The organism is Aliiglaciecola aliphaticivorans (genome assembly GCF_054782055.1).
The window spans coordinates 1-47,748 of record NZ_BAAGTF010000028.1; the positions used below are offsets into that span (position 1 = coordinate 1).

General features: G+C 40.0%; 45 protein-coding genes and 1 pseudogene. 25 read left to right on the forward strand and 21 right to left on the reverse strand.

Annotated elements, in window-relative coordinates:
* A pseudogene (locus ACYVIL_RS14720) lies at positions 1-86 on the forward strand (IS5/IS1182 family transposase); the annotation flags it as partial.
* A gap of 262 nt (positions 87-348) precedes the next feature.
* Positions 349-1,272: a LysR family transcriptional regulator gene (locus ACYVIL_RS14725; RefSeq protein ID WP_303477059.1), complete on the forward strand. Its 924-nt coding sequence runs from the start codon at positions 349-351 to the stop codon at positions 1,270-1,272.
* 67 nt (positions 1,273-1,339) lie between these two features.
* On the opposite strand, the gene ACYVIL_RS14730 is transcribed toward ACYVIL_RS14725, so the two are convergent.
* Positions 1,340-2,965: a M28 family metallopeptidase gene (locus ACYVIL_RS14730; protein WP_460313176.1), complete on the reverse strand. Its 1,626-nt coding sequence runs from the start codon at positions 2,963-2,965 to the stop codon at positions 1,340-1,342.
* Positions 2,966-3,094: 129 nt separating this feature from the next.
* Between ACYVIL_RS14730 and ACYVIL_RS14735 the strand changes: the two genes are divergently transcribed.
* A complete protein-coding gene (locus ACYVIL_RS14735) occupies positions 3,095-4,036 on the forward strand; it encodes a DUF3025 domain-containing protein (protein WP_460313130.1) in 942 nt (313 codons plus the stop codon).
* Between the two features lie 13 nt (positions 4,037-4,049).
* On the opposite strand, the gene ACYVIL_RS14740 is transcribed toward ACYVIL_RS14735, so the two are convergent.
* Entirely contained in the window at positions 4,050-4,754 is a 705-nt protein-coding gene (locus ACYVIL_RS14740) for a YIP1 family protein (protein ID WP_460313132.1), read from the reverse strand.
* Between the two features lie 212 nt (positions 4,755-4,966).
* On the opposite strand from ACYVIL_RS14740, the gene ACYVIL_RS14745 reads away from it, so the two are divergent.
* Together ACYVIL_RS14745 and ACYVIL_RS14750 are read left to right on the forward strand one after the other, a co-directional pair.
* Entirely contained in the window at positions 4,967-5,752 is a 786-nt protein-coding gene (locus tag ACYVIL_RS14745; protein WP_303477048.1) for an ABC transporter ATP-binding protein, read from the forward strand.
* Positions 5,752-6,945: an ABC transporter permease gene (locus ACYVIL_RS14750; RefSeq protein WP_303477045.1), complete on the forward strand. Its 1,194-nt coding sequence runs from the start codon at positions 5,752-5,754 to the stop codon at positions 6,943-6,945. The genes ACYVIL_RS14745 and ACYVIL_RS14750 overlap by 1 nt, the downstream gene beginning before the upstream one ends.
* 63 nt (positions 6,946-7,008) lie before the next feature.
* Here ACYVIL_RS14750 and ACYVIL_RS14755 read toward each other — a convergent pair whose 3' ends face one another.
* The 7 genes from ACYVIL_RS14755 to putP form a co-directional block, all read right to left on the reverse strand.
* Complete coding sequence (locus ACYVIL_RS14755) at positions 7,009-7,971, reverse strand: transposase (RefSeq protein ID WP_460313135.1); 963 nt, start codon at positions 7,969-7,971, stop codon at positions 7,009-7,011.
* Between the two features lie 286 nt (positions 7,972-8,257).
* On the reverse strand, positions 8,258-9,985 hold the full coding sequence (locus ACYVIL_RS14760; RefSeq protein ID WP_460313137.1) for an SLC13 family permease: 1,728 nt from the start codon (positions 9,983-9,985) through the stop codon (positions 8,258-8,260).
* 18 nt (positions 9,986-10,003) lie between these two features.
* Positions 10,004-11,413, reverse strand: a complete 1,410-nt coding sequence (gene cysN / locus ACYVIL_RS14765) for a sulfate adenylyltransferase subunit CysN (protein WP_303477037.1) — start codon at positions 11,411-11,413, stop codon at positions 10,004-10,006.
* Between the two features lie 3 nt (positions 11,414-11,416).
* On the reverse strand, positions 11,417-12,202 hold the full coding sequence (gene cysQ / locus ACYVIL_RS14770) for a 3'(2'),5'-bisphosphate nucleotidase CysQ (RefSeq protein WP_460313139.1): 786 nt from the start codon (positions 12,200-12,202) through the stop codon (positions 11,417-11,419).
* Positions 12,202-12,798: an adenylyl-sulfate kinase gene (gene cysC, locus ACYVIL_RS14775; RefSeq protein WP_303477033.1), complete on the reverse strand. Its 597-nt coding sequence runs from the start codon at positions 12,796-12,798 to the stop codon at positions 12,202-12,204. The genes cysQ and cysC overlap by 1 nt, the downstream gene beginning before the upstream one ends.
* A complete protein-coding gene (cysD, locus tag ACYVIL_RS14780; protein WP_303477031.1) occupies positions 12,798-13,712 on the reverse strand; it encodes a sulfate adenylyltransferase subunit CysD in 915 nt (304 codons plus the stop codon). Before cysD ends, cysC begins: the two co-directional genes overlap by 1 nt.
* A gap of 184 nt (positions 13,713-13,896) precedes the next feature.
* Complete coding sequence (gene putP / locus ACYVIL_RS14785) at positions 13,897-15,408, reverse strand: sodium/proline symporter PutP (protein ID WP_303477029.1); 1,512 nt, start codon at positions 15,406-15,408, stop codon at positions 13,897-13,899.
* A 160-nt stretch (positions 15,409-15,568) separates the two neighbouring features.
* Between putP and ACYVIL_RS14790 the strand changes: the two genes are divergently transcribed.
* Positions 15,569-16,018 carry a GNAT family N-acetyltransferase gene (locus tag ACYVIL_RS14790; protein ID WP_460313142.1) on the forward strand — a complete coding sequence of 150 codons (450 nt, stop codon included), beginning with the start codon at positions 15,569-15,571 and terminating at the stop codon, positions 16,016-16,018.
* A gap of 80 nt (positions 16,019-16,098) precedes the next feature.
* On the opposite strand, the gene ychF is transcribed toward ACYVIL_RS14790, so the two are convergent.
* The 3 genes from ychF to ACYVIL_RS14805 are packed head-to-tail and all read right to left on the reverse strand — an operon-like array spanning position 16,099 to position 18,470.
* On the reverse strand, positions 16,099-17,190 hold the full coding sequence (gene ychF, locus ACYVIL_RS14795; RefSeq protein WP_303477025.1) for a redox-regulated ATPase YchF: 1,092 nt from the start codon (positions 17,188-17,190) through the stop codon (positions 16,099-16,101).
* A 48-nt stretch (positions 17,191-17,238) separates the two neighbouring features.
* Positions 17,239-17,823: an aminoacyl-tRNA hydrolase gene (gene pth, locus ACYVIL_RS14800; protein WP_303477023.1), complete on the reverse strand. Its 585-nt coding sequence runs from the start codon at positions 17,821-17,823 to the stop codon at positions 17,239-17,241.
* A gap of 5 nt (positions 17,824-17,828) precedes the next feature.
* Positions 17,829-18,470: a 50S ribosomal protein L25/general stress protein Ctc gene (locus ACYVIL_RS14805; RefSeq protein ID WP_303477020.1), complete on the reverse strand. Its 642-nt coding sequence runs from the start codon at positions 18,468-18,470 to the stop codon at positions 17,829-17,831.
* Positions 18,471-18,755: 285 nt separating this feature from the next.
* Between ACYVIL_RS14805 and ACYVIL_RS14810 the strand changes: the two genes are divergently transcribed.
* Complete coding sequence (locus tag ACYVIL_RS14810; protein ID WP_303477017.1) at positions 18,756-20,078, forward strand: amidohydrolase family protein; 1,323 nt, start codon at positions 18,756-18,758, stop codon at positions 20,076-20,078.
* A gap of 79 nt (positions 20,079-20,157) precedes the next feature.
* Here ACYVIL_RS14810 and ACYVIL_RS14815 read toward each other — a convergent pair whose 3' ends face one another.
* From ACYVIL_RS14815 to lolB, 4 genes are all read right to left on the reverse strand, one after another.
* Positions 20,158-20,565: a hypothetical protein gene (locus tag ACYVIL_RS14815; protein WP_303477014.1), complete on the reverse strand. Its 408-nt coding sequence runs from the start codon at positions 20,563-20,565 to the stop codon at positions 20,158-20,160.
* A gap of 144 nt (positions 20,566-20,709) precedes the next feature.
* A complete protein-coding gene (locus tag ACYVIL_RS14820) occupies positions 20,710-21,657 on the reverse strand; it encodes a ribose-phosphate pyrophosphokinase (RefSeq protein WP_303477011.1) in 948 nt (315 codons plus the stop codon).
* 105 nt (positions 21,658-21,762) lie between these two features.
* Positions 21,763-22,635, reverse strand: a complete 873-nt coding sequence (ispE, locus tag ACYVIL_RS14825; protein WP_303477008.1) for a 4-(cytidine 5'-diphospho)-2-C-methyl-D-erythritol kinase — start codon at positions 22,633-22,635, stop codon at positions 21,763-21,765.
* On the reverse strand, positions 22,632-23,240 hold the full coding sequence (gene lolB / locus ACYVIL_RS14830) for a lipoprotein insertase outer membrane protein LolB (RefSeq protein WP_460313146.1): 609 nt from the start codon (positions 23,238-23,240) through the stop codon (positions 22,632-22,634). The genes ispE and lolB overlap by 4 nt, the downstream gene beginning before the upstream one ends.
* A 189-nt stretch (positions 23,241-23,429) precedes the next feature.
* Here lolB and hemA point away from each other — a divergent pair, with 189 nt between their 5' ends.
* The 7 genes from hemA (at position 23,430) to kdsA (ending at position 31,068) form a co-directional block, all read left to right on the forward strand.
* Complete coding sequence (gene hemA / locus ACYVIL_RS14835) at positions 23,430-24,692, forward strand: glutamyl-tRNA reductase (RefSeq protein WP_303477004.1); 1,263 nt, start codon at positions 23,430-23,432, stop codon at positions 24,690-24,692.
* An 11-nt stretch (positions 24,693-24,703) separates the two neighbouring features.
* On the forward strand, positions 24,704-25,792 hold the full coding sequence (gene prfA, locus ACYVIL_RS14840) for a peptide chain release factor 1 (protein WP_303477002.1): 1,089 nt from the start codon (positions 24,704-24,706) through the stop codon (positions 25,790-25,792).
* Positions 25,782-26,642, forward strand: coding sequence for a peptide chain release factor N(5)-glutamine methyltransferase (gene prmC / locus ACYVIL_RS14845; RefSeq protein WP_460313148.1), 861 nt, complete (start codon positions 25,782-25,784; stop codon positions 26,640-26,642). The genes prfA and prmC overlap by 11 nt, the downstream gene beginning before the upstream one ends.
* 472 nt (positions 26,643-27,114) lie before the next feature.
* Entirely contained in the window at positions 27,115-28,665 is a 1,551-nt protein-coding gene (locus ACYVIL_RS14850) for a DUF3369 domain-containing protein (protein WP_460313150.1), read from the forward strand.
* Between the two features lie 205 nt (positions 28,666-28,870).
* Positions 28,871-29,242, forward strand: coding sequence for a SirB2 family protein (locus tag ACYVIL_RS14855; protein ID WP_303476995.1), 372 nt, complete (start codon positions 28,871-28,873; stop codon positions 29,240-29,242).
* Positions 29,243-29,322: 80 nt separating this feature from the next.
* Positions 29,323-30,138 (forward strand): SirB1 family protein, encoded by an 816-nt coding sequence (locus ACYVIL_RS14860; protein WP_460313152.1) that lies wholly within the window; start codon positions 29,323-29,325, stop codon positions 30,136-30,138.
* Between the two features lie 78 nt (positions 30,139-30,216).
* Positions 30,217-31,068, forward strand: a complete 852-nt coding sequence (kdsA, locus tag ACYVIL_RS14865; protein ID WP_303476987.1) for a 3-deoxy-8-phosphooctulonate synthase — start codon at positions 30,217-30,219, stop codon at positions 31,066-31,068.
* Positions 31,069-31,084: 16 nt separating this feature from the next.
* Here kdsA and ACYVIL_RS14870 read toward each other — a convergent pair whose 3' ends face one another.
* Complete coding sequence (locus tag ACYVIL_RS14870; protein ID WP_303476984.1) at positions 31,085-31,363, reverse strand: hypothetical protein; 279 nt, start codon at positions 31,361-31,363, stop codon at positions 31,085-31,087.
* Between the two features lie 232 nt (positions 31,364-31,595).
* On the opposite strand from ACYVIL_RS14870, the gene ACYVIL_RS14875 reads away from it, so the two are divergent.
* The 4 genes from ACYVIL_RS14875 to rlmM are packed head-to-tail and all read left to right on the forward strand — an operon-like array spanning position 31,596 to position 34,551.
* A complete protein-coding gene (locus ACYVIL_RS14875; RefSeq protein ID WP_303476981.1) occupies positions 31,596-32,501 on the forward strand; it encodes a transcriptional regulator GcvA in 906 nt (301 codons plus the stop codon).
* The gene (locus ACYVIL_RS14880; RefSeq protein WP_460313155.1) at positions 32,485-33,120 is read left to right on the forward strand and encodes an alpha/beta family hydrolase; all 636 of its coding nucleotides are present in this window, start codon (positions 32,485-32,487) and stop codon (positions 33,118-33,120) included. Before ACYVIL_RS14875 ends, ACYVIL_RS14880 begins: the two co-directional genes overlap by 17 nt.
* Complete coding sequence (locus tag ACYVIL_RS14885) at positions 33,117-33,488, forward strand: DUF423 domain-containing protein (RefSeq protein WP_460313157.1); 372 nt, start codon at positions 33,117-33,119, stop codon at positions 33,486-33,488. The genes ACYVIL_RS14880 and ACYVIL_RS14885 overlap by 4 nt, the downstream gene beginning before the upstream one ends.
* Positions 33,484-34,551, forward strand: coding sequence for a 23S rRNA (cytidine(2498)-2'-O)-methyltransferase RlmM (gene rlmM / locus ACYVIL_RS14890; RefSeq protein WP_460313178.1), 1,068 nt, complete (start codon positions 33,484-33,486; stop codon positions 34,549-34,551). Before ACYVIL_RS14885 ends, rlmM begins: the two co-directional genes overlap by 5 nt.
* A 61-nt stretch (positions 34,552-34,612) precedes the next feature.
* Here the strand turns inward: rlmM and ACYVIL_RS14895 are convergent, their stop codons facing one another.
* The 3 genes from ACYVIL_RS14895 to ACYVIL_RS14905 are packed head-to-tail and all read right to left on the reverse strand — an operon-like array spanning position 34,613 to position 38,524.
* Positions 34,613-36,637, reverse strand: a complete 2,025-nt coding sequence (locus ACYVIL_RS14895; RefSeq protein WP_460313159.1) for a transglutaminase family protein — start codon at positions 36,635-36,637, stop codon at positions 34,613-34,615.
* Complete coding sequence (locus ACYVIL_RS14900; protein ID WP_460313161.1) at positions 36,634-37,605, reverse strand: DUF58 domain-containing protein; 972 nt, start codon at positions 37,603-37,605, stop codon at positions 36,634-36,636. Before ACYVIL_RS14900 ends, ACYVIL_RS14895 begins: the two co-directional genes overlap by 4 nt.
* Position 37,606: 1 nt before the next feature.
* A complete protein-coding gene (locus ACYVIL_RS14905) occupies positions 37,607-38,524 on the reverse strand; it encodes an AAA family ATPase (RefSeq protein ID WP_460313163.1) in 918 nt (305 codons plus the stop codon).
* 273 nt (positions 38,525-38,797) lie between these two features.
* Between ACYVIL_RS14905 and seqA the strand changes: the two genes are divergently transcribed.
* The 7 genes from seqA (at position 38,798) to ACYVIL_RS14940 (ending at position 47,099) form a co-directional block, all read left to right on the forward strand.
* The gene (gene seqA / locus ACYVIL_RS14910; RefSeq protein WP_303476966.1) at positions 38,798-39,394 is read left to right on the forward strand and encodes a replication initiation negative regulator SeqA; all 597 of its coding nucleotides are present in this window, start codon (positions 38,798-38,800) and stop codon (positions 39,392-39,394) included.
* 28 nt (positions 39,395-39,422) lie between these two features.
* On the forward strand, positions 39,423-41,075 hold the full coding sequence (gene pgm, locus ACYVIL_RS14915) for a phosphoglucomutase (alpha-D-glucose-1,6-bisphosphate-dependent) (protein ID WP_460313166.1): 1,653 nt from the start codon (positions 39,423-39,425) through the stop codon (positions 41,073-41,075).
* Positions 41,076-41,271: 196 nt separating this feature from the next.
* Entirely contained in the window at positions 41,272-43,764 is a 2,493-nt protein-coding gene (locus tag ACYVIL_RS14920) for a glycogen/starch/alpha-glucan phosphorylase (protein WP_460313168.1), read from the forward strand.
* Positions 43,765-43,939: 175 nt separating this feature from the next.
* Entirely contained in the window at positions 43,940-45,253 is a 1,314-nt protein-coding gene (locus tag ACYVIL_RS14925; RefSeq protein ID WP_460313170.1) for a putative bifunctional diguanylate cyclase/phosphodiesterase, read from the forward strand.
* Between the two features lie 68 nt (positions 45,254-45,321).
* Positions 45,322-46,347 carry a succinylglutamate desuccinylase gene (gene astE / locus ACYVIL_RS14930; protein ID WP_303476960.1) on the forward strand — a complete coding sequence of 342 codons (1,026 nt, stop codon included), beginning with the start codon at positions 45,322-45,324 and terminating at the stop codon, positions 46,345-46,347.
* A 9-nt stretch (positions 46,348-46,356) separates the two neighbouring features.
* Positions 46,357-46,782 carry an HIT domain-containing protein gene (locus ACYVIL_RS14935; RefSeq protein WP_460313173.1) on the forward strand — a complete coding sequence of 142 codons (426 nt, stop codon included), beginning with the start codon at positions 46,357-46,359 and terminating at the stop codon, positions 46,780-46,782.
* Positions 46,776-47,099 (forward strand): heavy metal-binding domain-containing protein, encoded by a 324-nt coding sequence (locus tag ACYVIL_RS14940; RefSeq protein ID WP_216050300.1) that lies wholly within the window; start codon positions 46,776-46,778, stop codon positions 47,097-47,099. Before ACYVIL_RS14935 ends, ACYVIL_RS14940 begins: the two co-directional genes overlap by 7 nt.
* An 11-nt stretch (positions 47,100-47,110) precedes the next feature.
* On the opposite strand, the gene ACYVIL_RS14945 is transcribed toward ACYVIL_RS14940, so the two are convergent.
* Positions 47,111-47,611, reverse strand: coding sequence for a DUF2244 domain-containing protein (locus ACYVIL_RS14945; RefSeq protein WP_303476955.1), 501 nt, complete (start codon positions 47,609-47,611; stop codon positions 47,111-47,113).
* Positions 47,612-47,748: the final 137 nt, after the last annotated feature.

A 47,748-nucleotide genomic window follows, 5' to 3' on the forward strand; every position in this document is an offset into this window, starting at 1 on the left:
CAACGAGGTATGAAAAGTTAGCAAGGAATTATGCCAGTATGGTTTCACTGGCATTTTCGATGATGTGGTTGCCGATGTATTGCTGAGTGAAATATGTACAGCAAAGATCAACAGGCCTTAGCAATTAAAGAAAAAATTTTAAGCGCTTGGATGAAACTGTGCAGGCCGAAATTCCGTGCATTAGTCTGTTTTAGGTATGAGTTTAGATAAGGTTTGATAGTTAAGTGAGGCACTCTAAATAACTAATACTGCAATAGAATAAACTGTAATTAATGATTGTAATACCTTAGCGGCTTGCCTAATATAGGAATTAGAGTATTTAATTACATACCTTACTTTGGTGTATTTATGTTAAACCGCTTACAAGAATCAGACATCAAACTGTTACGCGTATTTTATGCCGTAGCATCATGCAATGGGTTTACTGCTGCAGAACCCGTATTGAGAATGCAGCGTCCAAATATTAGCGCTGCAATTAAAAAACTTGAAGAAAGGTTGGATTTAGTTCTATGTCACCGCGGTCGTGGGGGGTTCCAGATGACCAAAGAAGGTGAAGTGGTCTTTCAGGAAACAAAACGAATTTTCAATGCCTTTGATAACTTTGTTTTTAATTTAAAAAGCCTACATGATGATTATTCTGGGCATATCACTTTAGTGTTAATGGCTGGATTACCCCTTTCAATGCATCTAGCAGTGAGTAAAGCGGTTAAGAGCACTATGAAGAAGTTTGATGATATTCATGTGAATATTCAAACTCGTCTATACAATGAAGTGGAGCATGTAGCTTTATCTGGTGAGTGTCACTTGGTTGTTTCAACCTATGATATGGTAAAACCAGAATCAGTGACTTTCCATCCAGTAGGTCACATATGCCATGGGCGATTGTACTGTGCACCTTCACACCCCTTAGCTAAATATAAAGAAGCTTTGCCTGATAATTTGAAAATTGAAGATTATCCTGCCATCGGGATTTCAGGACTATCTTCAGCTAACTATATTCAAGATGAGAGTCGCTTATTGATTCAAACTTTCTCGGATTCTTTCGATGGCTGTATGTCTGCCATTATGACGGGTGAATATGTTGGGCTACTGCCTGACTACATGACCAAAGAGCAGGGCGCTGGCTTAGGTTTGGTGCCTGTTGGTGGCGGTAAAATGTTTGAATTTGAACATGAACTTTTTGTTATGAATGGTAAAAATACTAGGTTAAATCCAGTGTTACGTCATTGCATTAAAGAGCTAAGTTATTTTATCAAAGAAAGTCAAAAATAAACTAGGTTTTAAGCTTTAAAAAAATGCCAGCAAAATTGCTGGCATTTTTTATTCAGTGGTGTAATTTTTAGCGCTGAAATTCGCTGGTTTTGCTCCATTGTGGCCAATCATTCGAATTGGCAATGCTATAGCCCACATCGAATAACATTTGAGTATCTTCTTGGATGCCACCAAAGTCCCAATTTTCTCTAAATTGATCACAAACCTGATGATAGCAACCTTTGACAACAACATTGGCACGCTTACGATACTTCGCTGTGGCTTCGTCTATGGGTTGGTTTCCGCCTTTCGCATACAGCGCTGGTACGCCTTGTTTGGCGAAGCTGAAGTGATCTGAACGGTAGTATGAGCCAGCCTCAGGTCTGTCTTCCTGAGTCAGGAAGCGCCCTTGTTTTGCCACGGCAGATGCTAGGTATTTCTCAAGTTCTGATTTGCCCATGCCCACAACTGACACATTTTTAGTTCTGCCCAAAACGTTTAACGCATCCATATTTAAATTGGCGACGGTTTTGTCTAGGGGAATGATAGGGTGCTCAGAATAATATTTAGAGCCTAGTAATCCTTGCTCTTCAGCGGTAACAATTAAGAACGTAATTGAACGGGCGGGGCGTATGGAAAGCTCTGAAAATGCTTTTGCCATAGTTAAGCTCGCTGCAACGCCTGTGGCATTATCGTGTGCACCATTGTAGATTTGGTCACCTTTTAAACTGCTGTCTTTACCTAAATGGTCCCAGTGTGCGGTGTAAATAATGTGTTCATCTGCTGCTACACTGCCGCTTAATGTGGCGATCACGTTATTACTAACAGATTTTTTTAATTTACTGTTTACGGTGATAGAAGCCTTGGTACCTAAGGCTTTAGAATAGGGGCCTTGCATGGCTTTAGCTTTCTGTTGACTGAAATCGAGTCCAGCTTCAGCAAATACTTTGTTGGCGGCTTCAAGACTTATCCAACCTTCTACAGCAACACGGTCAGCATTACCATTTTTTGATACTAGACTGTATTGGGGACCACTCCAACTGTTTGATACAACAGACCAACCATAAGACGCAGGAGCTGTTTCATGAACTATAATAGCGGCTTCAGCGCCTTGACGGCTAGCTTCTTCATATTTATAAGTCCAGCGACCGTAGTAGGTCATGGTTTTACCTTGGAACTTACCACTCTCTGGATTTTCAAAACCTGGATCATTGACTAAGATAACCACGGTCTTACCTTTTACATCCAAGCCCTGGTAGTCATTCCAATTGTATTCTGGTGCATTTACGCCATATCCAACGAACACGATCTCTGAGTCATTTAGGTTAACTTGGGGAGTTTCGCGTTTTGATGAGGCCACCATGTTTTTTTGATATTCGAAGGTATTTTTCCCCATATGTAACTGCATATTGGGATCGGCGGTGATTTCCATTAATTCAACAGCCTGAAGGTAACTATTGCCATTACCCGGCTCAAACCCTAAGGATTTAAAGTTGTCGACTAAGTATTCGAGGGTTTTGGTCTCACCATCGGTAGTCGGGCCTCTACCTTCAAACTCGTCTGAAGATATTGTTTTGACGTGCTGCTTTAACTCTTGTTCACTGATACTTTCATACACTTGCTGAAAGTTACTTTGTGGACTTTCACTATTTGGCAGTTGTTCACATCCAACGATTGCTAAAATAGAAAATACAACTGGAAAAATAAAACGCATTGATTGCATATTGTTACTCTTATTATTACATTTGCATCCAGTATAAGAAATCCAGCAACAAGACTCTAGTAACCTATGACATCAGTTAAACAACCATCGCCCCGTGAGTGCCACGAATTGTGGACAGGCATGATAAAAAGGGCACCTTTTAGCGAACTTGAACAGCGCTACAGCCTAACTAAATTCGACAATTTATTGCATGCCGATACCCTCAATACCTTAAAAGATCAGTTGGTTACTACAGAGAATGGCATTCACCTTCTTCAACGTGGACAGGCATCGTCTGGAGACATTCAACGTGGACAGGCATCGTCTGGCGTTTATCAACATCAACGTGGACAGGCATCAAGGAATGATTTTGGATTGTCGTTTAAGTGTCAGAATTCAATGTCTGAAACCGACGGCTATTACGAAACCATTATTTTTAAAAATAAAGTCATTCCTACGCGGCCAAACTCATGGCATGACTTATTTAATGGTCTGATTTGGCTCAGTTTTCCAAAGACTAAAACACTTTTAAATCAATGGCATGTAGAAGATATTCAAGCTCATGGTTTGACTCCACGCACTCAGCGGCGAAATCAGATCACATTATTTGATGAGTGTGGGATTATTCTAGCCGTATCTGATTCACAGGTATGTGAATACCTCGCAAATCATCAATGGCAAAAAGTTTTTATCGAAGAAAGGCATAAATGGGTAAATCATTGCTCAATGTTAGATCACGATGTAAAGGTAGCTTCTAACAAGGATGGCCAAATTGACAATCCGCAAATTAAAGCTTTTGTTTTTGGCCATGCAAATTATGAAATGCTTTTGAATCCGTTTATTGGATTAACTGGAAAATGGTTAGCGATAAGAGTAAATGACAGCTTTTTCTCTGAAAATTATGCCCAGCAACTAAGTATTTTAGATTTATCTCTCTATCATTATCTATTGAGTAAAAATTCACTTTCAAACACGGGAAAATTGCCACCAATCCCACTTTTGGGGATACCTAGTTGGTATCCTGCAAACCGATATAAAGAATTCTATTTGAACGAGGAATACTTTAGACCGGCGCGGAATTAAATTTTTGCGGCAATTATTTCATCAAAATTAGTAAAAACCAAAGTAAGATAATTATTGCAAATGGTGCAATCGCCACTGTGTATATTTTAACTTTTTTGAATTTAGTCCAATGGCTTAAGCCTACTGCCATCAGGTAAACACTAAAGAATAATTCTGGCTTAATCAAATTAGCTAAACCAAACCATTTTGAATCCTCGCTCAAGCCTAACCAATATGATAGGGCTAAAGGGTGTAAGTCACTGATTGGCATTTGATTGCTTTCAGCTAATGCAAGCACAAGTATCGCAGCGATAAATCCAATGACTGCCGGGAGCGAAATCCACCATGTAAAACCGTACCAATCAGTAAATCCATTGACGCAGTCTTCATCCGTTTTGGCTACTAAATTGAGATATGCGGCAAGAATCACATTAACGATTACTTGGAATAAAAAAGCAACTATAAGTATGCCAGTGACTAGATATCCTGGTCTGATTTGCGCTCTAATATTATTTTGTTCGGCTGGACTAAGGTTACCCGCTGTACTGTCAACGATAAAATTGCGATACCACTCGAAATCGACAAAGTTGTAGTACAAATATAGTGGCAGTAAAACAAAGCTCATAACCAATAAAAACGGTATCCATGACCAGTTGTCATTATTGTTTACCGCTTCAAATACACCATTTGGTTTTGTGAATATTTGTAGAGATGCTTGCAAAGCATTATTCGGTTGCATAACAAAGTGCTCAAGTTGGGTTAAGTTTTAAAGCTCAATAAATTTAAGGTGAATGATGTAGGCCATAAAAAATCAAGCTAGGATGTCCTCAATTATATGTAATAAATCCAATAAGTTATACACTATTGAATAAGTGTGTCTAAAATAGCAAAAAATGCAGTTGTTTTTGATCGATTGAGGTTAGCCAGTTTAGGTGTAATCAGGGAAAAGTAATGATAGAAATTAAGAATTTAGCTAAGAAATTCGTGGTTGAGAATCCTAAAAAACTTAGTGAACAAGAAAAGAAAGATCCCCGTCTTAAAGGTCGATATTTCCATTCAGTTTTAGACGTTACTTTTACAGTAGAAAAAGGCCAGGTACTGGGTTTACTTGGTCCTAACGGTGCGGGTAAAACAACTACATTGAGGATGTTGTCAACTGCCTTACAACCAAATCACGGTAGTGTTTATATCAATGAAGTTAATGTGTTGGAAGACCCTTTAATCGCCCGTCAGAAAATTGGATTTTTATCTGGTACAACAGGGCTGTATGGACGTTTAACGGGGCGTGAAAATATTGAGTACTTTGGTCAGCTTCATGGAATGAATAAATTACAAATAGAAAACCGTATCGAGGAGTTGTCGGCCTTGTTAGAAATGGAGACATTTTTAGATCGCAGAAGTGAAAACTTTTCTACAGGAATGAAACAAAAAACTTCGATTGCTAGAGCGGTTATTCATAATCCTGAAGTTGTTATTTTGGATGAACCTACTACGGGGTTAGACATTATGGCAACCCAAACCGTGCTAGATTTTATTCGAGGTTTGAAAAATAAAGGTATTCCGGTCATTTTTTCAACTCACCATCTAGGCGAAGTGGAAGAGCTATGTGACAGAGTTACAGTAATTGATAATGGGGTTAGTCAATTCGATGGCAGCGTCGATGAGTTTAGAGGACAGGCACAGAACCAAAATTTGCATGCGGCATTCTTAGCCACTATTCAACAAGGAGAGCAGTAATGTGGTTGGTATTGTTAAAAGAATTAAAAGAATTAGTTAGAGATAAAAAAACGTTATTTTTTATGATTGCAGTCCCTATACTCGTTATGCCTGCTTTTGCTGGTATAGCCATATATTTCGCTCAAAATGCTGCTACTGAAGCGCAAAATAAAGTGTTGAATTACGCTTTAATAGGTGCTGAATACGCCCCTGAAATTGACACGAAATTGTTGCAATTAAAAGGGTTTAATCGAATTGAAATTGACCCAAAAGCAGATTATAAAAAACTAATTCAAGACAATACCGTTGATTTTGTTTTGGAAATCCCCGCAAATTATTCAAATGATATTTTACAAACTGGACAGGCACTATTAAAACTCCATCTAAATGATTCTGGTCTTAATAGGGTTTTTTATCGAGTAAACGAAATAGTCGATGAACAGGTTAAAAAGTTAAGAGAAATAGCGTTTAAGAAGTTAAATCTATCAGAAAAACAAAGTGTTGCAGTTTTGAAACCAATTATTTTAGAGAAAATTAACACTGCCAATACTAGAGAAAATTGGGGCGAAAAAATTGGCGGACTCATTCCTTATTTCATTTTTATATTGTGCCTGCAAGGTGCAATGTTCCCCGCCGCAGATTTAGGTGCTGGAGAGAAAGAAAGGGGAACTTTAGAGACATTATTAATTTCACCAATTGAGCGTTATAAAATAGTACTCGGTAAGTTTTTAACCATTGCATTTGCTGGTTTAACTTCAGCCCTTATAACAGTATCTAGCATGGCGTTATGGGGCGTCATACTTAGCCAAGGTTTGGCGATTCAGTTCGTGGTGACCTTTATGTCCTCTATAGGGGCTGTCGACTTTATTCTGATGTTTTTAATGCTTGTACCTGTTGTGGCTATTTTTGCTTCTATATTATTGAGCTTGTCCATTTACGCGAAGAGCTATAAAGAAGCACAAAGCTATATGGGAACCCTGATGATGTTGCTCTTTATACCAATTTTTTTAGCGATGGCACCAGGAGTTGAGTTAAAAGGAGCATGGGCATGGGTTCCTTTGACTAATGTTGCTTTGGCTATCAAAGAGTTGATTAAAGGCACAATGGACTATTTTCAGCTAATTGCTATTTTTGGTTCAACAGCATTGATTGCCGTTGGCTTGCTGGCATTTTGTGTAAATTGGTTTAATAAAGAAAAAGTGCTGTTTAGATAACTTTCTCTATAACATTAGCATTCGAATTTCGTATTGAAGGCATCTATTTTAATCTGTTTTTATTCAATAGTATTGCTCATCAACACTTACCATACGTTTCCTATTTGTGTGCTTTTTGAATTGTTGCCGATTTTTATAACTGCCAGCAGCAACATTATAAATAGATTCGAAATGAAGACTTTCCGCGTACCAAGTCGATCCAACCAATTGCAGTTTCGTTAGAATATTGGGTTGATTTTTTATCGGAAAATCACTTTGTGATAGAGTGGGGATTTCGGCAGTTGTTTTCACTAAGCTAACGTAGTCAGAAAGGCAAAATGGTAGACACCACTTTTTGTTAGTTGCTAAAAAAGGCATCAAATCTGGAGGTTGTTTACCTTTTTCAAAGGCCTTCAAGCGTCGCTTAATGCTGGTGTGGTGCGACATTTCTAGAGTCGTTGCTGTACTCGCTCTAATTGGATTCAAATCGACATAAACCATACAAGCTGCTAATGCTTTTTCATCTAATAATGCCTGAGATTTAAATCTGCCTTCCCAGAAGTGTCCGGTGCATTGATCCTCTCGATTTGCTCGTCTCGCTATGGGTTCATTAAGCTCACGCATAAACCAGCTTATATCAAAAAGGCGTTGACGATATATTGAAATTGTTTGTTTTACGGTTTGTAACTGCACTTCATTTAACTTCGGAGGGTTAGTTTGAAGCGACTGTTGCGATAAATGTGTAGGCTTGTGTATTTTCTGCCATTTTTCTACTACCTCTCTATCAGACAAACTAAGCGCTTTGCTTTTATTTACGTGTAAAACAACATGGATATGGTTACTCATAACAGCATAAGCGCAAATATCAATGCAAAAAACATGAGCTAGTAGTAATAATCTATCCTCAACCCATCGACGACGATGTTCATAATTTTTGCCGCTGTAAGCATCCCTGCCACATAAGTAGGCTCGACGTACACACCGAGAAACACAATGATAATATGACGTATCAACCAAGCTGACCTGGTGCTTTCGAGCTAAAGCCATTCTTCGCTCCATTTTCAATATAGGTCACTTTAGCTTAGTCTTAAACTTGAAGGCATTAGTATAGTTTAAATGGATTATAGGTCTAGTTTGAGTATTGATTGTAATATTGAGGAGGAAGCCAAGAATATAAAGGTGACTGTCAAGGTTAAAAAACGCGATAGTGATGGGGACACTGCAATGTCGGTGGGTGTCTATATTAATATCTGTGGGTGTCCATATTAACAGTGTCCATATTAACACCTATTTAGTTAGGCTTTTGCGCTAAGTCGAAATCAAGAAAATAGTGTTAGAACCCGTAAGAGTATTTTAACAGCAGTAAAACAATACTTGAGTAGAGTAATGATACCGGCCAGCCAAAGTTGATGAAGTGTTTAAATTTATAATTTGCAGCATTGAAGGCTAATAAATTGGTTTGGTATCCATAAGGAGATAAAAAGCTAGCACTGGCGGCGAAAGCTACCGCTAAGGCAAATGGCATTAATGGAACACTCAGGGCTTCAACCACACCGTATGCAAAAGGAAACATTAAGGCTGCAGCTGCATTATTGGTGACTAATTCTGTTAACAGTAAGGTTAAACCGTAAACAATCAGCAATGCTAAAAAAGGACTGCCATTATTTATAAAGGGAGTTAATGATCCCGTTAGTAGTTCAATCACACCAGAAGACGATAATGCTGTAGCTAAGCTTAAAGCTCCAACAATAACGATCACTAAGTTTATTGGAATGTTCCGTTTTAATTCTGAATTGTTTATTACTCCTGCAATAACTAAAGCGGCCATGAAAAATAATAAGCCTGATGACAAACTTAAGACCGAAGTCGCGGCTAATAATATGGTGAGTAAGAAGCCTCCGATAGTGAGATATTCTTGAAGTTTATTTAGTCGAGTAGAAATTTTTTGCTCAGAAATGATAAAAAAGTTTTTACTTAAGTTGTGCCTGTTTACAAAGTCTTGACCGGTTGCAAGCAGCAAAAAATCACCTGCTTGTAACTTAATTTCTCCTAACTTACCAGATAGTTGCTCACCATCTCTTCTTATTGCAACGACAGCGGCATCAAATAAAGCTCTAAACCCTACAGCCTTAAGGGTTTTACCTAAAATTTGTGCACGATTTGAGATGATAACTTCTGTCAAATTATCTCGCAATAAGCCATCGGTTTCTGCAAATAATACTAAACCTTTTATATGTGAAAGGCTGTCCACGTTCTTAATGTTTCCGGAAAAAATTAATTTATCGTTTTCTAAAATCATCAAGTCAGGGGCTACTGGACTTATTAACTGGCCATCACGAATAATTTCAACTAAAAATAACTCAGGCAAGTTTCGGAGATGATTCTGCTCTACGGTTTTGCCAATTAATTCTGATTCTGCAATCACTTCAGCTTCAATAAAATAATATTGAAAGCTCCCTTTTCGCGTCTCAATATTCGGCAACAGTGGCGTTAATACGAACATTAATAAGCCACAACTTAAACCCGCAATCAAACCGTAAAAGGTGAAGTCCCAGAACTGGAATCCAGGATATCCTTGCTCAATAAGGAAACTATCCACAATTAGGTTTGTCGATGTACCGATAAGAGTGACTGTCCCCCCTAAAATTGCGGAGTATGACAGGGGAATCAATAATTTTGAGGCGGGGTGATGCTGGTTTTGACTAATAGGCGCAATCATACTAGCAACGACAGCAGTGTTGTTGAGTAACGCAGATGAGGCAAAAGTGAGTCCGAATAATCGCCAATAACTGGCCTTAAAACTAGCTGTGATTAATTTTCTTCCTAGATTTTTAATCATGGATGTCTTATCAACGGCGGTACTCACCAGTAATAGTATAATAAGGGTGAGTAAACCTTCGTTGGTAAGGTTATGTGCTACTTCTGAGAAGGTGATTTGGCCGCTCAACATAAGTGCTAATGTTGAACCAGCAAACACAGAAGAAGGGCGCTTATCAGTAAAGATAAGCGCCGCAATAGTCGCGAAAAAAATCGCTACAACAGCAACTTGATTAATATCCACAGTTGGAAGTATAACTAATTATAATTTAGTTATATCAGTGGCATTCCAGTGAGGAAAATGTTTTCTAACCAAGGTATTAAACTCAATTTCAAACTCTGAAAATTGATTAGTGGCAGTCGTTGCCTGGGTTTGTTCGATTATCATGCCCGCACCCACAGTTCCATTTGTTACTCTGTCGATAATAATGAACGCACCGGTAGCACGATTTTCAGTGTAAGGGTCACAGGCTACTATTTGCGTAAGCTTGATATTAGCAACGGCAATTTCATTTAGGTTCAAATGCACAGCATCTTTCTTTTCCATGGTATTCACATCAATTAAATAATTGATATTTGTAACCGACCCAGGTACAAATTTAGTTGCGAATTTGAAACCATATTGCTTATTAGGAATAAGTGCTTCTTCATCCATCCAGACCAAATGGGTTTTAAATGTGTTCCCATGTAAAGGCAGATTATCCGACTTCACAATCATATCACCACGAGAAATGTCTATTTCATCTTCTAGGGTTAAGGTAGTTGTAAGTGGAGCGTGAGCAAGCTCTTGCTCACCTTCAAAGTTAACAATTGATTTTACGGTTGATTGTTTACCAGAAGGTAGAGTGGTTACCTTATCGCCAACTGCAATTTGACCAGAAACAACAGTACCGGCAAAGCCTCGGAAGTTGAGGTGAGGGCGGTTAACATATTGCACTGGGAATCGGAAATCATCTAAATTTAAATCTTTATCAATTTCTATATTTTCCAATGCTGTCATCAAAGTATCGCCAGTATACCAAGGCGTATGCTCACTCTTATTGACCACGTTATCGCCATCTAGAGCCGATAGTGGGATAAAACTAATATCAGGGATATCGAGTTGTTTTGAAAATTCTAAATAGTCTTGTTTAATCTCTTCAAAAACAGTTTGACTGTAATCCATCAAATCCATTTTGTTGATAGCCACGATAACGTGTTTTATACCCAACAAAGAAACCAAAAACGAATGACGACGAGTTTGGGTTTTCACGCCAGCGCGAGCATCCACTAAAATAATCGCCATTTGGCAGGTAGATGCACCTGTTACCATGTTACGAGTATATTGTTCGTGTCCTGGGGTGTCAGCAATAATGAATTTGCGCTTGTCAGTAGAAAAATAGCGATAGGCTACATCTATTGTTATACCTTGCTCACGCTCAGATTGCAGTCCGTCAACTAGTAGCGCTAGGTCGACTTTTTCACCAGTTGTTCCAACTTTTTTACTATCTTTGGTGATTGCTGCAAGTTGATCTTCATAGATCATTTTTGAGTCGTGTAGTAAACGTCCGATAAGTGTACTCTTACCGTCATCAACGCTACCACAGGTTAAAAATCGAAGAAGATCTTTTTTCTCATGTTGATCTAAGTATGACAATATATCTTGTTGTAATAATGTGTTTTCGCTATTCATATTTTAGCAACTCACCAAAAAATAAGGGTTTAATACAGAATCTTTTTGATTGTAACGTAACGCTGGAGCGTCGGGATCCAAAGGGTTCTCTGAAGTAATCACAGTGACTTTACCGCCAGCTGCTTCAACTACAGCTTGTGCTGCCCCAGTATCCCACTCAGACGTTGGACCTAACCGAGGATACAAATGCGCTTTGCCTTCAGCAACCAAACACAGTTTAAGTGAACTTCCCATAGCGACTAACTCAGTCTCACCTGGTAAAGATTCAAGTAACGATGTAATTTCAGGGCTTTGGTGGGAGCGGCTACCAACGACTTGCCATGTTTCACCTTCTTGATGAGGGCTAACTTTGATATCGTTAATTTCTCCGCCATCAATTTTATAAGCACCTAAACCTTCTACACCCACGTAGGTCGTATTTAAGACAGGCGCATACACAACACCTAAAATTGGTTTTCCGGCACTAATTAATGCAATGTTAACAGTAAATTCACCGTTTTTCTTTACGAATTCTTTCGTCCCATCCAAAGGGTCAACTAACCAATAGTCATCCCAAGTTTGTCTCGTTTTCCAGTCGATACTGGCAGATTCTTCGGATAAGATAGGGAGTTCAGAAATTTCCTTAAGACCATCAACAATGATGTGATGAGCGGCTAAATCCGCCTCGGTCAAAGGGCTTTCATCAGACTTTTCGTAAATCGCGAAATCTTTTTTATAAATTTCAAGTATGGCTGCCCCTGCTTTATGGGTTATTTCAGCTACTTGCGTTGCGAGAGCGTGATCAAACATTAATCTAAAAATCCTTTTTCCTGTAGCATCTTAAATAGTAACTCCGCGGATTCTTCAGCGGTTTGACCTGAATACGTTAAGTGGATTTCTGGATTTTCAGGCGTTTCGTAGGCCGAATCAATGCCAGTGAAGTCCTTAATATCGCCTTGACGTGCTTTTTGATAAAGGCCCTTTGGATCTCGCTGTTCGCACACTTCTATCGGGGTATCCACAAAGACTTCGATAAATTCACCTTCGGACAATAAACCGCGACAAAAATCTCTATCTGCTTTAAATGGGGAAATGAAAGCCGTTAATACAATTAACCCTGAGTCGACAAATAATTTAGCTACTTCACTGATTCGACGAATGTTTTCTACTCTATCTGAATCACTAAAACCTAAGTCACCACATAAACCATGGCGTACATTGTCGCCATCAAGTAAATAAGTATGCTTACTCGCTTCTGCTAATTTTTTTTCTAATAAATTAGCAATCGTAGATTTTCCAGAGCCGCTCAAACCCGTAAGCCATATTACTGACGGTTTTTGTGCTTTTGCTTCGGCTCTGCGTTTTTTGTCTACTTCATGTTGATGCCATACGATGTTGGTAGCCATTAAAAATATCCTTCCATCTTTTTCTTCTCCATTGAACCGGAAGAGTCGTGATCAATCACTCTTCCCTGACGTTCTGACGTTTTCGTCAACAACATCTCTTGGATAACTTCAGGTAACGTGTCAGCTTCTGATTCCACTGCACCCGTTAATGGGTAGCACCCTAATGTTCTGAATCTGACAGAACGCATTTCAGGTACTTCACCTTCTTCTAAAGGCATACGGTCATCGTCAACCATAAACAATACGCCATCTCTTTCAACCACAGGTCTTGGTTTCGCAAGGTACAGTGAAGGGATTTCAATATTTTCTAGATAAATATATTGCCAAATATCTAATTCTGTCCAGTTCGACATTGGAAATACACGAATGCTCTCACCTTTATTAATTTGAGAATTATAAATATTCCACAATTCAGGACGCTGATTTTTAGGATCCCAACGATGGTTATCATCACGGAAAGAGTATACTCTTTCTTTGGCGCGAGATTTTTCTTCATCACGACGGGCACCACCGAAAGCGGCATCAAACTTATATTTATTTAAAGCTTGTTTTAAACCAGCGGTTTTCATTATATCGGTATGCTTTGCACTACCATGGGTAAATGGACCCACTCCCATATCAATCCCTTCTTGATTAATATGTACTAGCAAATCTAGATCGTGCTTTTTGGCCATCTTGTCACGAAACTCTATCATTTCGTGAAATTTCCACGTTGTATCAACGTGTAAAAGAGGAAAAGGAATTTTGCCGGGAGCAAAAGCTTTGCGGGCAAGGTGTAATAATACTGAAGAGTCCTTACCTACCGAATAGAGCATTACAGGGTTATCGAATTCTGCAGCAACTTCTCTGAAAATATGAATACTTTCAGCTTCAAGCTGTTTCAAATGAGTCACTGACGGAATAGAGTTAGTCATGTTTATTTTCCACGTAAATTCAAGCGTTAGACAAAATACTTATATGCATAGAACCATAACATAGTTGGCAGCAATATAGGTATGACCATTTACTATATTTAGCAACAAAATGGTTTAAAAAAACAAAAGACGAACACCATATAAATAAAGTGTTCGTCAAATGTTGTTTTTATGTGAATATTTTTTAAAGATTCTTTAATTCACTATCAACGGTATCGAAAGTCTGACATATGCTTTCCTTAGGCTTGGCTGTCATTAAGCTGACACCCACAGTGAAAACACAACTAACGATAAAACCAGGGACAATTTCGTAGATGACAGCGCTCAATGCCTGTCCATCAATTGTTAAGTCCGCAAAAATCCAAATTAGTACTGTGATTGCACCCGTTATCATTCCAGCCAATGCACCGGCAAAAGTCATACGTTTCCAATACAGGCTAATAATGACTAAGGGACCGAAGGCTGCGCCGAAGCCAGCCCATGCATTACTCACTAGGGTAAGAACAGTACTATCTCGGTCGTAGGCCAGTATCACTGCCACAAAGGCAACTAAGGCCACTGATATTCTTCCCACCATCACCAACTCTTTTTGACTGGCACCACGACGCAAAAACGCTTGGTAAAAATCACCAGTTAATGAACTTGAGGTAACCAGAAGTTGAGATGAAATGGTACTCATAATTGCCGCTAAAATTGCCGCCAGTAAAAATCCACCTACAAATGGATTGAATAATAATTGCGATAACACGATAAAAATGGTTTCGGGATCTTCAATATTTGTCTGTGTCTTGGTCATGTATGCTAAACCAAATAATCCCGTCGCTACTGCACCGGCTAAAGAAACTATCATCCAGCTCATACCAATCCGTCTTGCGACTTTCATATCCTTCACATGTCGGATAGCCATAAATCGCACGATTATGTGTGGCTGTCCAAAGTATCCGAGCCCCCAAGCTAATAACGAGATAATGCCAATGGCCGAGAGTGCCTGTCCTGTGGATGCATCAACCCACAGGCTCATCATATTCTCGCTTACATCTGATATCTGTTGAGTGGCTTCGCCTATGCCGCCCACTTCGAAGAGGACCACAACTGGGACCATAATCAGGGATACAAACATGATACAGCCTTGCACAAAGTCGGTCATACTCACAGCCAAAAAACCGCCAAACAGGGTGTACGCAACCACCACACCCGCGGTCACATATAGGCCAGTTTCATAGGTCAAACCAAATGATGATTCAAAGAGTTTTCCGCCAGCAACAACACCGCTAGAAGTATATAGGGTAAAAAACACAATAATGACGACTGATGAAATAACTCGGAGTAAACGACTTTTGTCTTCAAAGCGATTTTCGAAATAGTCTGGGACGGTAATTGAATTATTTGCTACTTCGGTATAAACCCTCAGTCTAGGCGCAACTAATATATAGTTGAGAAATGCACCTATAGTTAAACCAGCTGCGATCCAGATACTTGACAGTCCAGATACATACATTGCACCTGGCACCCCCATTAACATCCAGCCACTCATATCTGATGCACCTGCAGATAAGGCTGTCACTTTAGGGCTCAACGTCCTACCACCAAGCATGTATTCTGTCATGTCGGATGTGGACTCTTTAAAGGCGTAAAGACCTATTCCAAGCATCACGATAAAATACACAGTAAGTGATATGAGTGTACCTAATTCCATTGAAAATCCTTTGTTTTTTAATATTTATCTCTGTATTAGGCGATCTATGCTAACAAGCATAGCGGTGGCATACTAGGGGCATCCTGATCCACCGTAAAAATATTATGACAGGTGAACACCTTTAGCGATTAATATTTAAGCACTCCGAGTTAACAGTTTTATGAATTATTCTTTTTATGATTTTGCCCAATTGAGTGCAAACCAGCTTTATCAAATTTTACGATTACGCCAAAACGTTTTTGTTTTAGAGCAGAAAAGTTTCTATGACGACATTGATAATTTAGATCAACAGAGCAAGCATCTTTGCGTCTATTCAAACACACAACAACTGATGGCTTATGCACGCCTACGGTTAGTTAGTGATCCTGAAACAATAGGAAAAATTGAACGAGTTGTCGTAGACAGCCATGCTCGTGGCCAGGGGATAGCAGCCAACATGATGGACGAAATTATGGCCTATTTTCAAAGAGATATGGAGGTTCGTGATGTTAAGTTATCTGCTCAGGTTGAGGTGATTAATTTCTATGAAAAATGGGGTTTTAACGTAACAGGCGATAGCTATGACGACGGTGGCATAGAGCATAAAGATATGGTGATTTCCCTTAACTAGAAAAAGATATTATTTTGTTGAGGTTACTAAAAAGGCCTAATTAATAGGCCTTTTTAGTATCAAATTAAGTTTAGATGACGTTAAACGTTAAAACGGAAGTGAATAACATCGCCGTCTTTTACAATGTAATCTTTGCCTTCCAAACGCCATTTCCCAGCGTCTTTGGCACCTTGTTCACCTTTAAACTCTACAAAGTTGTCGTAACCGATTATCTCAGCTCGGATAAAGCCTTTTTCAAAGTCTGTGTGTATTTTACCGGCAGCTTGCGGAGCGGTTGACCCTTCAGGGAAAGTCCAAGCTCTTACTTCTTGTACTCCAGCGGTAAAATAAGTTTGCAAGGTTAATAAACTATAACCTGCACGAATAACACGGTTCAAACCAGGTTCAGTTAAGCCTAATTCTTCCATGAATTCCGCTTTTTCTTCATCATCCAATTCGGCTATTTCAGATTCAATTTCTGCACAAACGGCAACAACTACAGCATTTTCTTGTTCAGCGATAGCGCGAACTTTATCTAAGTAGGGGTTATTTTCGAACCCGTCTTCGTTAACATTCGCCACATACATGGTTGGTTTGAGCGTCAACAAATTCATATAACTAATTGCAGCTAATTCCTCTTTTTCTAACTCAACTGCGCGAAGCAACGTCCCTTCATCTAGAGCCGGTTTAATTTTTTCTAACACTTTTATTTCGAATTTAGCGTCAGCGTCACCACTCTTCGCTTTTTTACCCACTCTGATAAGTGCTTTTTCAACACTTTCTAAATCGGCAAGGGCGAGTTCTGTATTAATGACATCAATATCGTCTTGGGGATCTACTTTGCCCGCTACATGCACAATGTTGTCATTTTCGAAACAACGCACTACATGTCCGATAGCATCGGTTTCACGAATGTTCGCTAGGAACTTATTTCCTAGTCCTTCACCCTTAGATGCTCCAGCAACCAGCCCGGCGATGTCCACAAATTCCATGGTAGTGGGAATAGTACGTTTGGGCTCTACAATTTCAGCCAGTGCTGTCAATCTTTCATCTGGCACAGGGACAACACCTGTATTGGGTTCAATTGTACAAAACGGAAAGTTAGCCGCTTCTATGCCAGCTTTGGTTAATGCATTGAACAACGTTGATTTTCCGACGTTGGGCAAACCAACGATTCCACATTTAAAACCCATTTGGTGTTCCTTAAACTATTTGGCGCTCAGATTATCCGGCGTATGCTGTTATTCTACTTTGAATGAATGAAGGCGATTCATCGCTTTTTTCAAATCATCTTTTAACAAAATTTCGGTACAACGCAATGCTTCGTCAATTGCTGCATCGATTTTTTCTTGATCTTGTTGTGACGCTTTTCCCAACACATGGCCAGTCACTCTAGATTTATCACCTGGATGACCTATACCTATGCGAAGTCGTAAAAAATCTTTAAAGTTTCCTAATTTTGACACTATATCCCTGATCCCATTTTGACTGGAACTGCCGCCTGTTTTGAATTTTGCTATACCAGGAGGTAAATCAAGTTCATCAAAGGCAACCAATATACTTTCAGGGGGGATTCGATAAAAACTGCTTAGTGCTGAAACTGCCTGACCACTTTTATTCATATAAGTGGTAGGGATAAGTAATCTAATATTCTGCCCAGCGTATGTAAAGCGGCCAGTATATCCAAAAAATTTGTTTTCCAACTTGAGCGTGCACCCAAATTGCTTTGCCAGTGCTTCTACAAACCATGTACCGGCATTGTGGCGTGTATTTTTATATTCGGGGCCTGGATTTCCCAGGCCCACAATAAGTTGAATGTCAGACAAGCAACTTATTCCTCAGGTGCAGCTTCTTCAGAATCGTCTTCTTCAACTTCGTCTGCACTAGGTCCTTTAGCTGTCTTAATTGTTGCTACAGCTAAGTCATGTGACTCACCTTTAGCAAGTTCAACTAATACAACACCTTCAGGAAGCACTAGATCTGACAAGTGAACCGTTTCACCTAGGCCAACAGGCTCTAAGTTAACTTCGATGAACTCTGGAAGAACGCCAGGTAAACAAGTTACTTCAACATCATTCATGTGATGCTCAGCGTGGCCACCTTCAGTTTTAATTGATTCAGCTTTGTCTTCGTTGATGAAATGAAGAGGTATATTGGTCGTTACTTCTTTATTTTTGTCAACACGCAAGAAATCAATGTGTGTAACTTTTGGTTTAAACGGGTGACGTTGCATATCTTTAACAAGTGCGTCTACTTTTTCACCAGCAATATCAAGGGTAAGAACGTGGCTATAAAAAGCTTCGAATTCTTGTGCTTGGATTACTTTATTGTGAGCTAGTGTAAGTGATACTGGTTCTTTACCAGCACCGTAAAGGATAGCAGGAACTTTGTCTTCACGACGTAGGCGGCGGCTCGCACCTTTCCCCAAGTCGGTACGTACTTCTGCATCCAAGTTGAAAATTGCATCAGACATTTTGGAACTCCAAATTAAATAATTAAGTTTTGTTGTTTCTTGCGACCAGAAACAACATAAATACAAGCATTGCTTGCCACCCATTGAAAACGGGCGCCGAAGTCTACCACTAGAGTGGATACTTAACAAGCATTTAGGGCGTTATTGCAGTGACATTGTAAGATTTTGAATCATTCGTAATTCTAGGGTAGTTTTACACTTAATATCTTTCTCAAAACAGCGAGTATTTTTATGATTTATCTCAGGTATTTATTAATAATATTGTGCGCCAGCATAACAAACACAGTGGCTTATGCAGAACAAACTGCATTGGTTGGGGGGCGCTTAATCGATGGTTTCGGACATCAACCTATCGCCAACAGCGTTATTTTAGTTAAAGATGGCATTATTCAGCAAGTGGGCACTGTAGCAACATTGCCGGTGCCCAAAGGCTATCAAATTGTCTCCACAGAAGGAATGGATGTGTTGCCGGGCTTATGGGAAAACCATGCCCATCTAATGCTCAATGGTCACTCAGATTACGAACATTGGGATAAAGCTTACATAAACCGTTTAGCCGATGAGATTATGCCGGCAAGTGCAGTGCAACTATTGTTAGCAGGGATCACCAGTGCTAGAGATTTAGGCGCACCTTTAGATGATACCATCAGTGTCAAAAAGCGCATCGAAGACGGATCTATTCCAGGGCCCAATTTGTATGTGTCAGGGCCGTTTTTACAACATGAAGCTTATCCAGGAACGGAGCAGTTTCGCTGGGGAATCGATGGTGTACGTGATGCTAAACGAAAAGTAGACAAGTTAGCCGATGCAGGCATGGATATTATTAAATTAATTGACCAAGACAAAATGGAATTAGAAGAAGCCCAAGCTATCGTCGATCAAGCTCATAAAAGAGGAATGAAAGTGGTTGCTCATTCCCATCGACCAAATGAAATTAGACGAGGCCTTCAAATTGGGGTTGATAACTTTGAGCACACAGGTTTAACAACCTCTCCAGAATACCCAGAAGATATAATAACCATGCTCAAGGAGCGAACAGCGACAGGGCGTGTTGCAGGTGGACCTTTATTTTGGACACCCACCGTAGAAGGGTTGTGGAATTATCCTGCTACCGTTGCAAACCCAGAAAAGCTGGACAGCCATTGTTGGAAGCGCGGTTTAAAAGAAGACACTATTGCAGATATAAAAGGTTCGTTAAGAAATGTCGGACAATTGGATTACATGCAGCTCACTCCCTTACGTAAACCTACCTTAAAACGCAAAATTGCCCAGTTGAGAGATGCAGGTGTGGTTTTTCTAGTTGGCACAGATAGTGGTATTCCCGCTAAGTTTCACTGCCAAAGTACCTGGAATGAAATGGCAGTTTGGGTAGATGAAATGAATATTAGCGCAATGGATACGATTCGAGCCGCCACTTATTGGCCAGCAGTTATGATGGGTGTCCATGATAAGACGGGGACTGTATCAGCGGGTAAAGCGGCGGATATCATTGCTGTTCATGGTGATGTTTTACGTTACATCAACTTATTACAACGAGTGGATTTTGTGATGAAAGCAGGGGTGATATATAAATCGGACGGTAAGCCGGTAGAAGCAAATTTAAATTAACTTGAATATCAATTGGTCTAATATTCTGTAAGAGCCCGAAATTACTCGGGCTCAACTCAAACACTAAGTTTAATCCTGCCTACCAACTGTTTCCTTGCTCAACTTTGCTGCTATCGATTTCTACGGCTTCAACTACTTTTAATACTTCACCATATTGTTGAAAGGTTAAAACGTCCGTTAATACATACCCCTTCACCTGTACTACCATGCCATTTTTCAATAGTGCTTTATTTATGCCTCGTGGCATGTACTTTTTACCATCATTGGCGTCTAAGCCAAAAAAACCACCTTCCATGCCTTTGTGGACAATAGTGCCGGTAATGGTAAGCATTGCAGGTTCCTCTTGTGATGTTTCACTTGGTTTGGCTTCTTTTAACTCTAAATTAGACTTAGGATCAAGATCTGAGGGTGAACCTGTGTCGGCAGTATCAGTGCCAGAACAACCTGCAAAAAAGGCTATAGAGAGTAAACACAATAATCTATTCATTTATATCCCATTAATAATGTTTTGGACAATACAACCATGTATAGCATGATAATTGGACAATTACATTTTATAAAAGTGCATAAAAAAAGCCGTTGGATCGCTAAATCAAACGGCTTTATGATAGTTCATTATCGCGTTTAAGGGTTAATACTCAAACATGGCTGAAATGGATTCTTCATTGCTCACACGACGAATTGCTTCAGCCAGCATGTTAGACAAGGTGAGCTGTTTTACTCGGCTTAGTGCTTTTATATCATCTGCTAGGGGAATACTATCTGTGATGATAATTTCATCAATCACTGAATTTTGAATATTTTCCACCGCATTTCCAGAGAAAATAGCATGGGTTGCATAGGCATAAACGTTTCTGGCACCGTGAGCTTTCAATGCCTCAGCCGCTTTACCTAAAGTACCACCAGTGTCAATCATATCGTCAACAATGATGCAATCTCGATCATTTACATCACCGATGATGTGCATAACCTGTGCGACATTGGCTTTAGGACGACGTTTATCAATAATCGCTAAATCGGTGTCATTGAGCAGTTTTGCCATTGCTCGTGCTCTCACAACTCCGCCAATATCTGGAGATACAACTACTGGATTGTGAAAATCACGTTGGCGCATATCGTCTAGCAATATAGGCGTACCAAACGCATTGTCTACTGGCACATCGAAGAAACCTTGTATTTGTTCTGCGTGCAAGTCGATGGTCAAAACTCGGTCAACACCCACATTCGATAAGAAATCAGCAACAACCTTAGCGGTGATAGGTACACGTGCCGAACGAACTCGTCGATCTTGACGTGCATAGCCAAAATAAGGAATGACGGCAGTAATACGACCTGCAGATGCGCGACGAAGCGCATCGATCATAACGATCAATTCCATTAGGTTATCATTGGTAGGGGCACAGGTAGATTGAATGATAAAAACGTCAGAACCACGTACATTTTCATGTATTTCGACGCTTATTTCACCATCACTGAAGCGGCCCACACTAGCGTGGCCAAGTTTAGTATAAAGTCTATCTGCTACTTTTTGGGCGAGTTCTGGTACAGCATTACCAGCGAAAAGCTTCATGTCCGGCACAAGAAATTTCCTCAGTGCGAAAGTGTTAAGGGTAACCAATAATTAGATTGGTTCATCGCGTTTCAGGGTTGCCGCGAGCTTAGTCTAGATTGCGTTTGTCAGCAGTTAAGCCGAGGTTAATTGCATTTTAGCTAAATACTCATGTAAGGGTGATGTATTAATACCTTTTGCGACAAACGCCTGACAATCTTCAGGCAAGATTCGTTTAACCTGCTCAGCTTGTTCGATCGTGTCAAAAACAGAAAATAAGCAAGCTCCTGTTCCTGTCATTCTCGACGGCGCGTATTCTAACAACTGACGTAATAAATTTGCAACTTTAGGATAGCGATCACAGACTAATTTTTGGCAATCGTTGCGAGTTTTTGCAAATTTGTAGTCCTGCCACTCAATTTTAGCTGAATTTCGGACTAAATCATCTGCTGCAAAAATTTCCGCCGTGGAAACGTGGCAATTGGGAAATACAATCAAATAATAAGGCGAAGAAAGCTCTGTTGGCGTTATTTTTTCACCCACCCCTTCTGCGAATGCTGTTTTACCATGAACAAATATAGGGACATCTGCACCTAGGGCTAAGCCTAAATCTGCCAACTCGGAAAACGACAAATGAGTTTTCCAAAGGGCGTTTAGGGCAACTAGGGTTGTTGCGGCATTGGAAGAGCCGCCGCCAATCCCGCCTCCCATGGGAAGCTGCTTATCTAACCAGATATTACAACCTAAAGTGCTGCCAGAACGCTGCTGTAATTGTTTAGCTGCTTTAAAAATTAAATTGTCTTGTTGAGCAACGCCTTCTAGAGCAGTTTCTAAGGTAATGATGCCGTCATTAGTAACTTCAAAGGCTAATTGATCACCTATATCCACCAGTTGAAATAGGGTTTGCAATAAATGATACCCTTTTTCATTTTGGCCATTAATATGTAAAAAAAGGTTTAATTTTGCAGGGCTGGGCCACCAATGTTTAGGTTTAGTGCGTTGTGTCATTGCATTTTCTGCCAAGAAGATATTTTAATTTTAATTTGATTCGCAACATTTTGGGTGTTGGTGAGTTGTATTAAATGGGGTAACCACAGGCCTTCGACTTTTTGGTAATCTGAAAAAGTGAGTGTCCATGGTACACACTCTCTACATTTAGCCTCTAACTGGCTGACTAAACCGAATTCATCGTAAACAACGTTATCTTTTTCGGTATGTTGCCCTTTAACCCAAAGCCCGAGTTTTTCAACCGGAATATTCCAACCTGTGACCCTAAAAATTAATCTGTTTGCATCGGTGTCGGTATAGGTTTGGTCATCAACTTCCAATGATGTGTAATTATCGTCACTCTGCATTTTTAGGATGTTAGTACCAATAAAGGTATTTAATTGTAAATCAAATTGATTAATACCTTGTTGCCAATTCATGTAAGCACTGACTTTTTCTTCTTCACTTTTAAATGCTAATCGGCCTTTTATTTTCCAATTTGTTAAATTTGAAAGTTGTTGTTGGTGGCGTTCGCTGTTGATACTTTGGTTTATTTTAGTTGAGGTGACACAACCTGATAAAACAAGTAAGAGCAAGCAAGCCGTTACGACATAAATTGGTTTCATGCAAAGTACCAAATTGTGTATTAGTTGATGTTTTATTCGTTTATCAAGGCATTTGATAAAAAAACAGCTAAAATTGAATTGGATTATACATATATATGGGAACACAGAAGCTCCACTACTTTCAATAGTTTTGGCTTTTGCGTACAATGCCGCTCCCAATAATGTTGCACGGTTGACTCGCATTTCTCAATGACACTGATTGCTGTAGGAATTAATCACAAAACTGCCCCCGTAGTGTTACGGGAAAAAGTAGCCTTTCCCGTGGAATCCATGGTGGAAGCGCTTGCCTCTTTGCGAGAGCAGTTGGGTGCGCAAGAGTCTGTTATTTTATCTACATGTAATCGTACTGAAATTTATATTTCAACAGAGCACTCTTTAGCCGATAAGTTGATCCAGTGGCTTGCGACATTTCATAATTTGGATAGCAAAGAACTGATTTGTCATAGTTATCTGCTAGAAGATGATGAAGCCATTCGCCATGTAATGCGCGTGGCCAGCGGCTTAGATTCATTAGTTTTAGGCGAGCCTCAGATTTTAGGGCAGGTGAAACAAGCCTATAGTAATGCTAAGAATTATGGTGCCGTAAGTAGCCAGTTTGAAAAGTTATTTCAACATACATTTTCAGTGGCGAAGAAAGTAAGAACCGAGACAGACATTGGTGCAAACGCGGTTTCAGTTGCCTTTGCCGCCGTTCAGTTGTCTAAACAAATATTTTCATCCTTAGCGAAAACTAAAGTACTGTTAATTGGTGCAGGAGAAACCATAGAGTTAGTTGCCAAGCACCTGACAAATAGCGGAGTGAACAAAATAACCGTAGCTAACCGTACTTTAAGTCGTGGAACTGAATTAGCGGAGCAAATACATGCTAATGTTATTACCCTCGCGCAAATTCCTAACGTATTGCATGACGCCGATATTGTAATTAGTTCTACAGCCAGTACTTTGCCCATAATCGGTAAAGGAATGGTGGAAAGTGCATTAAAAGATCGCAAACATAAACCTATTTTCTTTGTCGATCTTGCAGTTCCAAGAGATATAGAGACGGAAGTGGCGGACTTAGATGATGCTTATTTATATTCAGTCGATGATTTACAACATATTGTTGAACAGAATTTAGCCAGTCGTCAGCAAGCAGCTGATGATGCCGAGTTAATTATTAAAGAGCAAGCTCAGGTATTTAGTAGTTGGCAAAATTCATTACAGTCAATTGATTCTCTGAAGTTGTTTCGACAGCAAAATAATGACGTTAAAATTAAATTACAACAGCGTGCTTTAGGTCAGTTAGCCGAAGGCAAAGATCCGCAAGAAGTCGTGATAGAACTATCAAATAAGCTGACCAATGCGTTACTTCATGCGCCAACCAAGGCACTAAGCCGTGCTGCATCAGAACAAGACCAAGATACATTGTCTTTGCTTCGGCAAACCTTGGGTCTGGATGTCGAAAAAGAATAAACAGGAAAACCATGAAAGATTCAGTAGTCAGTAAATTAGAGACACTCATTGAACGATTCGAAGAAGTTCAAGCGCTATTAAGTAACGCAGAAATCATAGCGGATCAAAATAAGTTTCGCGCCTTATCTAAAGAATATTCCCAATTAGAGGGTGTGGTTAAAGCCTTTAAACAGTATCAGCAAGCCCAAGAGGATTTGGCTTCTGCTCAAGAAATGATGCAAGAAGATGATGCAGAAATGCGCGAGATGGCTCAAGAAGAGTACAAAGAAGCTAAGTCGAATATTGAAAGCTTAGAAAACGAACTGCAGATATTGTTATTGCCAAGGGACCCCAACGACGATAGTAATTGTTTCTTAGAAATTCGAGCCGGTGCTGGTGGTGATGAAGCTGCAATTTTTGCCGGTGATTTATTTAGAATGTACAGCCGCTACGCAGAAACACAAGGTTGGCGCTTGGAACTTATCAATGCTAACGAAGGTGAGCATGGTGGTTACAAAGAAGTGGTAGCGAATATTATTGGTGACGGTGTATACGGAATTATGAAGTTTGAGTCAGGTGGACACCGGGTACAACGTGTTCCCGAAACAGAGTCTCAAGGCCGAATTCACACCTCTGCCTGTACCGTCGCTGTATTACCTGAAATTCCAGAATCTGAAGCCATTGAAATCAATCCTGCTGATTTGAGAATTGATACCTTTAGAGCTTCTGGGGCAGGGGGACAACACGTTAATAAAACCGACTCAGCAATTCGTCTAACTCACATTCCTACTGGCGTAGTGGTGGAATGTCAGGATGAACGTTCCCAGCATAAAAACCGTGCGAAAGCTATGTCGGTATTACAGTCTAGATTGACACAAATTGAAGATGACAAACGTGCAGCGGAAGAAGCTTCTACGCGCAGAAATTTAGTTGGAAGCGGGGATAGATCGGAACGCATACGCACCTATAATTTCCCACAGGGGCGGGTGACGGATCACCGAATTAACTTAACTTTATATAAATTGGATGACGTAATTGCTGGTGATGTGAATGCGCTGCTTGAACCCATTAGGCAGGAACACCAAGCCGATTTGTTAGCCTCTTTGTCTGATGGAAGCTAATGAACATTTGAGCGCGGGTGCAACTGTTGCTGAACTGCTAGCTTGGGCTTTTCAGCAGCTATCGGCTGGCGAGAGTCCGAAAACAGACGCTAGACTGCTATTGGCTCATTGCCTGGACCAATCTTCTACCTATCTTATGACATGGCCAGATAAGATTGTTGAAACGAGTATCCAAACACAATTTCAGCAACTGGTAATACAACGTAAAATGGGTCATCCTGTTGCCCACCTAATAGGTACCCGGGATTTTTGGACCCTGAGTCTTGAAGTCACCCCGGATACCTTGATTCCTCGACCGGAAACCGAATTATTAGTCGAGCAAGCATTACAATTGCCGATAGGTCCAAATGCCAAAGTGCTAGATTTAGGTACGGGAACTGGCGCGATTGCGTTGTCTCTAGCTTATGAAAAACCAACATGGCAGGTGATAGGTGTAGACATTGTTGACGATGCAGTCGCGCTGGCTAAACGTAACGCTATTGCAAATCAATTACCCGATGTTAAATTTCTGCAAAGCAGTTGGTTTACTCATTTAAGCGCTAAAACCTTTGATTTGATAGTAAGTAACCCTCCTTATGTGGAAAGTGATAGTCAGTATCTTTCACAAGGAGATGTTCGTTTTGAGCCTATAACTGCGTTAACCGCAGGTAAGGATGGTTTAGATGATATTAAAATTATCATTGAGCAATCACTTGCTCACCTAGAAAAGGGAGGTTGGCTAATGATAGAACACGGATACAATCAAGCAACTGAATTAGCTGCCCTATTTAACCAATATCAATATACCAATATTTTTCATAAAAAAGACCTAAATAATCAACCGCGCATAACCGCAGCGCAAAAACCTTAACCAAATCAAGAGAACAACTGATTTTCCATTCGAGTCAGCCCTGCCTTGTGACCCATGTCGATTTAGTTTTGTTAAAATAACGAAGACACCCATCATAAGAATAGCATGGACACCCATCATTTGACCCATAGTTACTAAGCTCAATCTAGTTTGAACTGGCAATGGATGTCTTTGTTATTCATTCATTATTCGGGATTAAATATGGTGGTCTAAGGTAAAGCGGAATAAAGCCTTAACAGTGGCTGTCCACGATAAAGTCTCTTGATGGCTGTCCACGAAATATGAACAGTGGCTGTCTTCGATAAAGCGTTCGATAAAGCGGATGTTAATTACCAATAGGAAGTAAATGATTTCCTAAGATCGCGTTGAGTTATTCGATAACTCAAATCCTTTCATGTGATTTCAAATTTCTATGGCTCGTGAAGATTCTAAGTGTTAGATTATTGCCGAGAATTATCTATGGGGTTTTGCTATGTCTGATATGTTTCTGTTCGCTGAAGATACAGATGAAGAAATTGAAGTTCAAAAAGGTGTATGGAAAGTCCTCATAGTTGATGATGAACCTGAGGTTCATGCGGTGACTAGACTTGCGTTGAACGATTTTGTTTTTCAGGAAAAAGGGCTCAATTTTATTAGCGCCTATAGCGGTGATGAAGCCAAAGAAATGTTCCAAAAACACAATGATATCGCGGTTGTTTTGTTAGATGTTGTGATGGAGACAGATGAGGCTGGTTTAGAAGTTGCTGAATATATACGTAATGAGCTGCATAATAATTTCACGCGAATTATTTTACGAACCGGGCAACCCGGACAAGCCCCTGAACGTGATGTTATTTTAAATTATGATATTAATGATTATAAATCAAAAACAGAATTAACCGCTCAAAAGTTATTTACGGTCATCATTGCCTCACTGCGTTCTTACCGAGACATTATGGTGATTGAGGAAAACCGAAAAGGCTTAGAGAAAATTATTTCTGCCTCCGCAAATTTGTTTTCGATACGTTCCTTAGAAAATTTTATAGAAGGGATTATTCAGCAGCTATCCTCATTACTGGGGGGAACAAAAGATGCCGCATATATCACTTCTGCCGTTGCAGCGCCCAATCCAATTGATATTTTAGAGCCTAAAAAGTTTTTTCTTTTTTCTGGAAAAGGCGAGTATCAAGGTCAAGAAGGCGCGCTATTAGAAGATGTGGTAACAGGAGAGGGGCTTATCGCCTGTAAGCAAGCGCTAGAAGAAAAGTCCCTTGTTTATGGAGAAGAATATGTAGCAGCTTATTGCCAAGGCAAACATGCTAATGGGGCGTTATTGTATTTATCCGGTATTCCCAAAAAGATGAATCGTTATGACAGGAAACTTTTGAGTATATTTAGTGATAACGTGCAAATAGCTTTTGACAATGTGCTACTGACTAAAGATATAGAAGATTCACAACGTGAAATAATTGAACGTTTGGGGACGGCGATCAATAAAGAGTTTAGGATTGGAATGCGTATTCAGCGAATGGTTGAAATGTGCAGGCTTTTGTCTAATGAATATGGTCTTTCTGAAACTCAGATTGAAATATTTAGTTTGGCATTACCCCTCTATGACGTTGGAAAATTAAGTGTACCTACACATATATTAAGTAAGCCAGGACCACTCAATGAACAGGAAAAAAATAGCGCTAAGCAGCATGCACAAATAGGCTATGATTTATTGAAAGACTCTCGGCGGCAAGTTATTCAATCTGCGGCTGAAATTGCCCGCGATCACCATGAACATTGGGATGGTAATGGCTACCCTCGAGGCTTAAGAGGCGAACAAATTCACCTGTACAGTCGAATAACCGCCGTCGCCGATGTTTACGACGCCCTGCGCAGTGAATTAATCTGTAGTGACGCTTGGTCGTTGGACAAAGTTCAAGAAACCTTTTTACAGGCAAAGGGAAAACAGTTTGAGCCCAAGCTGGTTGACATGCTTTTTGCCAATCTAGATAAATTTGAAAATATCCAGCAACAATTTCCCGATCCTATTTAACTCAGCATATTTAATAGACAGCCACACTAACAAGCTGGTGGCTGATTAAACTTAACGGCAGAATAATCTAGCCAATATCATTCATAAAAATCCAATTTGAGCAGTGACTTAACATAAAGTGCTGGTCGCTTTATGCATCTTCCTTTATATTGAGGCTCGAATTTATCCACCGAAACATAGTAATTAAAAAGGGCGTTTTATGTACATGATGGCTAAACATCTCCACCTTACTGCAGTGGCTTTAAGCATTATTCTGTTTATTTTACGATTTGTATGGTTACAACGTAAATCTGCATTGCTACATAAAAAATGGGTGAAAATCGTCCCTCACATTGTCGATACCGTTTTACTCGTTTCGGCGATAACACTATGTTTTATTGTACCTTTTAATCCTATTCAGCATCCTTGGTTGTGGCAAAAAATCCTACTCGTTATCGCCTACATAGGTTTGGGGTTTTACGTCTTAAAATTTGCCAATTCGACTCTTAAACAATGGGGCGGGTTTGCTTTAGCTATCGCCTGTTTGTCATTAGCTGCGAATTTAGCGTTTAGTAAACAAGGCCTTATTGCATTCTAAAATTTAGAGACTGATTGCTATTAAGTTTACGGTGATAACCCCGATAACAAGACATAAATGTAACGTCGTCTGAGGGTAAAGTGAAATCGCTTGAGCATGCAATCAATGAAAAAAATTCTTTATTGGCGAGTTTATTACTAACTCAGCAATTTGAAAAAAGTGTGGATGTTTTTAAATACATTGCACAAATTGAAATTCTCGCTAATAAAGTTGCCAAACAGATTGATTCTGCAGCACCTGAACTAGATAGGTTTCAGCAGCTACTTGATGGCTTTTACACTGCATTGGCGTTTAGTGGCGATGAAAACGATCTCTTTAATTCTCGATATAGTTTGATAGATAAAGTCATCGATTATCACACTGGGATTCCTGTCACTATATCCATTGTTTTTTCTGCCATCGCAAATCAGTTAGGATTCAACGTGAAGGGGGTTAACTTTCCTGGACACTTTTTAATTCGTTTACAAACCGCAGAAAAGCGACTGTTATTTATTGACCCGCTAAATGGTAACACTATTAAATGGCAAGAATTAGAGGCTTTATATTTTAGTATCGTCGGGGAAACAGAAGATGAGGAAATGCCAGCCGATATTTTGAACGTGGCCACTACTGAAGAAATATTGGTGAGGTTGTTACACAACTTAAAGGCTTCGTACATCCGCGAGGAAAACTATCAAATGGCCCTGCGGGCGGTCGACTTATTGATTGAATTTTGCCCCAATGATCCTTATGAGCGTCGTGACCGCGGGTTTTTACTTCATCAATTAGAGTGTCCGCAAGTGGCTAAAGCGGATTATCAATTTTTCATAGAGCACTGCCCACAAGATCCCTCTGCACAAATACTGAAGCTGCATATGCGCAATTGGGAAAATGCCGTAAGCGTGGTTTTACATTAATTCTCTTTACTACGTCCTACAATATTTCTACTATGCCTGTCATTATTATAAATGCCTTAACATAGAGAATTAATTTAAGTGAATAATCTAAAAACTATTTCCGTTGGCAATATTGAGGTTGCTAATCACAAACCTTTTGTTTTGTTTGGTGGTATGAATGTACTAGAGTCTCGTGATTTAGCTATGCGTATTGCTGAACATTACAAAGAAGTCACCACGCGATTAAATATTCCTTACGTTTTTAAAGCTTCTTTTGATAAAGCCAATCGTTCATCGGTTCATTCTTATCGTGGTCCTGGAATGGAAGAAGGCTTAAAAATATTTGAAGAAATTAAAAACACCTTTGATGTTCCACTCATTACAGATGTACATGAGCCTCATCAGGCAAAACCTGTCGCTGAAATTGTCGATGTTATTCAATTACCAGCGTTTTTAGCCAGACAAACAGATCTCGTCGTCGCAATGGCTCAAACTAATGCAATTATTAACGTTAAAAAACCGCAGTTTTTAGCCGCTCACGAAATGCGTCATATCATCAATAAGTTTTTAGAAGCCGGTAATGACAAAGTTATACTGTGTGAACGAGGATCTTGTTATGGCTATAATAATCTTGTAGTTGACATGCTTGGCATGGATGAAATGAAAGATTATGCGCCGGTTATTTTCGATGCAACACACGCATTACAAAAGCCAGGTGGGCGATCAGACTCTGCTGATGGTCGCAGGGCTCAAGCGGCTCAACTTGCTCGCAGTGGTATGTCACTCGGTCTAGCTGGATTGTTTATTGAAGCTCACCCTGAGCCTAATCAAGCTAAGTGTGACGGACCTTGTGCGTTAAAACTAGATAAATTAGAACCTTATTTATTACAAATGAAACAGTTAGACGACCTGGTCAAAAGTTTTGAACCTTTAGACACTAGCGCTAACTAAAAGCCTCACGGCGAACTTATTCAGTTAGTTTCGCCGTGTTGTTGTTTGCAGTAGAAGTTTCTTCAATTTCAACCACAAGTTTTTGTAGTGCTTGTGTCGCAGTTTGAGATGCAACAGAAAGTTGAGAAGCTTCGATTGCCGTCGATGGTTGAAGGTCTGCCAAGTTTTGTTGAAGTAACGCGTCGATGGTTGAGGCTAATGACAAGCCCATGTCAGCTGTTTCATTTGCATTGGCTACAGTAAAAACACTCGTGTTTAATGCTATTGCTAAAGTAAGATATTTTAAGTTTTTCATTTTTTCTCTAAATTAATTTCATTATAAATTATCATTTTTGTCATATTTATTTAACAAAAACACCAAATTAAGTTAATGTTTTACATACATAAAATTTTAACTTGTCGCTATTTTATACAATAATGTAGAACCTTAAAAATGACATTTAGTATGGATAAGCATTAGAAAAACTAATGAATGTTAGGCGTTTCTAGTTTATCCTTAGCTCAATCCATTAAAAATAAGATTTGTCATGAATCGCAGATTGCCCCCGTTAAATGCGCTACGAGCATTTGAAGCCGCTGCAAGACATTTGAGCTTTACCAAAGCGGCAGATGAACTCTTTGTTACGCAAGCAGCCGTTAGCCATCAAATTAAGAGTTTAGAAGAGTTTCTTTCAATCAAATTATTTTTAAGAAAGAATCGCTCTTTACTGCTCACAGAGCAAGGACAAAGCTACTACCTAGAATTAAAGGAATTGTTTGAATCGCTACATTTAGCGACTGAAAGGCTGTTAGCCGCAGGTGCTAAAGGCGCTTTAACCGTAGCGATGCCGCCAAGTTTTGCAATTCAATGGCTAGTTCCAAGGGTCAACCAGTTTAGTCAGCAATACCCTGATATTGACGTGAGGATCAAAGCCATAGATTTTGACGATGGTTTTTTAGAAGACGACGTTGATGTGGCCATTTATTATGGAAGAGGTAAATGGTCAGGGTTAAAAGTAGACAAACTACATACTGAATATTTAACCCCAGTTTGTTCGCCAATGCTGTTTAATGGCTCTAAACCATTAGAGAGTCTCAACGATCTTAAACATCATCGCTTATTACACGACAGTACCCGAGAAAGCTGGAAAACCTTCATAAGACAATTTCATATAAACGGTGTGAAAGTAGAGCAAGGTCCAATATTCAGTCACACGATGATGGTACTCCAAGCCGCTGCCCTTGGTCAGGGAATTGCCTTAGCAAATAGTGTGCTGGCCAGACCCGAACTGGCTTCAGGACGGTTAATTTGTCCCTTCGAGGAGCGTTTAGTTAGCAAAAGTAGTTATTACCTAGTTTGTCATGAATCCCAAGCAGAGTTAGGTAAAATTGCTACTTTTAGGCATTGGCTTTTGGAACAGGTTGAAGAGGAGCAAGATGAAGATATTAATTGATCGCCCAGATAAGCCATTTGCACGTTTTATTTTTGCCCACGGAGCGGGAGCAAATAAACAGAGTCATTTCATGGAACAAATCGCCAAGTTGCTGTGTCTAGGGGGAGTCGAAGTTGTGCGTTTCGATTTTCCGTATATGCTTCGCGCGGCTGAAAAAAATAAACGTCAGCCACCAGATAGAGCTAATATATTACTTCAAGACTTTACAGAGATGGTAAATAGTGCCGATACAGAATTGCCACTGTTTATTGGTGGTAAATCCATGGGCGGAAGAATGGCTTCAATGCTGGAATCTGCTGGGACAGTCGAAAACGTTAACCTTATAAAAGGTGTCATTTGTTTAGGCTATCCTTTTCATCCGCCTGGTAAACCAGAAAAACAACGTACTGAACACCTATATGACGCTAAGTTACCTATACTGATTATTCAGGGGGAGCGAGATACGTTTGGCAACCGAAGTCGAGTGGAGTCTTATCAACTTCCTAGCATTATCGATGTTCAATTTTTAGCGGCAGCGGATCATAGTTTTGTACCGCTTAAATCGAGTGGGATTGGGGTAGATGAGCATATTCGCTCGGCTGCCGATCAAATAATAAAATTTATGAAGGGACAAATATGAAGTTTTTATTAATGTTTGCTGCTTGCGGTGCTGCACTGTCAGTGTTGCTGGGCGCGTTTGGAGCTCATGCATTAAAAGACACATTGCCGGCAAGTTCGTTAGGTTACTTTCAAACTGCAGTGCAGTATCAAATGACTCACAGTCTAGGCATGTTAGCTTTTTTGGTGTTTTACGCTTACTGGAAAAATGAATGGTTAATTTGGGGGGCGCGATCATTTGCTTTCGGCATTTTATTTTTCAGCGGCAGTCTTTATATCTTAGCTTTCACTAATCTAAAGTGGGTTGGGCCAATTACGCCATTAGGCGGTTTGTGTTTTGTTGCAGGATGGGTGTGTTTATTAGTGGCTGCTTACGAATATGAGGATTAATTCGCTACTGTTCTACTGCCGTGCAGGATTTGAGGCTGATTTATGTTCTGAGTTACAGGAAAAACTGAGTGAACTGGGAGTTTACGGTTACCCTCGGTTTACAAAAAAATCTGGATTTGTTCAGTTCATATGCCACCAAGATGGGGATGCTGAAAAGGTAATTCAACAATTAGCAGTCCGAGAATTAGTATTTGCTCGGCAAATGTTTGCAAGTACTGATCCTATTTCTTTAACTGACACTTCAGATCGCATATCGCCGATACTTGAGCATTTACACGACAAGACTCTTTTTGGTGAACTGCGGGTGGAGTATGCGGATACAACCGATGGCCGCGAACTATCAAAGTTATGTCGAAAATTAGCCGTACCCTTAAGACAAAGTTTACGTAAGCACAATTTACTTACCGCAAAAGAACAAAATAACAAGCCGTGTTTGTTTGTGTTTTTTGTCACGGGTACAGAAGTGATGCTAGGGTTATCTAACCCTAAAAAGCACAGCCCCTTTCCTTTGGGCATTTTACGTCTGCGTTTTCCATCATCAGCTCCTAGCCGCTCAACCCTTAAATTAGATGAAGGGATTCAATTGTTTATCCCTAAAGCTGAGATGTCACAGCGTTTTGAGCCGGGTATGCATGCAGTTGATTTAGGTGCATGCCCTGGTGGTTGGACTTATCAATTAGTGCAGCGAGGACTGTTTGTACAAGCCGTTGATAACGGTGCCATGGATGAAAATTTGATGGAAACAGGACAAGTAAGCTACTTTCCTGAAGATGGCTTTAAATTTGAGCCAAGAAAAAAGAATGTTCAGTGGTTAGTGTGCGATATGATTGAACAGCCCCAGCGTGTTGCTAAATTGATGGCAAACTGGTTAGTTAAAGGATGGTGTAAAGAAGCCATTTTTAATTTAAAACTGCCGATGAAACAAAGACATGAATCGGTTACTCAAGCGAAAAAAATTGTGGATGAGATAATGACCAAGCATGCTGTTAAATATGAATGGCAAGCTAAACACTTGTATCACGATCGGGAAGAAGTCACTGTTCATATTAAAACTAACTTATGACAGGTTAGATCTCCGCGGGAAAAAATTTGTCTCCTTGTAATATAGAGCGAAAACGCTTGGTTTAGTGTTTTAGCTGACGAGAAACTGCTTTTTTCAACCTCAACCATTGAATTTTCATCAGTGCTTTATTATGAGAAGCTTGTTGTTGCGTTGTCTTTGTATACTGGTGTTGCATATATATTTGTGTGACTTGATTAAATGGCTGATGCAACGAATTGGGAAGTTTGCGTTCAACACTATTGGCAAAATCTAGAGGCCCTTGGGATTTTGGTCTGTAAATATGTAACTTAGCTAACAGTTTTTCTGATTTTTGATAATATTGGCTAATATAATCACGTTTTCTACCACGTAACGATGGCACAAAGAAAAATGCTAATAGTAGCCCAATTAAGCCAATCACACTTAATCCAAATAGAGCTAATTTTTTGGGGGTTAATTCTCCAATCAATGATTTAATCAGATCTTTTTGAGCGCTTTTATCGAAACCCAAAATCCATTTTGTCCACACAAAGTCGATATCCTGTAGAAACAGTCTTACATCTGTTAACCAAGCAATGGAGCTAAAACCGTCGAGAGAAAACGGTGAATCTATCAACTCTGCAGCCTCTTCTATCGCAGTTTTCAAACCAAATGTCACCCTATTAGGGGCAACAATGGCTGTGGGATCATATCGTTGCCAACCTTTGTCAGAATGCCAAGCTTCAATCCAGGCGTGGGCATCATATTGATATACACTCATGTAATCTTGCTCACGCATTTCGCCTCCTTGATAGCCGGTTACTAGGCGCGCAGGAATATCTGCTAGTCGTAAAATATATGCCATCGCTGAAGCATAGTGGGAGCAAAACCCCTGTTGTTGTTCAAATAAAAAAGTATCTACTGGATTTGATTGCATCAAGGGGGGCTGCAAGGTGTATTCAAAGGGTTGCTCAGCAAAAAAAGCGAGCACTTGGTTTATGAATTCTTGATCATTGGGAAATTGACGTCTTAAATTTTTAACCCAGCGCTGAGTTTCTGGGTTCCCTGAATCAGGGCGTTGGGTATTAATTCGATGATCGACACTATAGAGGGCTTGGTTTAGTGGAGCGTCAGGGTATGAACGTAATGAATATTGAAAATTACTCACCAATGCGGTGTTACTGGTTAATTGGTACTCATGACTTTGCCAAATTTGGTTCGCGCTTTGAGGGCTATCAGGCACACCAATATCGATGCTATATAACCAGTTTTGATGAGTCGGCTCGGTGATGATTTGATAACTGAAATAGCGGCCACTTAGTACTGGCTTGAATTCTTTATTGTATTGCTTGTATTGACGCTGGATCGCTTTACGTTCTGGCGATACTCGCCAGGTTTTACCATCAAATTCTTCCATCACTATGGCACGCCAATAGCGTTCTTGCGGTAAGGGGATATTGCCACTAAACGTGACTCTGAATGCTAAATCTGCACTTTGAGATAGTTGCGCTATATCACCGGGAGTAACTTTTTCCGCGAGTCCAGTTTGATGGGATTTAGAGGTCGGCATTTGCCACAAAGGTCCAATTTTAGGTAAAACAATGAATAACAAAACGGCAATAGGCAAGGCTTGTACACCCATGACGGCGATGCGTTTTAGGTTTTTGTTAATTCCCAGGCTTGGACTAATATGGCATGCCAAAGAAAGTAAAAGGAGCAATGTCAGGACTAAATAGAAAAGGCTAAAACCGATACTATTTTGAAAGATAAAACCACAACCAATTAAAAAGCCACAGCAAGTGATTAATTGATAATAATCTTTAATACTTCGCAGTTGCATCAATTTTAACGAACAAGCCAAAACAAGTAGGTTTATCATGCCCAAGAGCACACCAAGCTGCAAACTAAAATAGGCTAGTACTATTGCACTTAATAGCGCCAGAAGGTTTAGTGTGCGCACTGACGGTGCATGTTTGTGTAAGTCCAAGTACAAGGCACTACGCATCACTACGGCACAAACGACTAAAATCAAAATCCAGCCCATCACAGGCGCTAGTAAACTCAAGCTAATACATAAAAAGACCAGAGTTAGAATGATATGAGCATGATTTTTAGAAGAAGATATCATGCATTTACACCTTTTAAGTACGGCGAGTGCAGAGCTAACGCTTTCAAACAGGCATTTTGATGCTCTGTGCCACTACTGGGCTCAATTTTAAGGTTGCCTAAATCCAGCCCAAATGTGCTGTTGTTTCGTGTTAATTCAATCACTTGAAAGCATAGCTCGCTAAGCTTTTGTTCTATATCCGCAGCGCGTAATGAGGCCAACATTAACCAACCTGTAGCCCCAGATTGATTAGAAAACTGCTTAGAGATCATGCCTTGGCCTTTCGCCACTTGTTTCCATGCTACGTGATAAAGAGGTTCCCCCTGTTTATATGGGGCTAAACTATCAAAGTCATCATGGCCTTTAGCTGTTGAATCTGCTTCATTTACCTCCGCCGAATCATCTTTACTGATTAACCGCACTTTACTCGCCAGCGGTTTCGGGTAAATCAGAATATCTGATACAAATGCCAGATGAGTCCAACAACTGATTAAACCAAGTGGGTAGGTGCTGGTAAGTGTCACTCGAGGTAACTTTAATTTGCCTCTAGCTTCACAATCCAAAGGCAGGTAAACCGGATAAGTAGAATCGTCCAAGTCAATATTTACACTATGTTTTAATTTCCAAAAGTTGAGCTTGAGAAGTCCGTTAGAAACGCGTTTATTGTTGTGGATCCATATGGGAATTTGCAGCTTTTCGCCGGCAAATCCATGTTTTACCTTGCCCAATTGAACTTCCAACTTGGCAAAATTAAGATAAGCGATAAAAAGGTTTAATAGGAACAGAGAGAGTAAAAAATAACATAAGAATATCATCAAGTTATTTTGGTAATTACTTCCTAAAATAAACAAGCCAAGACATAAGAGTAGGAATAAACCACCAAAGCGTGAAGGAAAAATGAAAATACTTCGGTAATTTAATTTATATTTATGCGCTTCAGGAATTCGCTTATTTAGCCACCTTTCAGCCACAGCTTGCCATCCAAACATATTAAGCTGCCAAGGGATCAATGGCTTCTAATAAGCGATCACTCAAGCTTGTTTGTCCATTAAAGTCGGACAAGGCCGCACGCATGCGGTGTTCTGCAACTGACGGCAACACTGCCTGTATATCCTCAGGGATCACATAATCTCTACCATGCAAAAATGCCCATGCTTTAGACGCTTGTAAAAGGGCTTTACTTGCTCGCGGCGATAGTGGGTTAGGGAAACCTTCGTTCTCTCGACTGTGGGTAACTAATTTAAGGATGTACTCTAGAATCGCATCAGATACGTTAATTTTCATCACCTGCTCTTGCATTTGAATAAAAGTGGCAATGCTTAAGCTAGGCTGAGGTGTTTTATTGACATTAATATTCTGTTCTAAAAGCATGGTTTTTTCAGCTTGCCAATCTGGATAGCCTAATTGAATGCGCATTAAAAAACGATCAAGTTGAGATTCTGGTAAAGGGTAGGTACCTGACTGATGCATAGGGTTTTGCGTTCCAATGACAAAAAATGGGGTGGGTAATGTTCGTGTTTCCCCATCTAAACTTACTTGTTTTTCTTCCATTGCTTCTAATAACGCACTTTGTGTCTTTGGACTCGCGCGATTAATTTCATCGGCGAGAATCAATTGGTTAAAAATAGGCCCAGGGTGAAACTGAAACGATTGCTTTGTGCTATCGAAAATATTTAAACCAAGCATATCGGCGGGTAACAAATCTGACGTAAATTGGATGCGTGAAAAATCTAATCCAAACACGCGTGCAAGGGCGTGGGATAGCGTTGTTTTACCCATGCCAGGTAAATCTTCAATTAATAAGTGGCCATTAGCTAATAAACAGGTAAAGGCTAATTTAATTTGTTTGGGTTTGCCAATGACCTGTTGTGATACTTGATTCATGGCATCTTGCAATTGTGGATGCATAGTTAGCAATACCTTGTTTTTTATTTTAGTATTTGAAACGTAATACTCACTTACCTTAATTTTAGACTATGGGATGCACAGTGTAACTCTTGGGGTTAATACACAGGTATAAATCCAATTATATTTTTGATCTTTAGACCTAAAAAATAACAAGGTATGTCAGTAATAAGTAGCAAATACAGCGAACTAGAAAAGAGAAGTGAATTTTTTACTGAAAAAAAAATATCATTCGTCCTATAATAGTGCCACTTTTAAATAGCAGTTATTAGAAAAATGAAAACGATTACTATCGACGATGAACTATATGGATTTATTGCCTCTCAAACTAAGCATATCGGTGAAAGTGCTTCAGATATCTTGCGTCGAATTTTGATTGACGAGTTAGGGTTAGAAGCAGGGGAGAACCCCAATGTCGACGTGTCTAAACCTGCAGAAGTGAATAGAGAAGTTAAAGATATAAATAAAGTTAAAAAAGCCCGAGATGCTCAGGCAAACGCACAAACAACCGGTGACGAAGTGGTTGATGCAAGTTCGTTGTTCGACTTGTTAAATCAAGAAACTTTCGATCAGCCCATGAGTAAAGTTGAACGTTTTTTAAAGATGCTAGGTGCATTGCATCAAACTCATCCAGAACGTTTTAACGCTGTATTGGAAATAAAAGGTAAAGGTCGACTCTATTTTGCGACCGATAAAAAGAAATTGTTAGAGTCAGGCAGCAGCACCAATCCAAAACAAATCCCAGGTTCTGAATATTGGGTAGTCACGAATAACAATACTGAGAAAAAATGTACTATGCTAACTAATACCGCTGCTTTGTTAGGGTATTCTAAAAGCAATTTAGAACGCTTAAGTAAAATATTTAAAGCGTAACTCACTAAAACTCACTACTAGGATTATTATGGCAATTCATCCACAGGCAGGACAGCCGGCCGCTCCAGAACAACTAGTCAATGTTGCGCGTTTAGTCAGCGCTTATTATTCCAATAAACCGAATCTAGACGACCCAACACAAGCTGTGTCCTTTGGTACCTCTGGTCATCGTGGTAGTGCTTTTTTAAATACATTCACAGATGTGCATATTGCGTCTATATGTCAGGCATTAGCTGAATACCGAAGCAATCAAAATACCACTGGCCCCATGTACATCGGTATGGACACCCACGCATTATCAGAGCCTGCTTTTATTACAGCAGTAGAAGTTTTAGCGGCGAATCAGGTTAACATGATTGTGCAACAGGCCCGTGGATATACACCTACACCTGTGGTTTCCCACGCTATTCTTAATTACAACCGTGGTAAGCAATCGGGGTTAGCCGATGGTGTGGTAATTACGCCTTCCCATAACCCACCTGAAGATGGTGGGTTTAAATATAATCCCACTCATGGTGGTCCTGCCGACGGGGATGCGACTAACTGGATCCAAGATAGAGCGAACAGCATTATTGCCGCTGGGTGCTCCGAAATTAAACGAATGGACTTTGATTCGGCGATGAAATCGGAGTTTGTTCAAGAAGTCGATTTGTGCGAACAATATGTAAACGAACTCGATCAAGTGGTGGATCTAAAAACCATATCCGAAGCAGGATTGAGCCTTGGGACCGATCCCTTAGGTGGGGCGGGGTTAGGCTACTGGGATAAAATAGCTGATAGATATAACCTGAATATTAAGGTGGTGAACAATAAAGTTGATCAACAATTTGGATTTATGCACCGTGATAAAGACGGCAAAATTCGCATGGATTGTTCTTCTCCTTATGCCATGGCTGGTCTCATAGAGCTTCGTCAAGACTTCGATGTGGCCTTTGGTAATGATCCCGATTTCGACCGTCATGGAATAGTCACTAAAACAGCAGGCCTAATGAACCCTAATCATTACCTAGCAGTAGCGATTAACTACCTTTACCAACACCGCAGTGATTGGCCGAGCCATTTGAAAATTGGCAAAACCCTAGTTTCCAGCAGCATGATCGACCGAGTTGCTAAATCCCTAGGGCGAGAGTTGTCAGAAATGCCGGTGGGCTTTAAGTGGTTTGTACAAGGCATGCTAAACAGTGAGTTTGGCTTTTCTGGGGAGGAAAGTGCCGGTGGTATTTTCTTACGCAGAAATGGACAGCCTTGGGCAACCGATAAAGATGGTATTATTCTATGTTTATTAGCGGCCGAAATTATGGCGGTTACGGGCAGCGACCCTGGTGAACATTATCAAAAGTTAACAGAGCAGTTCGGTTCACCATGTTACAAGCGCATTGATGTTGCTGCCAGCCATGAGCAAAAACAAGTGTTAAGCAAAATGGATAAATCGGTGATTACTTCTACTCAACTAGCGGGTGAAAAAATCAACAACATTCAAACCCATGCGCCAGGCAACAATGCTGCTATTGGTGGGGTGAAAGTAAGTACCGAAAATGGTTGGTTTGCCGCTCGTCCTTCCGGCACAGAGAACGTTTATAAAATCTATGCAGAGAGTTTTAATGGTGAAACACACCTAGATAGTCTTCTAAATGAAGCGCAAAATTTAGTAGATGGCGTGTTTAAATCGAAAAGTGTTTAAAAAATGTGTTTATTGTGTTTTTAATTTGTTAATGATGGCCGATTTTTTATAAAAAAATCAATTAAAAGCTTTAAATTAACAATTTATTAACAGAATTGATTGGAATTTCCTGCTACAACTACGGTCATAATATGAGCTGTAATTTTATTACAGCTTTTAGATTGAATTGTTAGTTGTAATAGTGGGAAGTTCTGTCATGCCAAAAGTTAATCTTAAAAGCAAAGCCTTAGATGAGCCAGAGAAGCTCAGTAAGAGTGATATTAAAGATTCAATTGTCCGTCACCTCCATTGTTCTTTGGGGACAGATGAAAATAAAGCCAACAATCATGCATGGTGGAAAGCGGCTTGCGCTGCTGTACAAGAACAAGTCCTCGAGCGTTTACGCCGTACTCAAAAATCCCATTATTTAAACGATACTCGTGCGGTACATTATTTTTCCGCCGAATTCTTAATGGGTCGTTTAATGTCGAATAATTTGCATAATTTAGGCTTATTTGAAGTGACAGAACAAGCCCTTCAAGAATTGGGCGTTAGTCTTACTGATGTGATGGAAGAAGAACCTGATATGGCACTCGGTAATGGCGGGCTGGGGCGTTTAGCGGCCTGTTTTATCGACTCCCTTGCAACTATGGACCTGCCCGCTGTTGGTTATGGTATTCACTATGAAAATGGGTTGTTCCGTCAGGAAATTAAAAATGGTGTGCAAATCGAACGGCCAGATAGTTGGCGAGATTATGGTAATCCTTGGGAAATATGCCGCCCTGAATCTATTCAAGAAGTACCATTATTTGGCTATGTAGAAACTAAATACGGTGAAAATGGACGTATATTAAAAGAGTGGCACCCTGGTTCTATTGTAAAAGGTATTCCTTGGGATATTCCAGTGGTTGGTTTTGGCGGTAAAACCGTCAACGTTTTACGCCTATGGCAAAGCCAAGCTTCAGGTTATTTTAACTGGGATGTATTCAATGCTGGTGGCTACGTTGATGCCCAATCAGAAAATGTGCAAGCCGAAACCATTTCTAAAGTTCTATACCCTAATGACGAAACCGAAGCAGGTAAAGAGTTGCGCTTAATTCAGCAGTACTTTTTTTGTGCCTGTTCACTTAAAGACATTATTCGGCGCTACAAACGCGCTCATGGGGATGATTGGAGCCGTTTTTCTCAACAAGTTGTTATTCAGTTGAATGATACCCATCCCGCCATCGCGATCCCAGAATTAATGCGTATTTTGGTGGATCGCGCCGAACTGGATTGGGATGATGCATGGAAAATTTGTCATCAAACCTTCGCTTATACAAATCATACTTTATTGCCTGAGGCGCTAGAGAAGTGGCCAGCAAGAATGATTGAAAAAATATTACCTCGTCATTTGGAGATTATTTACGAAATTAATTCTCGCTTTTTAGCCGAAGTTGAAAAAAAGTGGCCTGGTGATAATAAGATCAAGCAAAAGTTGTCAATTATTGAAGAGGGCAGCGACAAAATGGTGCGTATGGGGAATTTATCCGTCATAGGCTCATTCGCGGTTAATGGGGTGGCTGAGATCCATTCCAAGTTAGTTAAAAGCAATTTATTTCCAGAGTTTGACCAGATGTGGCCTAACAAGCTTACTAATGTAACCAATGGCATTACTCCCCGTCGATGGCTAAAAGCGTGTAACCCGAAATTATCAGCATTGATAGACAAAAAAATTGGTACTGACTGGCCACTGCACTTAGATAAATTAAAAGGCCTTGAGAAGTTTGCAAAGGAAGCTAAGTTTCAAAAAGACTTTATGAAAATCAAGCTTAATAATAAAGTTGCCCTAGCCACTGAAGTGAAAAATTTAACCGCAATTGAAATTGATCCTAAAGCTATTTTTGATGTTCAAATCAAACGATTACATGAATATAAACGTCAACATCTAAATTTACTGCACATCATGGCGTTATATCGCAGGCTATTGGAGAACCCCGACTACGACATGCATCCGAGGGTTTTTCTATTTGGTGCTAAAGCCGCTCCGGGCTATAAGCTAGCCAAAGATATTATTTACGCTATCAATATGGTTGCAGAGCGTATTAATAACGACGAGCGAGTGAATCAAAAATTAAAAGTCGTGTTTTTGCCCAATTATCGGGTGAGTTTAGCTGAAAAAATGATCCCTGCAGCAGACGTATCTGAGCAAATTTCAACGGCGGGTAAAGAAGCGTCAGGCACAGGTAACATGAAGCTATCATTAAATGGTGCTTTGACTATTGGCACCATGGATGGCGCGAATATTGAGATTGCCGAAGAAGTGGGGGATGAGAATATCTTTATCTTTGGTTTAACCGTAGAAGAAGTTGAGCAGTTGCATGCGCAAGGTTACAACCCTTACGATTATTATTATCAAAACTCCGAACTTAAGGCGATTTTAGATTGGTTGGAAACCGACTATTTTACCCCTGGTAAACCTGGAGCCTTATCTTCGTTGAAGCATAGTTTGCTTGAAGGCGGTGATCCTTATTTAGTGTTAGCAGATTTTGAAGCCTATTCAAATGCGCAAAAAGAGGTGGATAAGGCGTATCGAGACACTAAAGAGTGGGCGCGTATGGCCATTCTAAATTGTGCCAGAATGGGCAAGTTTACGTCGGACCGTTCCATACAAAATTACGTCGATCGAATTTGGAAACTAGACGCTTGTGAGGTAGAACAAGGCTTCTAAGTAAATAGTTTAAGTGAAGGCAAAAATAGACCCTGACTAAATTAACTCTTTGATGAACAAAACAGCGAATACGCTAGGAAAAGGCTCAATTATGTAATTGAGCCTTTTCAATTGTACCCAGATACGTATAGAATCTTATTAATCGCCTAGCAGGGTGCCTAATAAGAAAAATAATATGGGTCAGGCTCATCAGACGTTAGCAACAATTCCAAATAGATATGCGTTTTTAGATCGTATCGATGAAGCGGTGAAGCGCGATAACAAGTTATCTTTAATGTTAATTGATGTCGTGCGCTTTTCAGACGTTAGCAGTTCCCTTGGTTACCAAGTCGGCGATTTTATTTTGTTGGCTATCGCTAATCGCATTAAGTATTTATTTGGACGAGAAATTTTATTCGGCAGAATGAGTGGGGACATATTTGGGATCGTGATCCCTGGTCGCCATGGTGATAGACAATTGCGTTTCCATTTTGATCACTTAGTAGAACATTTCAAAACGCCCATAAACTTTGACGGCCATGCGTTTATTGCAGACTTTAACGTTGGTGCAGTGGCGAATGAACCAGATAATCAAGATACTATTAAGTTACTGGCTGCCGCCGAGTCCGCGTTAAAACAAGCCAAAGAAAATAAGTACGAGAATTTACATATTCTCAATATGAGCCAAAAAGGCCAAAGTGGTCGTTCTTTAGCGTTAAAAGCCGATTTGAAGCGGGCATTTCAAAATAATGAATTAGAGATTTATTTCCAACCTAAAGTTAGTTTAAAAACCTTGAAAATAGTTGGGGCAGAGTGCCTTTTAAGGTGGAACCACCCTTTAGACGGTGTGTTATTTCCTGGCGCTTTAATCGAAGCCGCTGAATCGTATAATATGATGAATGAATTGGGAAACTGGACCTTAGAAAGAGCGTTTCAAAGTGCACTGGATTTTAAACAGCAAGGGATCGATATTGTCTTGTCGGTTAACATGTCACCCACTCAGTTATACGACTTTAAGTTTATTCCCAAGCTGCGAGAGTTGCAGAAACGCTATAATATCGATTTAAACTGCTTAGAACTTGAACTAACCGAAGACGTAGCACTTTCTAATTCGTTGATGGTTAAACGTCAGTTGTCAGAAGCCCGAGGGTTGGGAATGCGAGTATCTGTAGACGATTTTGGTAAAGGCTATTCGAATTTAGCCTATATTCGTGATTTGGCTTTAGATGCGATAAAAATAGATAAAACATTCGTACTGAGATTGGAAGAAAACCCAGTCAACTTGGCTATTATTCAAGCCGCCCAAGTGATTGGAAGAGCGCTAAATTGTGACATAGTAGCTGAGGGCATTGAAACCTTAGAACAAATGCATATGTTGCGCGAAATTGGTATTGAGTGCGGACAGGGATTTCTCTTTTCCAAAGCGATTCCACAAGGTGATTTTGTTCACTTGTATCATACAGATTTAATAGTGGGAACGTCACAGCCATTTATGTCCAGACCTGCTTAAACCCAGTGTGTCTGGTTTGTAACTTGGCAACTAGCTAGCTGCCATTATTTATAACATTAAGAGGTTATATGTTAGTTGAGAGGCTCACCTTATCAGGTCAATTTCTGGCGCTTTCCAGAACCGAACCTCAATTATTTAATCAGCCCACTGAGTTTGTGTTAGCCAATGGTGTCATCGTCAATATAACTAGCCCGGGGATCATTCAGTTTACCCCAGTGGGTTCCTCTCGAAAGGATATAGTGTTGTCTTGTGGCGTTCACGGGAACGAAACAGCACCCATTGAAATATGCGATGATTTGGTATCACAAATTCTTCGTTTAGAACTCAACCCTCAACATCGACTTTTGGTTATTTTTGCCAATTTACCGTCAATGGATATTGAAAAGCGTTTTGTAGAAGAAAACTTAAATCGATTGTTTAGCGGTGCTCATGCTACCTCTGCCGGCGGGAACAACGTCGAACGGCAGCGGGCAAAAGAGCTGGAGCAAGTGGTAGCAGATTTTTATACTCAAGGAGGGAGTGCTTCAGAGCGTTTACATTACGATTTGCACACTGCTATTCGGGCGTCTAAAAATGACAAATTTGCGGTATACCCATTTTTGCATGGTAAGCAACACAGCCTTGAACAGCTGGCGTTTTTATATGCTTGTGGGGTGAACACTTTTTTACTCTCTGAAAGCCCCACTACTACTTTTAGTTATTATTCATCTCACCAGTTTGGCGCTCATGGGTTTACCGTTGAATTAGGAAAGGTTCAGCGATTCGGTGAAAATGATATGTCTAAATTTGTCGCCGTTAGAAAGACCTTAACTGATCTTATCGTCAAAAAAGAATTGAAATTACCTGAATTTTCGCCCCGGAAATGTTTTATTTATCGAGTGAATCAGGTCATCAATAAGCATCAAGCAGATTTCAAATTACACTTCGATACTGATACCCCAAATTTTACTGACTTTGAAAAAGGATATTTGTTAGCCTCTGAAACGGGCGCGGAATACCGCTGTGAGTTTGATAATGAAGCCATTGTTTTTCCAAATGAAAACGTGGCAATTGGACAACGGGCACTGTTAACAGTAGTCGCAACAAAAATATAAGGAGAAAGCATGCATAATGCTGATTTCCAACTCGACCCACAATTAGCCAAAGACTGCTTTGAGGTATGTGATTTACCTCTGAGTAAAATTTTACTATTAAACGATCTTCAATACCCTTGGTTTATCCAAGTGCCCCGGGTTAACAATGTCTCTGAGATTATTGACTTGAATGAAACTCAGCAAAGTCAGCTTTGGTATGAGTCTAAAATTCTGAGTGAATCTATCAAACATGTATTTCAACCTTTTAAATTGAATATAGCAGCCCTCGGTAATATGGTTTCGCAACTGCATATTCATCATATTGCCCGATTTCAAAACGATGTCGCCTGGCCTAAGCCCGTGTGGGGAGTTGCAACCCCTAAGCATTATGAAAGTGCGGATTCAACGACTTTAATGGACAAAATGGCCACTTTATTAGGAGAAAAAATATGTTAGTGACAACCACAAATAACTTAGATGGTAAGAAAATTGAGCATTATTACGGTGTGGTAGTAGGCGAAGCAATAATGGGGGCGAATATACTCAAAGATATTTTTGCTTCAATACGTGACATAGTCGGAGGGCGTTCGGGATCCTATGAACAAGAATTGACTAAAGCCCGCAAAATCGCATTTACTGAATTAACCGAAGAAGCTCGAATGATGGGCGCTAATGCAGTGATTGCAGTTGACATTGATTATGAAGTTATTGGTCAAAATGGCAGTATGCTTATGGTGAGTATTTGCGGAACTGCGGTAAAATACGTCGATTGAATAAGATTTTGTTAGTGAGTTTTCCACCATTTGTCATTCACTTCCATGATGCCATTTTGGGTGAGTAAGTCGCGAGCAATGACACAATCTTGTTGATTTAAAAACTCTCCTAGCTTAATGCTGATTTTCTCATCAGTTAACATCATTTGTAGTCGGTCATATGCATTTTCTGCCTCTATGACTGACAAGTGTGTTTTTCGCCTTTCAAACTGCCATTTAAATACGGGCTGTTTGACACCACATTCTATCTGAACCTTATCTGGGTTAATGGTAATGACTTGTTGGCTGTAACAACGCCGATTGACTTTATGCATTAAAAAAGCAAGTAGTGCGACTTCAAAACCCGCGAAGGGCAAAATTAACCAAATCCCCAAGAATGCCCAAATTATCGCAATTAACAGGACAAATACTGTTATCAGCAATACGACTAATTTTATCTCCTTCCAACTGGCTGAACAATTTGGACTTAAGGTGATAATGGTGTGCTTATTTTGAGTAAAGTGTTTAACCATGGCTAATAATGACTAGGGCCTGTTGATCTTTCGTGATTGGTTTTTGAGCGGCATGGTAAAGAGTTATAATTTGTTTCGCCAAAAATAAACTAACAACTCAATACCATGCCGAGACTAATGCTAACTGATCAGCGGTG

What these genes read in the sequence shown, in the direction of transcription:
- ACYVIL_RS14725 (WP_303477059.1), top strand. Translation starts at nt 349, where the DNA reads ATGTTAAACCGCTTACAAGAATCAGACATCAAACTGTTACGCGTATTT.
- ACYVIL_RS14730 (WP_460313176.1), bottom strand. Translation starts at nt 2,965, where the DNA reads ATGCGTTTTATTTTTCCAGTTGTATTTTCTATTTTAGCAATCGTTGGA.
- ACYVIL_RS14735 (WP_460313130.1), top strand. Translation starts at nt 3,095, where the DNA reads ATGATAAAAAGGGCACCTTTTAGCGAACTTGAACAGCGCTACAGCCTA.
- ACYVIL_RS14740 (WP_460313132.1), bottom strand. Translation starts at nt 4,754, where the DNA reads ATGCAACCGAATAATGCTTTGCAAGCATCTCTACAAATATTCACAAAA.
- ACYVIL_RS14745 (WP_303477048.1), top strand. Translation starts at nt 4,967, where the DNA reads ATGATAGAAATTAAGAATTTAGCTAAGAAATTCGTGGTTGAGAATCCT.
- ACYVIL_RS14750 (WP_303477045.1), top strand. Translation starts at nt 5,752, where the DNA reads ATGTGGTTGGTATTGTTAAAAGAATTAAAAGAATTAGTTAGAGATAAA.
- ACYVIL_RS14755 (WP_460313135.1), bottom strand. Translation starts at nt 7,971, where the DNA reads ATGGCTTTAGCTCGAAAGCACCAGGTCAGCTTGGTTGATACGTCATAT.
- cysN (WP_303477037.1), bottom strand. Translation starts at nt 11,413, where the DNA reads ATGAATAGCGAAAACACATTATTACAACAAGATATATTGTCATACTTA.
- cysQ (WP_460313139.1), bottom strand. Translation starts at nt 12,202, where the DNA reads ATGTTTGATCACGCTCTCGCAACGCAAGTAGCTGAAATAACCCATAAA.
- cysC (WP_303477033.1), bottom strand. Translation starts at nt 12,798, where the DNA reads ATGGCTACCAACATCGTATGGCATCAACATGAAGTAGACAAAAAACGC.
- cysD (WP_303477031.1), bottom strand. Translation starts at nt 13,712, where the DNA reads ATGACTAACTCTATTCCGTCAGTGACTCATTTGAAACAGCTTGAAGCT.
- putP (WP_303477029.1), bottom strand. Translation starts at nt 15,408, where the DNA reads ATGGAATTAGGTACACTCATATCACTTACTGTGTATTTTATCGTGATG.
- ACYVIL_RS14790 (WP_460313142.1), top strand. Translation starts at nt 15,569, where the DNA reads ATGAATTATTCTTTTTATGATTTTGCCCAATTGAGTGCAAACCAGCTT.
- ychF (WP_303477025.1), bottom strand. Translation starts at nt 17,190, where the DNA reads ATGGGTTTTAAATGTGGAATCGTTGGTTTGCCCAACGTCGGAAAATCA.
- ACYVIL_RS14805 (WP_303477020.1), bottom strand. Translation starts at nt 18,470, where the DNA reads ATGTCTGATGCAATTTTCAACTTGGATGCAGAAGTACGTACCGACTTG.
- ACYVIL_RS14815 (WP_303477014.1), bottom strand. Translation starts at nt 20,565, where the DNA reads ATGAATAGATTATTGTGTTTACTCTCTATAGCCTTTTTTGCAGGTTGT.
- ispE (WP_303477008.1), bottom strand. Translation starts at nt 22,635, where the DNA reads ATGACACAACGCACTAAACCTAAACATTGGTGGCCCAGCCCTGCAAAA.
- lolB (WP_460313146.1), bottom strand. Translation starts at nt 23,240, where the DNA reads ATGAAACCAATTTATGTCGTAACGGCTTGCTTGCTCTTACTTGTTTTA.
- hemA (WP_303477004.1), top strand. Translation starts at nt 23,430, where the DNA reads ATGACACTGATTGCTGTAGGAATTAATCACAAAACTGCCCCCGTAGTG.
- prfA (WP_303477002.1), top strand. Translation starts at nt 24,704, where the DNA reads ATGAAAGATTCAGTAGTCAGTAAATTAGAGACACTCATTGAACGATTC.
- prmC (WP_460313148.1), top strand. Translation starts at nt 25,782, where the DNA reads ATGGAAGCTAATGAACATTTGAGCGCGGGTGCAACTGTTGCTGAACTG.
- ACYVIL_RS14850 (WP_460313150.1), top strand. Translation starts at nt 27,115, where the DNA reads ATGTCTGATATGTTTCTGTTCGCTGAAGATACAGATGAAGAAATTGAA.
- ACYVIL_RS14855 (WP_303476995.1), top strand. Translation starts at nt 28,871, where the DNA reads ATGATGGCTAAACATCTCCACCTTACTGCAGTGGCTTTAAGCATTATT.
- ACYVIL_RS14870 (WP_303476984.1), bottom strand. Translation starts at nt 31,363, where the DNA reads ATGAAAAACTTAAAATATCTTACTTTAGCAATAGCATTAAACACGAGT.
- ACYVIL_RS14875 (WP_303476981.1), top strand. Translation starts at nt 31,596, where the DNA reads ATGAATCGCAGATTGCCCCCGTTAAATGCGCTACGAGCATTTGAAGCC.
- ACYVIL_RS14880 (WP_460313155.1), top strand. Translation starts at nt 32,485, where the DNA reads ATGAAGATATTAATTGATCGCCCAGATAAGCCATTTGCACGTTTTATT.
- ACYVIL_RS14885 (WP_460313157.1), top strand. Translation starts at nt 33,117, where the DNA reads ATGAAGTTTTTATTAATGTTTGCTGCTTGCGGTGCTGCACTGTCAGTG.
- ACYVIL_RS14895 (WP_460313159.1), bottom strand. Translation starts at nt 36,637, where the DNA reads ATGATATCTTCTTCTAAAAATCATGCTCATATCATTCTAACTCTGGTC.
- ACYVIL_RS14900 (WP_460313161.1), bottom strand. Translation starts at nt 37,605, where the DNA reads ATGTTTGGATGGCAAGCTGTGGCTGAAAGGTGGCTAAATAAGCGAATT.
- ACYVIL_RS14905 (WP_460313163.1), bottom strand. Translation starts at nt 38,524, where the DNA reads ATGCATCCACAATTGCAAGATGCCATGAATCAAGTATCACAACAGGTC.
- seqA (WP_303476966.1), top strand. Translation starts at nt 38,798, where the DNA reads ATGAAAACGATTACTATCGACGATGAACTATATGGATTTATTGCCTCT.
- pgm (WP_460313166.1), top strand. Translation starts at nt 39,423, where the DNA reads ATGGCAATTCATCCACAGGCAGGACAGCCGGCCGCTCCAGAACAACTA.
- ACYVIL_RS14920 (WP_460313168.1), top strand. Translation starts at nt 41,272, where the DNA reads ATGCCAAAAGTTAATCTTAAAAGCAAAGCCTTAGATGAGCCAGAGAAG.
- ACYVIL_RS14925 (WP_460313170.1), top strand. Translation starts at nt 43,940, where the DNA reads ATGGGTCAGGCTCATCAGACGTTAGCAACAATTCCAAATAGATATGCG.
- astE (WP_303476960.1), top strand. Translation starts at nt 45,322, where the DNA reads ATGTTAGTTGAGAGGCTCACCTTATCAGGTCAATTTCTGGCGCTTTCC.
- ACYVIL_RS14935 (WP_460313173.1), top strand. Translation starts at nt 46,357, where the DNA reads ATGCATAATGCTGATTTCCAACTCGACCCACAATTAGCCAAAGACTGC.
- ACYVIL_RS14940 (WP_216050300.1), top strand. Translation starts at nt 46,776, where the DNA reads ATGTTAGTGACAACCACAAATAACTTAGATGGTAAGAAAATTGAGCAT.
- ACYVIL_RS14945 (WP_303476955.1), bottom strand. Translation starts at nt 47,611, where the DNA reads ATGGTTAAACACTTTACTCAAAATAAGCACACCATTATCACCTTAAGT.